The organism is Mucilaginibacter sp. (assembly GCF_028288225.1).
Lineage (GTDB): Bacteria > Bacteroidota > Bacteroidia > Sphingobacteriales > Sphingobacteriaceae > Mucilaginibacter.
Window position 1 is genome coordinate 115,343 of record NZ_JAQBOC010000088.1, and the last position, 57,671, is coordinate 173,013.

General features: G+C 40.9%; 52 protein-coding genes (2 of these 52 running past the window's edge). 23 read left to right on the forward strand and 29 right to left on the reverse strand.

Going from position 1 to position 57,671, the window contains the following annotated elements; translation table 11 throughout:
* The 5 genes from JWQ54_RS26375 to JWQ54_RS26395 all read left to right on the forward strand — a co-directional run.
* Positions 1-540 carry the 3' portion of an alpha/beta hydrolase gene (locus tag JWQ54_RS26375; protein ID WP_299590877.1) on the forward strand. The gene continues 237 nt to the left of window position 1, outside the view, so 540 of the gene's 777 nt are visible here — the last part of the coding sequence; its start codon lies beyond the left edge, outside the window; it ends in the stop codon at positions 538-540.
* Positions 540-2,117 (forward strand): UDP-N-acetylmuramoyl-tripeptide--D-alanyl-D-alanine ligase, encoded by a 1,578-nt coding sequence (gene murF / locus JWQ54_RS26380; protein ID WP_299590878.1) that lies wholly within the window; start codon positions 540-542, stop codon positions 2,115-2,117. The genes JWQ54_RS26375 and murF overlap by 1 nt, the downstream gene beginning before the upstream one ends.
* A gap of 21 nt (positions 2,118-2,138) precedes the next feature.
* Positions 2,139-3,311 carry a D-alanine--D-alanine ligase family protein gene (locus tag JWQ54_RS26385; RefSeq protein WP_299590879.1) on the forward strand — a complete coding sequence of 391 codons (1,173 nt, stop codon included), beginning with the start codon at positions 2,139-2,141 and terminating at the stop codon, positions 3,309-3,311.
* A gap of 11 nt (positions 3,312-3,322) precedes the next feature.
* Positions 3,323-4,153, forward strand: a complete 831-nt coding sequence (locus tag JWQ54_RS26390) for an aminotransferase class IV (RefSeq protein ID WP_299590880.1) — start codon at positions 3,323-3,325, stop codon at positions 4,151-4,153.
* 524 nt (positions 4,154-4,677) lie between these two features.
* Entirely contained in the window at positions 4,678-4,971 is a 294-nt protein-coding gene (locus JWQ54_RS26395; RefSeq protein ID WP_299590881.1) for an antibiotic biosynthesis monooxygenase, read from the forward strand.
* A 667-nt stretch (positions 4,972-5,638) separates the two neighbouring features.
* On the opposite strand, the gene JWQ54_RS26400 is transcribed toward JWQ54_RS26395, so the two are convergent.
* On the reverse strand, positions 5,639-6,286 hold the full coding sequence (locus JWQ54_RS26400; RefSeq protein WP_299590882.1) for an ankyrin repeat domain-containing protein: 648 nt from the start codon (positions 6,284-6,286) through the stop codon (positions 5,639-5,641).
* 272 nt (positions 6,287-6,558) lie between these two features.
* Between JWQ54_RS26400 and JWQ54_RS26405 the strand changes: the two genes are divergently transcribed.
* On the forward strand, positions 6,559-9,126 hold the full coding sequence (locus JWQ54_RS26405) for a DNA translocase FtsK (protein WP_299590883.1): 2,568 nt from the start codon (positions 6,559-6,561) through the stop codon (positions 9,124-9,126).
* 137 nt (positions 9,127-9,263) lie between these two features.
* The gene (locus JWQ54_RS26410) at positions 9,264-9,944 is read left to right on the forward strand and encodes an outer membrane lipoprotein carrier protein LolA (RefSeq protein WP_299590884.1); all 681 of its coding nucleotides are present in this window, start codon (positions 9,264-9,266) and stop codon (positions 9,942-9,944) included.
* Between the two features lie 121 nt (positions 9,945-10,065).
* Here the strand turns inward: JWQ54_RS26410 and JWQ54_RS26415 are convergent, their stop codons facing one another.
* The 4 genes from JWQ54_RS26415 to JWQ54_RS26430 form a co-directional block, all read right to left on the reverse strand.
* Entirely contained in the window at positions 10,066-10,500 is a 435-nt protein-coding gene (locus JWQ54_RS26415; RefSeq protein ID WP_299590885.1) for a pyridoxamine 5'-phosphate oxidase family protein, read from the reverse strand.
* A gap of 49 nt (positions 10,501-10,549) precedes the next feature.
* Positions 10,550-10,888 carry a hypothetical protein gene (locus tag JWQ54_RS26420; RefSeq protein WP_299590886.1) on the reverse strand — a complete coding sequence of 113 codons (339 nt, stop codon included), beginning with the start codon at positions 10,886-10,888 and terminating at the stop codon, positions 10,550-10,552.
* A gap of 46 nt (positions 10,889-10,934) precedes the next feature.
* Positions 10,935-11,999 (reverse strand): polysaccharide deacetylase family protein, encoded by a 1,065-nt coding sequence (locus tag JWQ54_RS26425; protein ID WP_299590887.1) that lies wholly within the window; start codon positions 11,997-11,999, stop codon positions 10,935-10,937.
* Between the two features lie 313 nt (positions 12,000-12,312).
* Positions 12,313-13,449, reverse strand: coding sequence for a DUF5009 domain-containing protein (locus JWQ54_RS26430; protein WP_299590888.1), 1,137 nt, complete (start codon positions 13,447-13,449; stop codon positions 12,313-12,315).
* 193 nt (positions 13,450-13,642) lie between these two features.
* On the opposite strand from JWQ54_RS26430, the gene JWQ54_RS26435 reads away from it, so the two are divergent.
* Positions 13,643-13,915, forward strand: a complete 273-nt coding sequence (locus JWQ54_RS26435) for a hypothetical protein (RefSeq protein ID WP_299590889.1) — start codon at positions 13,643-13,645, stop codon at positions 13,913-13,915.
* Positions 13,912-14,673 (forward strand): MBL fold metallo-hydrolase, encoded by a 762-nt coding sequence (locus JWQ54_RS26440; protein WP_299590890.1) that lies wholly within the window; start codon positions 13,912-13,914, stop codon positions 14,671-14,673. Before JWQ54_RS26435 ends, JWQ54_RS26440 begins: the two co-directional genes overlap by 4 nt.
* A 6-nt stretch (positions 14,674-14,679) precedes the next feature.
* Here the strand turns inward: JWQ54_RS26440 and JWQ54_RS26445 are convergent, their stop codons facing one another.
* On the reverse strand, positions 14,680-15,165 hold the full coding sequence (locus JWQ54_RS26445; protein ID WP_299590891.1) for a hypothetical protein: 486 nt from the start codon (positions 15,163-15,165) through the stop codon (positions 14,680-14,682).
* Positions 15,166-15,336: 171 nt separating this feature from the next.
* Between JWQ54_RS26445 and JWQ54_RS26450 the strand changes: the two genes are divergently transcribed.
* The gene (locus JWQ54_RS26450; RefSeq protein ID WP_299590892.1) at positions 15,337-16,035 is read left to right on the forward strand and encodes an SGNH/GDSL hydrolase family protein; all 699 of its coding nucleotides are present in this window, start codon (positions 15,337-15,339) and stop codon (positions 16,033-16,035) included.
* A gap of 193 nt (positions 16,036-16,228) precedes the next feature.
* On the opposite strand, the gene JWQ54_RS26455 is transcribed toward JWQ54_RS26450, so the two are convergent.
* From JWQ54_RS26455 to JWQ54_RS26480, 6 genes are all read right to left on the reverse strand, one after another.
* Positions 16,229-17,389: a PepSY domain-containing protein gene (locus tag JWQ54_RS26455; protein WP_299590893.1), complete on the reverse strand. Its 1,161-nt coding sequence runs from the start codon at positions 17,387-17,389 to the stop codon at positions 16,229-16,231.
* Positions 17,390-17,391: 2 nt separating this feature from the next.
* Positions 17,392-19,800: a TonB-dependent receptor gene (locus JWQ54_RS26460; RefSeq protein ID WP_299590894.1), complete on the reverse strand. Its 2,409-nt coding sequence runs from the start codon at positions 19,798-19,800 to the stop codon at positions 17,392-17,394.
* Between the two features lie 343 nt (positions 19,801-20,143).
* Positions 20,144-22,024, reverse strand: coding sequence for a CocE/NonD family hydrolase (locus JWQ54_RS26465; RefSeq protein WP_299590895.1), 1,881 nt, complete (start codon positions 22,022-22,024; stop codon positions 20,144-20,146).
* Between the two features lie 62 nt (positions 22,025-22,086).
* The gene (locus tag JWQ54_RS26470) at positions 22,087-23,937 is read right to left on the reverse strand and encodes a CocE/NonD family hydrolase (protein WP_299590896.1); all 1,851 of its coding nucleotides are present in this window, start codon (positions 23,935-23,937) and stop codon (positions 22,087-22,089) included.
* A 171-nt stretch (positions 23,938-24,108) separates the two neighbouring features.
* On the reverse strand, positions 24,109-24,999 hold the full coding sequence (bla, locus tag JWQ54_RS26475) for a class A beta-lactamase, subclass A2 (protein WP_299590897.1): 891 nt from the start codon (positions 24,997-24,999) through the stop codon (positions 24,109-24,111).
* 154 nt (positions 25,000-25,153) lie between these two features.
* The gene (locus JWQ54_RS26480) at positions 25,154-26,590 is read right to left on the reverse strand and encodes an alpha/beta fold hydrolase (protein WP_299590898.1); all 1,437 of its coding nucleotides are present in this window, start codon (positions 26,588-26,590) and stop codon (positions 25,154-25,156) included.
* A 174-nt stretch (positions 26,591-26,764) separates the two neighbouring features.
* Between JWQ54_RS26480 and JWQ54_RS26485 the strand changes: the two genes are divergently transcribed.
* Together JWQ54_RS26485 and JWQ54_RS26490 are read left to right on the forward strand one after the other, a co-directional pair.
* Positions 26,765-28,387 carry an amidase gene (locus tag JWQ54_RS26485; RefSeq protein ID WP_299590899.1) on the forward strand — a complete coding sequence of 541 codons (1,623 nt, stop codon included), beginning with the start codon at positions 26,765-26,767 and terminating at the stop codon, positions 28,385-28,387.
* A 198-nt stretch (positions 28,388-28,585) separates the two neighbouring features.
* Complete coding sequence (locus JWQ54_RS26490; RefSeq protein ID WP_299590900.1) at positions 28,586-29,503, forward strand: DUF72 domain-containing protein; 918 nt, start codon at positions 28,586-28,588, stop codon at positions 29,501-29,503.
* A gap of 65 nt (positions 29,504-29,568) precedes the next feature.
* Here the strand turns inward: JWQ54_RS26490 and JWQ54_RS26495 are convergent, their stop codons facing one another.
* The 5 genes from JWQ54_RS26495 to JWQ54_RS26515 all read right to left on the reverse strand — a co-directional run bounded on the left by JWQ54_RS26495 (position 29,569) and on the right by JWQ54_RS26515 (position 33,879).
* On the reverse strand, positions 29,569-30,258 hold the full coding sequence (locus JWQ54_RS26495; RefSeq protein ID WP_299590901.1) for a DUF1345 domain-containing protein: 690 nt from the start codon (positions 30,256-30,258) through the stop codon (positions 29,569-29,571).
* Between the two features lie 94 nt (positions 30,259-30,352).
* On the reverse strand, positions 30,353-30,550 hold the full coding sequence (locus JWQ54_RS26500; protein WP_299590902.1) for a YwbE family protein: 198 nt from the start codon (positions 30,548-30,550) through the stop codon (positions 30,353-30,355).
* A 72-nt stretch (positions 30,551-30,622) separates the two neighbouring features.
* Positions 30,623-31,099, reverse strand: coding sequence for an HAD domain-containing protein (locus JWQ54_RS26505; RefSeq protein ID WP_299590903.1), 477 nt, complete (start codon positions 31,097-31,099; stop codon positions 30,623-30,625).
* A 5-nt stretch (positions 31,100-31,104) separates the two neighbouring features.
* A complete protein-coding gene (gene argH / locus JWQ54_RS26510) occupies positions 31,105-32,439 on the reverse strand; it encodes an argininosuccinate lyase (protein ID WP_299590904.1) in 1,335 nt (444 codons plus the stop codon).
* A gap of 375 nt (positions 32,440-32,814) precedes the next feature.
* The gene (locus tag JWQ54_RS26515; protein ID WP_299590905.1) at positions 32,815-33,879 is read right to left on the reverse strand and encodes a M20 family metallo-hydrolase; all 1,065 of its coding nucleotides are present in this window, start codon (positions 33,877-33,879) and stop codon (positions 32,815-32,817) included.
* Positions 33,880-34,046: 167 nt separating this feature from the next.
* Here JWQ54_RS26515 and JWQ54_RS26520 point away from each other — a divergent pair, with 167 nt between their 5' ends.
* The gene (locus tag JWQ54_RS26520) at positions 34,047-34,718 is read left to right on the forward strand and encodes a basic secretory protein-like protein (protein ID WP_299590906.1); all 672 of its coding nucleotides are present in this window, start codon (positions 34,047-34,049) and stop codon (positions 34,716-34,718) included.
* On the opposite strand, the gene JWQ54_RS26525 is transcribed toward JWQ54_RS26520, so the two are convergent.
* Together JWQ54_RS26525 and JWQ54_RS26530 are read right to left on the reverse strand one after the other, a co-directional pair.
* Complete coding sequence (locus tag JWQ54_RS26525; protein ID WP_299590907.1) at positions 34,715-36,010, reverse strand: MFS transporter; 1,296 nt, start codon at positions 36,008-36,010, stop codon at positions 34,715-34,717. The two genes, JWQ54_RS26520 and JWQ54_RS26525, sit on opposite strands and share 4 nt — an antisense overlap.
* A gap of 140 nt (positions 36,011-36,150) precedes the next feature.
* Positions 36,151-36,582: a putative quinol monooxygenase gene (locus JWQ54_RS26530; RefSeq protein WP_299590908.1), complete on the reverse strand. Its 432-nt coding sequence runs from the start codon at positions 36,580-36,582 to the stop codon at positions 36,151-36,153.
* Positions 36,583-36,736: 154 nt separating this feature from the next.
* Here JWQ54_RS26530 and JWQ54_RS26535 point away from each other — a divergent pair, with 154 nt between their 5' ends.
* Together JWQ54_RS26535 and JWQ54_RS26540 are read left to right on the forward strand one after the other, a co-directional pair.
* Positions 36,737-37,369, forward strand: a complete 633-nt coding sequence (locus JWQ54_RS26535; RefSeq protein ID WP_299590909.1) for a hypothetical protein — start codon at positions 36,737-36,739, stop codon at positions 37,367-37,369.
* Positions 37,366-38,181 carry an alpha/beta hydrolase gene (locus JWQ54_RS26540; protein ID WP_299590910.1) on the forward strand — a complete coding sequence of 272 codons (816 nt, stop codon included), beginning with the start codon at positions 37,366-37,368 and terminating at the stop codon, positions 38,179-38,181. The genes JWQ54_RS26535 and JWQ54_RS26540 overlap by 4 nt, the downstream gene beginning before the upstream one ends.
* 149 nt (positions 38,182-38,330) lie before the next feature.
* On the opposite strand, the gene JWQ54_RS26545 is transcribed toward JWQ54_RS26540, so the two are convergent.
* Together JWQ54_RS26545 and JWQ54_RS26550 are read right to left on the reverse strand one after the other, a co-directional pair.
* Positions 38,331-38,594: a hypothetical protein gene (locus JWQ54_RS26545; protein ID WP_299590911.1), complete on the reverse strand. Its 264-nt coding sequence runs from the start codon at positions 38,592-38,594 to the stop codon at positions 38,331-38,333.
* A gap of 229 nt (positions 38,595-38,823) precedes the next feature.
* The gene (locus JWQ54_RS26550; protein ID WP_299590912.1) at positions 38,824-39,825 is read right to left on the reverse strand and encodes an aldo/keto reductase; all 1,002 of its coding nucleotides are present in this window, start codon (positions 39,823-39,825) and stop codon (positions 38,824-38,826) included.
* A 212-nt stretch (positions 39,826-40,037) separates the two neighbouring features.
* Between JWQ54_RS26550 and JWQ54_RS26555 the strand changes: the two genes are divergently transcribed.
* Entirely contained in the window at positions 40,038-40,616 is a 579-nt protein-coding gene (locus JWQ54_RS26555; protein ID WP_299590913.1) for a YceI family protein, read from the forward strand.
* A 161-nt stretch (positions 40,617-40,777) separates the two neighbouring features.
* On the opposite strand, the gene JWQ54_RS26560 is transcribed toward JWQ54_RS26555, so the two are convergent.
* Positions 40,778-41,230 (reverse strand): DUF2147 domain-containing protein, encoded by a 453-nt coding sequence (locus JWQ54_RS26560; RefSeq protein WP_299590914.1) that lies wholly within the window; start codon positions 41,228-41,230, stop codon positions 40,778-40,780.
* 344 nt (positions 41,231-41,574) lie between these two features.
* Here JWQ54_RS26560 and JWQ54_RS26565 point away from each other — a divergent pair, with 344 nt between their 5' ends.
* From JWQ54_RS26565 to JWQ54_RS26585, 5 genes are all read left to right on the forward strand, one after another.
* On the forward strand, positions 41,575-43,980 hold the full coding sequence (locus JWQ54_RS26565) for a glycoside hydrolase family 3 N-terminal domain-containing protein (RefSeq protein WP_299590915.1): 2,406 nt from the start codon (positions 41,575-41,577) through the stop codon (positions 43,978-43,980).
* 607 nt (positions 43,981-44,587) lie between these two features.
* The gene (locus JWQ54_RS26570) at positions 44,588-45,802 is read left to right on the forward strand and encodes an ROK family protein (RefSeq protein ID WP_299590916.1); all 1,215 of its coding nucleotides are present in this window, start codon (positions 44,588-44,590) and stop codon (positions 45,800-45,802) included.
* A 1-nt stretch (position 45,803) separates the two neighbouring features.
* On the forward strand, positions 45,804-46,154 hold the full coding sequence (locus tag JWQ54_RS26575; RefSeq protein ID WP_299590917.1) for a DUF1801 domain-containing protein: 351 nt from the start codon (positions 45,804-45,806) through the stop codon (positions 46,152-46,154).
* Between the two features lie 12 nt (positions 46,155-46,166).
* Positions 46,167-46,631: a GNAT family N-acetyltransferase gene (locus JWQ54_RS26580; protein ID WP_299590918.1), complete on the forward strand. Its 465-nt coding sequence runs from the start codon at positions 46,167-46,169 to the stop codon at positions 46,629-46,631.
* A gap of 40 nt (positions 46,632-46,671) precedes the next feature.
* Positions 46,672-47,304, forward strand: a complete 633-nt coding sequence (locus JWQ54_RS26585; protein ID WP_299590919.1) for an HAD family hydrolase — start codon at positions 46,672-46,674, stop codon at positions 47,302-47,304.
* Between the two features lie 81 nt (positions 47,305-47,385).
* Here JWQ54_RS26585 and JWQ54_RS26590 read toward each other — a convergent pair whose 3' ends face one another.
* Positions 47,386-48,870: an ATP-binding protein gene (locus JWQ54_RS26590; RefSeq protein ID WP_299590920.1), complete on the reverse strand. Its 1,485-nt coding sequence runs from the start codon at positions 48,868-48,870 to the stop codon at positions 47,386-47,388.
* A 130-nt stretch (positions 48,871-49,000) separates the two neighbouring features.
* Between JWQ54_RS26590 and JWQ54_RS26595 the strand changes: the two genes are divergently transcribed.
* Complete coding sequence (locus JWQ54_RS26595; RefSeq protein ID WP_299590921.1) at positions 49,001-50,293, forward strand: NRAMP family divalent metal transporter; 1,293 nt, start codon at positions 49,001-49,003, stop codon at positions 50,291-50,293.
* Here the strand turns inward: JWQ54_RS26595 and JWQ54_RS26600 are convergent.
* From JWQ54_RS26600 to JWQ54_RS26615, 4 genes are all read right to left on the reverse strand, one after another.
* Complete coding sequence (locus JWQ54_RS26600; RefSeq protein ID WP_299590922.1) at positions 50,280-51,116, reverse strand: DNA-binding domain-containing protein; 837 nt, start codon at positions 51,114-51,116, stop codon at positions 50,280-50,282. The genes JWQ54_RS26595 and JWQ54_RS26600 overlap by 14 nt on opposite strands.
* Positions 51,117-51,249: 133 nt before the next feature.
* Positions 51,250-52,194: a DUF692 domain-containing protein gene (locus tag JWQ54_RS26605; protein WP_299590923.1), complete on the reverse strand. Its 945-nt coding sequence runs from the start codon at positions 52,192-52,194 to the stop codon at positions 51,250-51,252.
* Positions 52,195-52,239: 45 nt separating this feature from the next.
* A complete protein-coding gene (locus JWQ54_RS26610; RefSeq protein ID WP_299590924.1) occupies positions 52,240-52,839 on the reverse strand; it encodes a hypothetical protein in 600 nt (199 codons plus the stop codon).
* Positions 52,840-52,890: 51 nt separating this feature from the next.
* On the reverse strand, positions 52,891-54,261 hold the full coding sequence (locus JWQ54_RS26615; RefSeq protein ID WP_299590925.1) for a ferritin-like domain-containing protein: 1,371 nt from the start codon (positions 54,259-54,261) through the stop codon (positions 52,891-52,893).
* A 259-nt stretch (positions 54,262-54,520) separates the two neighbouring features.
* On the opposite strand from JWQ54_RS26615, the gene JWQ54_RS26620 reads away from it, so the two are divergent.
* The gene (locus tag JWQ54_RS26620; protein WP_299590926.1) at positions 54,521-55,414 is read left to right on the forward strand and encodes a DUF3078 domain-containing protein; all 894 of its coding nucleotides are present in this window, start codon (positions 54,521-54,523) and stop codon (positions 55,412-55,414) included.
* A 223-nt stretch (positions 55,415-55,637) separates the two neighbouring features.
* Here the strand turns inward: JWQ54_RS26620 and JWQ54_RS26625 are convergent, their stop codons facing one another.
* Together JWQ54_RS26625 and JWQ54_RS26630 are read right to left on the reverse strand one after the other, a co-directional pair.
* Complete coding sequence (locus tag JWQ54_RS26625; RefSeq protein WP_299590927.1) at positions 55,638-57,320, reverse strand: hypothetical protein; 1,683 nt, start codon at positions 57,318-57,320, stop codon at positions 55,638-55,640.
* A 258-nt stretch (positions 57,321-57,578) separates the two neighbouring features.
* Positions 57,579-57,671 carry the 3' end of an enoyl-CoA hydratase/isomerase family protein gene (locus tag JWQ54_RS26630; protein WP_299590928.1) on the reverse strand. 678 nt of this gene lie beyond the right edge of the window, so only the last 93 of its 771 coding nucleotides appear in the window; the start codon falls outside the window, past its right edge; the stop codon is at positions 57,579-57,581.

Below are 57,671 nucleotides of genomic sequence, written 5' to 3' on the forward strand. Positions count from 1 at the left end.
TTTAGGGTAAAAAACATCAGCAATCCTATACTTGCAGGACATTCATACGGCGGACGGATCTCTATACTTTACGCATCACGCAACCCGGTTTTAAAGCTGATATTGCTGGATAGCGCCGGTATAAAACCCAGCCGGTCATTAGAATATTATATAAAAGTTTATTCGTATAAAGCAGCGCGTAAAACCCTGCCATATTTGGTGGGCCGCAGCAAGGCCCAGGAAATAATTGAAGGGTACCGAAAAAAAGCGGGGTCCACCGATTATAATAATGCATCGGGTATTATGCGGCAGATCCTGGTAAAATCAGTGAACGAAGACCTAAAAAAAGTAATGCCGCTTATAAAAGCTCCCACCCTGTTAATCTGGGGCGAAAACGACACAGCTACACCGGTTAGTGACGGCAAAACCATGGAGAAGCTGATCCCCAATGCGGGTTTGGTGGTATTAAAGAACGCCGGCCATTTTAGTTTTATTGAAAAACTGCACGAGTTTTTAATTATATTGAATAACTTTCTTCAGGCCGATAAGAAAAACAATTGATGGATAACATATTTTTTATAGTTGCGCTGGCAACGGTACTGGTTTACGCATTTGCAAAATTGAGGTTCGAGCTGCATATGATGCAGTTAAACTCGTACCGTAACGACCGGTATTTTAAATGGCTTAAAACCAACCTGGTACTTGGTACCCGGATACTCGAGGTTATTGTGCTGGTTATTACAGGCATCCTTATTTTAACTTCAGGGGCTGTTGTTGCCAGCATTTTATTTACCCTGTTATATGGTTTGCTGGCTTATTTACTGTTCATCAAAAAACAAAAAAAGCCGGTAGTATTCACAAAAAGGGCGCAAAGGTTATTCGGACTTACTTTTTTACTCTCGGTTATAGCAGGCGTAACGTACTTTTTAATAACAGGTAAAACACTTTACACGCTTTGGGTTAGCGGATTTGTCTTATTGCTCAGCTTTATTTTTATCGCGATAGCAAATATTTTAATAGCCCCGGTTGAAAAAGCAATTAACAACTGGTATTATAATGATGCTAAAAAAATCCTGGCTCAAAGGTCAGATCTGATAATTATTGGTATTACCGGCAGCTACGGAAAAACAAGTACCAAGCATTTTCTGCACAGGATGCTGAGTGAAAAATATAACGTTTTAATGACTCCGGGCAGCTATAATACCACTATGGGGGTTATTAAAACGGTAAGGGAACAATTGCAGGCCACACACCAGGTTTTTATTGTGGAGATGGGCGCAAAACAGCCAAATGATATAAAAGAGATCTGCGACCTTGTGCATCCGCAAATTGGTATTTTAACCGCTGTTGGCGAGCAGCACCTGGAAAGCTTTAAAACTATTGATAACGTTCAGAAAACAAAGTTTGAGCTTATCGATGCTTTACCTTCCGGCGGACTTGCTGTACTGAATGCTGATTATGAATACATTGCCAATCGCCCTGTAAACGACAGGGAAACCGCACTTTATTCGTCTGATAACGAAAAGGTAGATTTTTACATAAAAGATATCTCCTACTCTGCCAAAGGCTCTGCATTCTCGGTTTTTCAAAAAGGCAAGCATTTGGCTGATTTTGAAACCAAACTGCTGGGCAGCTATAACCTGTCGAACATATTGGCTGGATATATTGTAGCCAGGCACCTGGATGTTCCGGATAGCAGTGTTGCCTTCGCCATAAAAAAACTGGAACCAGTTCAGCACAGACTGGAGGTTAAGGTACATGCCAATGGTGTTACTGTTATTGACGATGCATTTAACTCAAACCCGGTAGGTTCAAAAATGGCGTTGGAAGTTTTAAAAGCTATTGAAGGCCAGCGGAAGATAATCATTACCCCCGGAATGATTGAGCTTGGTGAAAAACAGGAATACTATAACAGCCTTTTAGGCGAGCAGATTGCAGATAGCTGTGATTATGCTATACTTGTGGGTAAAAACATAACTTTACCCATAATGAAGGGGCTTAAAAACAAAAATTACCCTGATGATAAAATATATGTGGCCCAAAACTTTAAGGATGCTGTAAATCATTTAGGCAGCATGACAAAAGCGGGGGATGTTTTATTATACGAGAACGATTTACCTGACACTTACGAACTATAGATTGATTATTAAAGAAGAGCAATGAAGATAAATATTGGCGTTATATTTGGCGGAAGGTCGGTTGAGCATGAAATTTCTGTAATTTCAGCGCAGCAGGCCATCAGCGCATTTGATAAAAACAGTTACGAAATTACTCCCCTCTACATTACAAAAACCGGCAAATGGTATACCGGCGATGCGCTTTTAAATGTAGATAACTATAAAAATACTGATGCACTGTTAGCACAGTGTACAGAGATCTACCTTTCGCCAACTTATGGCGATTTCACTATTAATGCGGTACACTCATCCATCTGGAAAAGTAAAACTCTTGGTAAAATTGATATTGCTTTCCCTATTATCCATGGAACAAATGGCGAGGATGGCTCACTGCAGGGTTTGCTTGAATTAAAAGGGATCCCCTATGTAGGCTGCGATGTTTTATCATCAGCCATTGGCATGGACAAAATAATGATGAAGATGGTTTTGAAAGAAAGTAAGCTGCCCGTGGTTGACTATACCTGGTTTACCGACAGGAGCTGGCATATCGATAAGCAGGCAATCATTGAAGATATTAATAAAATAGGCTTCCCGGTTATTGTAAAGCCATCAAATTTAGGGTCGAGTGTGGGTGTTTCAAAGGCCGCTGATGAAGCGCAGCTGATAGATGCTGTGGATCTTGCCGGCCGCTTCAGTAACCGGATCCTGGTTGAAAGAATGGTAGTTGACCTGAAAGAAATTAACTGCTCGGTACTGGGAGATTCTGCTAACCAAATGGCCTCGGTATGCGAGGAGCCTTTAGGGGCTGGCGATATTTTAAGCTATAAGGATAAATACATTACCAAAGGCAGCTCATCAAAAGGGATGACCAGTACTAAACGCCAGATTCCGGCAAATATTTCGGTTGAGCAAGCAACATATATACAGGATCTAGCAAAGGAAACCTTCAGGATCTTGTCCTGCTCAGGTGTTTCAAGGATTGACTTTTTGGTTGATAAAAAGGATAATAAAGTATATGTGAACGAGATAAACACTATCCCTGGTTCATTATCTTTTTACCTCTGGGAAGCTACTGATAAAAAATTCGGCCAGCTGCTAAAAACGCTTATTGATGTTGCTCTCAAACGCCAGCGCGAAAGAGATAATTTAATAGTAAGCTACGGCGAAAATATATTTAACATGAGCGCCGGTTTATCAAAATCGGGCAAATCATAAATTCCAATATCATGGCTGCCAAATATGTATCCATTAATAACCAGCTGTTTTTAGAAGAAGATGCCCGGATCGGGGTCTCTGACCTGGCTATGCATCGCGGCTACGGGATCTTTGATTATTTTAAGGTTATAGATAAGCGCCCTATATTTATTGAGGATCATTTCAACAGGTTTTACAACTCAGCCAAAGAGATGTACCTGGAAGTAATGCTTGACCGGGTGGAGCTTAGGAAAGCTATAGAAGAGTTAATAGAAAAGAATGGCGTCCCAACATCTGGTATAAAACTTTTGCTTACCGGCGGTTATTCGGAGGATGGTTATAAGATGGGTAAACCCAATTTGATCATATCACAATACCCGCTGAATATGCAGGAGGAGAATCACTTTGATATGGGAATGAAACTGATCACCTATAGTCATCAGCGGCAGCTTCCTTTTATCAAAACCATTGATTACCTGCAGGCAGTTAGGCTGCATCCTTTTATGAAGGAAAACAATGCCGATGATGTTTTATACCACAACAATGGCACTATAACCGAATGCCCGCGTGCCAATTTTTTTATAGTGACCGGTGATAAAATAATTACGGCAGCTAATAATATTTTAAAGGGAATAACCCGCAGCAAGGTTTTAAACTTTAAGATAGATGGCTATACGATTATTGAAAAAGACTTTACGCTTGATGAGTTAACCAATATCCATGAAGCATTTATAACCAGTACAACCCAGTATGCTTACCCGGTAGCAGCAATTGATGGGAAATTAATTGGCGATGGAAAGATCGGCCCGGTTACCAGGCAGGTAAGGGAACAATTGTTTAAGCTGATTTACGCTGATACCTAATAATAGGGTGCAATTTAAATTGTCGCCAATAGCAATAACTCAATCGTTAACAATCTGCTCAGATTATTGAAACCCGAAGAATTTGGTTAAAGCCCTATTTTGATCGCCCATTATCCATTGGCTGAAGCCAAACGGCAATGAATGAAAAAAATAGCAGACAACTTCATTGCCATCCCATTTATCAAGATGGTAACCAATATACCATAATTATTAAAAGCTCTCTTACCTGCTACTGAACGCCAGTACTTTTAAAGAAAATTTCACTCAAAATTCATCTTTATCAAAAGGAAAAACCCTTATAAAACGCCCCTTTCAATCCTATATTATCCAAACAAAAATTTATTAAAATAAAGTATTTATTAGTGTAATAAACTAAAAGCTTTGTAAGTGCTTTAGGACTATCGTTATTCTATGTTTTTGGCCATTAAATAATTACATTCTCATTTTTTGTAAGTTTTATAAAACGTTGCCGCCTAACATCTGTTAAAGGTTATAAAACGTTTATCATCTACAAAAAAACAATTATGGAAAAGTTTGCATTATTAGCACGGGTAGAAGCAAAACCCGGCAAGGAGAATGATGTACTGGAATTTTTAAAAAGCGCTTTGCCGCTGGCACAGGATGAACCCGATACGGTAAGGTGGTACGCCTTACAATTGGGCCCTTCAACTTTCGGCATCTTTGATACTTTTGAAACTGAAGATGGCAGGAATGCCCACCTTAGCGGCAAAATTGCAGAAGCGTTAATGGCCAACGCATCTGCTTTATTGTCAAAGGATCCGGTAATTGAAAAGGTAGGCCTGATTGCTATTAAGTAGTTGATTAGAGACCGGGGATTAGGGTTAGGAGTTTTTGGGGGATTGTTTTAATCTGTAATAATCTTCAGGTGAATAAATCCGCCTGAAGACCCGATGACAGGTGAATTATCATATGAGACCCCGGACTATGTCGACAGGATGACATTCTAAATTCAATTTCAGGCCTTACAAAACAAGCTTTTTCGCTATAAATCAGAAAATTCTTAAAAAAAATAAAAAAACTGAAACTTTCGAAAAATTGTTGCCGTATAACAACATTCATTGAGCGCCCTGCTCATCAATAATTTATCAAATCAAAAAAGACTCCTGGCGCGAGGCCGGGAGCCTTTTATTGGAACTAATATAAAAATTAATTTTTGTATAGCCAATAACGTATAAATTACAGGGCTTAAGTTTTAGTTTTAGGTAGTTAATTATATGATGAAGTTTAATAGCTGGTAAGTAATTACCGGCTATTTTTTTTATTTTCTGGATTTCACCGATTATTTGTAGGATTTCAAGGATTATTGGGATTGCCTGATTAAATGTCAGCTTAACATAATGTGACTTCCGACTTCCGACTTCCGACTTCCGACTTCCGACTTCCGACTTCCGACTTCCGACTTCCGACTTCCGACTTCCGACTTCCGACTTCCGACTTCCGACTTCCGACTTCCGACTTCCGACTTCAATCCAACGCTTCCGCTATTTCTATAAAGCCTTTTTCCCGGGCAAGGTCTGCGGGGAGTTTGCCGCCTTCCATTCGGGCAGTTACATCAGCGCCATGTTCCAATAGGAGGATTAACAGATCAATATTGCCGTTTTGGGCGGCAGAGTGCAGTGCAGTAGCCCCTGCTTGCTGCTTTACATTTACCAATGCATTATTTTCTATCAGCATCCGGGCTATCTGCGTGTAATTACCGGCAGCGGCAGAATGTATAGGGTAAACACTGAAACCATTGTTCGACGGCATATTTACATCGGCCCCCTTTAATACCAGGTATTGTGCAATTTCATAATGACCAAAATAACAGGCCAGCCCTAATGGCGTAAAACCATCTTCAGCATAAAAGTTAATGGCATCAGGGTGATTGTTAACCAGGTTAGCCACCACATCAAACCTGCCGGCAGCCGAAGCCTCAAACAGGTTTATCTCATCCAGGTATTTTAAAATAAGTGCTGTAACATTAGGTTTTTTATAATAACAGGATAGCATAAGCGGCGAAACCTGGTGACTTGTACGGCTTTTGGCAAGTGCAGGGTTTTGCATTAACAAGGCGTCAAGGCTATCCAAATCGGCAATTGTAATATACTGTTCCAGTTTTTCAACACTCATTATTTTTGCATTAACAACAGGTAAGGATGCATATAGCGGGTAAATATAATAAATACCTGCTTTTTTTCATATTAAGTAAATATTTCTATAACTAAGATTTTACCGCATTATGAAAAGTACTGGCAGCTAAAAAATTATCTGCAAACAAATCCTTCTAAAGTGTTAAACTTAATTACCACTAAATAAACCAATCATTTTTAATAAAAAATTCAGCTGAATAAGTTGTTTAATCTATTAACTTTATATTTGCACAATATCAGGGTTACATCAGGATGCCGGTAAAAGGAAATCAGTTTAAATCAAATAGTTTCAAGCAAGAAAATCAGCCCCGTCAGCCAACACAAAAAGCTGAAAGGGAGCGCCCAATAAAGCAACGTGCGGATAAACTACGTTCGTCCGACTTGCTGAACAGCAAAATAATAAAGATAATCGGTTTATTTTTGCTGTTGCTGTCGGTGTATTTTCTTGTGGCTTTTACTTCTTACCTTTTTACCTGGCAAGAAGATCAAAGCTATGTTTCTGCTGCTAATGGCGGGTGGCACAACCTGTTCCGTACTACGCAGGAGCTGATGGAGAATGGCGTTAAAAACCCGCTTATTGAAAACTGGGCAGGCAAATTAGGAGCATTACTTTCAAACCAGTTTATTTTTGAGTGGTTTGGCCTTGCTTCCTTCGTTTTTGTGTTTGTATTTTTCATAAGCGGATACCGCATGCTTTTTAAGGTACGCTTAATTCCTCTAAGCAAAACCCTGGCATACAGCTTTTTCTTTTTGGTATTTATTTCGGTAACAATTGGCTTTTTTCATGCATTTATAGCTGATACGCCAAATTACCTTGAAGGTGGCTTCGGCTTTTGGAGCAACCGCCTGCTCGATGCACAAATAGGACAGGCAGGCGCGGCAGGTTTACTCATATTCCTGGCATTAACCATTCTAATAGTTGCTTACAACATCGACTTTAAGATTCCGAAGCGCGGTCCAAAAACCGTTGCTACGGGCGCCGTTGGTGATATTGTACCTGAACCGGCCGACCTGGAAGACGAAGAGATTTCGTTACCTGTTGAATGGCCTGGCCGTGTAAACAGGCAAAAGGGTAATTCAGAAAGAACCGTAAACCCCGAGCCTCTTAAACAACAGGCATTTGTACAAAACCCCGTGTTTCATGAACCTGTTGTATTAACCCCTGACTCTTCTAAAAGTGACGAGGCAGAAGAGGAAAATGAAATTCCGTTGACGGTCGGTCTTACCAGGCCCACTCCTGTTTTAAACATCGAAAAAACTGATGATGATAAAAAGGCCGAAAGCCTGCTTGAGCAGTTTGGTAAATATGACCATACGCTGGAACTTTCAACCTACAAATACCCTACGCTGGATCTGCTGGAAAACTATGGATCAAATAAAATAAGTGTTAACTCGGACGAATTAGAGGCCAACAAAAACAAAATTGTTGAAACGCTGAATCATTATAATATTGAGATCGACAAAATAAAAGCCACCATTGGGCCTACGGTTACTTTATATGAAATTATCCCGGCCCCGGGCGTGCGGATCTCCAAGATCAAGAATCTTGAAGATGATATAGCGCTAAGTCTCGCTGCATTGGGCATCCGTATTATTGCCCCTATGCCGGGTAAAGGTACTATAGGTATAGAGGTGCCAAACCAACATCCGGAAATGGTGTCGATGCGCTCGGTGTTATCTACTGAAAAATACCAGAACACCACAATGGATCTGCCGATCGCGCTGGGTAAAACCATTAGCAACGAAGTGTTTATTGCAGACCTTGCCAAGATGCCCCACTTGCTTGTTGCAGGTGCTACAGGACAGGGTAAATCGGTTGGTATTAATGCCATATTGGTTTCGCTATTGTTTAAAAAGCACCCTGCTGAGCTTAAATTTGTACTGGTTGACCCTAAAAAGGTGGAGTTAACCCTTTTCCGTAAGATTGAAAGGCACTTTTTGGCCAAGCTTCCCGATGAGGCCGATGCCATTATTACCGATACAAAAAAGGTGGTTAATACGCTCAACTCTTTATGTATTGAGATGGACCAGCGGTACGATCTGTTAAAAGATGCCCAGGTACGTAACCTTAAGGAGTACAATGAAAAATTTGTACACCGTAAAATAAGTGATCCCGAAAAACACCGTTACCTGCCATTTATTGTGCTGGTAATTGATGAGTTTGCCGATTTGATGATGACGGCGGGTAAAGAAGTTGAAGTACCTATTGCCCGTATTGCGCAGCTTGCCCGTGCTGTGGGCATTCACCTGGTTATTGCAACACAAAGGCCATCCGTAAATATTATTACCGGTACTATAAAGGCTAACTTCCCATCGAGGCTGGCATTTAGGGTGCTTTCAAAAATAGATTCGCGTACCATATTGGATAGCGGCGGTGCCGATCAGTTGATCGGTCGGGGGGATATGCTGTTATCAACCGGCAGTGACCTGATCCGTTTGCAATGCGCATTTGTTGATACACATGAAGTTGAACGCATCTCAGACTTTATTGGCAACCAGCGGGGCTATGCTTCGGCAATGCTATTGCCTGAATATGTTGGCGAAGGTGAAACCAGCAGTGCTAAAGAATTTGATCCTGATAACCGCGACCCTATGTTTGAGGATGCCGCACGCCTTATTGTACTGCACCAGCAAGGCTCAACCTCACTGATACAGCGTAAAATGAAGCTAGGCTATAACCGCGCAGGCAGGATAATTGATCAGCTTGAAGCAGCGGGCATAGTTGGTCCTTTTGAAGGCAGCAAGGCCCGCGATGTTTTATATCCTGATGAGTACAGCCTGGAACGCCATCTTGAATCACTTCAAAAAAACAGCAATTAAACCTTTATCTAAACCGTTGCTCTTAATATTATATAATTTGAGATCCTGTAAACAGGTTTATCGATAAAAGGTGAAACAATTTTTTAAAAGAACTATCTAATACAAAACGGGTCATCATCCGGAATACGAAACTAACAATGAAGAAACTACTAATATTTTCAATACTAACCTTACTAAGCGTAAGCTATTCTTTTGCACAAAAAGATGCTGATGCAAAAGCTATTTTAAGCAAAGTAAGTGCTAAATACAGGATGTACGATGCGGTTAAAACCGACTTTGTGTTTACGCTTGATAACCAGCAGGCGGGCGTTAAAGAAACGCAAAGCGGCACCCTTGTTGCAAGGTCGAAAAGCAATAAGTTTAAGGTCACTTTATACAGCCCGCAGGCAGCCGGCAAACCGGATGTAGCACAAGAGATCATAAGCGATGGCAAAACACAGTGGACCTATCTTAAAAAGGATAACGAGGTGCAGGTAAGCAATGTTGATAACAGTGGTGAAGGCGTTAACCCTGCCAAAATATTTACCATTTATGAGCATGGTTATAAATACCTGTACACCGGGGAAAAGAAGATAAGCGGTAATATATACCAGGAGATAGACCTTACCCCTGAAGATGACAAAAAATCGTTTTTTAAAGTGAGGCTGGAAATTGATAAGGCAAAAAAGCAGATCTACAGCGCGCAGATATTTGATAAAAATGGTAATAAGTATACTTATACTTTAAAAAGCTTTGTGCCTAATGTAACCGTTGCTGATAACATATTTACTTTTGATGCCAAAGCACATAAAGGTGTTGAGGTGGTGGATTTGAGATAGTGATTAGAGGTTAGTGGTTATTAGAGATTAGTGACCAGAGGTTAGAGATTAGTTTTGGGAGTAGAGGTCAGCGGTAGCGATTTGAGGTCAGAGTTTAGTAGCGACCGGGGTGCTTACCTGGCTAAAAGGCAATTTCCTCAATAATTTGCGGATGGTTAAAATTGCTGTATCGCAGCCACCGGGGTGTTACTTTTATATGAACAAGGCCGGGCATAGTTTCCACCCGCTCCCGCCCGTCAGGATATGCTTTGAAGTAGATCTCTTTAAGACTTTCGGACTCTTCGTCGTCTCCTAAAACTGTAGCTTTACCTTCGTATTGAACCGTGATTTCATTTTCCCAGCCTATTACCAGCGCAACCTGTGGGTTTTGTAAAATATTGTGATACTTGCGCGAGGTTTTAACAGTATCAAATATAATTTCCAGATCTTCTGAAACAGCAATGCCTACAAGGGCTGCCTCCGGGGTGTTATCTTTATTAGCAGTAGAAATAACCCCTAATAAGTGTTGTTTGAGAAACTGGCAAACCAATGCTTGTAATCTCGGGTTAGAAGACATATCTATTTGAATTTATGTATACAAAGCAGTTTGAATGCAAAACGCATAATTATTCTGTTTTGTTTGTTTTTTCGTTTTGAAACTCTTCCAGGTAATCAAAGTATAACTCTAACGCTTTCTCCTCATTATCATTAGCTTTATCAAGAAAAGGTGTTGCCCATGAATTAGGCTGTCCAATATTGTATTTTTTATCCATCCATTCAAGAAAACCATTTTCACCAAAATAATCATCGTTGAAAGCCCCGGGGTACATTTTGTATCCAATAATAAAGGTTGGAAGAAGTGATATTTTTGCTTGACCTAAGTACAATCCGGGTCGTTGTCGAATAACATTTAAAAGAAGCTCTGTTAAATTTTTGTATTCCAATGAAATTAATATATCCTCCATTTATCCTGTAAATTCTTAAATTCTGCAAATTCTGATTCAGACAACATTATTCTGCATTCCCCACCTTCACCCTCCGTTCCATTACTTCGCGCCAGGTGGTTAAAATAAATCCTCTGTCCTTTAAAAATTTACGTAAACGCGGATCGGTCATTGCCAGTAGATCTCCCTTGCGTTTTTGGCCGGTATCTGAAATATATTTAAATGTGGGCGATGGATTAGTGCAATGCATTATTACCATTGTTAAACCCGGACTAAGCCTGCCGATGCTTTCTATATAATGATCGGTGTACCATTTCTGGATCTCGGCGTCGGTCCTTTTATCAATATCGGGCATGTTCCAGTCGTAGCTGGAATTGTGAAGGTCATCAAGTACAGGTAAGCCATTTTTCCATAGCATCTCGCCTACTTCTTTTGCCTTACCTAAGGCAGCCGCCTCAGGAATTACCATCCCTTCCGTGTATTTTCCCTGCTTTTTTAATTCTGCTATTGCTGCAGCCTTTGCTTCTGAGCGGTAAAAAATATCATCTCCGCCTGGAAACATTACCGGGATTTGTTTTTCAATACCCAGTTTTAAATACTTCTCCATAAACGAGTCCTTGGCAAACAATGTGCCCATGTGCGAATCGAGGTGTGTAGGTTTAAAGCCCATGCTCAAAGCACGGTCAAGCTGCGCGCGAATCTCTTTGTCTATTTCATCCGGTTTCGCAGTAAAATAAACAGCGGCAACAGACGAATACAAACAACCCTCCTTATCCGTTAAACCCGGCACCGCAGCTTTGCCTGCAAGCGGCCCCCAGCGATAGTTATCCCACTCGGAGGTTAACGTTAAGTGCAGGCCTGCGTCGGTATTTGGGTTTTGGTCGAGGTATTTTTTAAAGTCGGATACCCAGGCGCAGGGCATCATTACGCTGGTTGATGTAGATACGCCCTTGCTTATTGCCATTTCAACGCCCTCATTTGAATCATGCGACATGCCTGCATCGTCAACATGCAAAATCAATACCCTCGCCCCTTTGGGCCATCCCAGGCGCTCAGCAAAAGTTTTTATTTCTTGGGCGCAGACAGCTACAGTAAAGCTGATAAGGAATGAAAAGATGATTAGTTTTTTCATGATTGTGGGTTTTAGTGAGTGGTTGATTGAGTTGGATTAAGTTGATTAGGTTGATTGAGTTAGTTTGTCTCAGCAGGGTCTAGCATCGCGGACCCTGCGTTTGGGCTTTGTGAAAAGTTATGTCAATGTATAAAGTCAATCGTATACTTAGCACGCGGCGCAGGGTCCTCTATGAGAGACCCTGCGAGGACAGAATGTGGGCAAAGGCCTCAGCACCATGCTTAGCATGCAGATAGGCCACTGCGCTCATGCTTCGAGTGCCTTAGCATGACAACCCCTTTTTTACTATTCGCCTTTCAGATTCCATCTAAAATCACAACCTCAAATAAATCTTATTTTTATCCAATATCTTTCCAAAGCTCCAGCAGATCAGCATATAGAAGATCGCAAATAATAATGAACCTATGGCGCCGGGAGCAATTACCTGGAAGAATACCTTGTTGATCCAGCCAACTGCATTGCTGGTGGGCGTTATCTTGATCATCCAGAGGATAACTATAAAAAGTTCAGAAAAAAGATAAACCGGCAGCGGGTTTTTTCCAACAGTGGTAAAAAAGGCTGTCCAGTTTGCTTTGTTAAATTCGCGGATCTCAATTATATATATTAAAACTGAAATAATTATCAGATCGAGGCCAACGGTTAATAAGGTAAAAGGGCTTGACCATAATTTTTTGGAGATAGGGAACGTCATATTCCAGCATAAGGCTATAAAAATGAGCAGTGAACCCCACATCATTAATTTTGCAATTGTCTCATACCGTTTACCTTTTTCCTGGATATAATAACCCGCAAAGTAACCGCATACAACATTTACAATGGATGGCAATGTGCTTAAAAAACCCTCGGGATCAAAGGCTACACCTTCGCCATGATAAAGATGATCATCGCCTATTAAAAATTTGTCAAGATAAGTGCCTGCATTGGTCAACATTCCATAAGGGTTTGCATGGTCGCCAAAAATGAGCAACAGGAACCAGTAGCCAAATAAAAGTAAGATACTGATAACAACAATAGTAGTTTTTGATTTTATAAAATGGATCATTAACGCGGCAAACATATAGCATAGCGCTATCCGTTGTAAAACCCCTAAAATACGGGTATGGCTTAACGGAGACAATGACCAGCCACTTGCTGTATGCTGCACAAAAGGGAACCACGACATCAGGTATCCGAATAAAAATATGAGAGCAGTCCGTTTTATAATTTTCCACACAACTGATGAATTACTTTGACCGGCAAATTTTTTCATTGCAAAGCTCATAGCGTTTCCTACGGCAAATAAAAATGATGGGAAAACAAGATCAGTAGGTGTAAAACCAAACCAGACTGCATGTTCAAGCGGGGCAAAAGGCGCTGCACCACTGCCGGGGGTGTTTACAATTATCATAAAACAAATTGTCATTCCGCGAAACACGTCGAGCGAAAGAAAGCGATTTGAGCTTTGGTCCATAGTTTAACAAAATCATTTAAAGGTTGATCAGGATTACAAGGTACAATATAGGCGGAAAGTCCGAAAAGTCGATAAAGTCCGGAAGAAATTTTTTCGTTACATAAGTTCTTTACCCAAAAATCAGATAGTTTTACATCTTTCGGGCTTCCGAACTTTACCGACTTTCCGACTATTCTTCCTATTTTTGAAACTGATGCTTACCGTAACCAACCACACGCTCGAAAAACTGGAACTGCTGCTTAAAACTGCAGGCTACAGGGTGCGGTATGAAAAAGGTAATTTTAAAACGGGCGCATGTTTGCTGCAAAACAGCAAAGTAATAGTAGTAAACAAATTTTCAGGGCTGGAAAGTAAGATACTGGCTATTAGCGAATTGGCCCGCGATCTGGAAATGGACTATAACCTGCTTGATGATAAGCAAATTGCCTTTCATCAGCAGCTTAAACAAATGAAACTGGAACTGTGACGATAACTTTTTTAGGAACCGGAACCTCGCAGGGTGTACCTGTTATTGCCTGCAATTGTGAAGTTTGCACATCGGCTGATGCGTGGGATTCCCGTTTACGCACTTCCATTTTAATTGAAGATAAGGGAAAAGTCATAGTTGTTGATTCGGGTCCGGATTTTAGGCAACAAATGCTGAAGGCAAATGTGCAGCGGTTGGATGCAATTGTGTTTACCCACGAACATAAAGACCATATAGCCGGGCTTGATGATATCCGGGCATTTAACTACCGGCAAAAAGGCCCTGTTGATGTTTATGCTGACATGCGTGTACAAGCTGCATTAAAACGGGAGTTCCATTATATTTTTGAGGAGTTTAAGTATCCTGGTATCCCCCAGCTAAATCTGCATACCATTGGCGCCGAACCATTTGATATTGGCCATATAAAATTTATCCCCATTGAGGTTTTGCATTATAAGTTGCCCGTGCAGGGTTTTAGAGTAAATGACTTTACTTACATTACTGATGCAAAAACAGTATCAGGTACGGAGAAGGAAAAAATTAAAGGCAGCAGGATATTGGTGATAAACGCCTTACAGAAAGAAAACCATATATCACATTTTACCTTAGATGAGGCCGTTGACTTCGCCAAAGAAATGGGTGCCGAAAAGACATATTTAACGCATATCAGTCATCGCCTGGGCAGGCACCAGGACATAGCCAAAGAACTGCCAAAGGGTGTTGAGCTTGCTTATGATGGTTTACAACTGGAAATTTGAATTATACTACAATTCAACAGAGCTAACTCTGTCAATAGCGCCCTTGTAAAGGCCAAGATGGCCGGTATTATGCAGATCGACCCTTCCACGGATAATGATCTTTTTATTATTCATGGGGGTAAATTCCCCGTCACTGGCCTCGAATAAACCGGTGCGCGTGCCTTTTAAATATAAAGGACAATCCTGGCTAAAGTTTACCCACAAGGCGTGCTTCTTTGAATGATCGACAAATAAGCTGTCGTTATATAAGGCTGATTGCTCCTTTGCTTCCCTGTAAGTTCCTGATACCTCAACATATTGCTGATCGTAATTTTTAATACTATCTATCAACTGGGTGAATCCTACCTTTTTAAAAGTGATATTAACGTCGCAATTACTTTTATAGATCTTTTTATTGCTGCCGCACGATTGCAAAAAAACCGGGAGCAGGCATAAGATGGCTAACTGGTTATATAGCATAGCAGCAGAGCGTTTTTCATTGGCAAATACCATAACTACATATTTTGTTATACCTTTTTCCAGCAATTGAACTTATTTGACCGCATAGGGATTAAATAGTTTAATTTTTTTTTATTATTTACAATTTGCGGTATCTATATTGCATCCCGTAACAATTTCTTTTGCGGCAGATAAACTTTACATTTAAATTAAAATAACCAATCTATGAACAAATTACTTATAACAGCATCTATAATGCTTTTTGCCCTGGGGGCCCATGCACAAGATGATCAATTATACAAGGACTGGGCAAATATTAAACGTTATGAAGACGCAAACAGCAAATTAACAGCACCTGCGGCAGGCGAAAAACGCGTGGTGTATATGGGTGATTCTATTACCGATTTCTGGATAAAATCCGACTCATTATTTTTTGCAAGCCATCCATATATCGACCGTGGCATCAGCGGACAAACAACCGGGCAAATGCTGGTACGTTTCCGTGAGGATGTGATCAATTTAAAACCTAAAGTGGTAGTGATACTTGCAGGCATAAATGACATTGCAGAAAACAATGGCCCTTCAAAGCTTGAAGATGTTTTCGGTAACATTGTTTCAATGGCTGAGCTGGCAAAAGCCAACCATATTAAAGTGGTGATATCTTCTGTATTACCGGCAAACGCTTTTCCATGGCGCCCGTCAATCAACCCTGTGGCTGGTGTAAAAGCGCTTAACGACATGCTTAAGGCTTATGCTGATAAAAACGGCGTAGTTTACCTTGATTATTTTACTGCCATGGCTGATGATAAAAAGGGCTTGCCCACCAACCTTGCAAAAGATGGTGTACACCCAACCCTTGAAGGCTATAAAATGATGGAGCCGCTTGTTGAGAAAGCTATTGATAAGGCGATGAAAGGGAAATGAGTTTTAGTGATTAGAAGCTGGAGATCAGTTATAAAAAATAAAAGAGAGGTGTCATCCTAAGGCACTCGAAGGATGAGTGCTGTGGCCTGTCCGCTTTGCTTAGCACGGCGCAGAGGCCTTTGCCCGCGTGCTTCCCTTCGATAAACTCAGGGCAGGCTTGTGCCTCAGCATGACCCCTCTTTTCTTATTATTCTCACCTGGCCAACTGCTTCTCCAGCCTTCGATGCATTACTGTCCTTGGTTTGCTCTTTTTTGATTTTTTACGTTTTCCCCACCAGATGATAAAACCTGTTATGGGTAAGGTAGCACAGATCAGACTGGCTAAAAAAGCTATGATCTTGCCTGTAAGCCCAAAGATTTGTCCTACATGGATATCATAGTTCATCGCGTTCAGCTTCATGCCGGGGCTTTTTTTATCATGTTTAAGCGTTTGCAATAGCTTGCCGCTATACTTATCAAAAGTATAGCCATCGCTTTTATAATAATGCAAGGTTTTGGCGTAGGCCGTTACGCCAATTATTCCGTCGGCTGCGTCATCATTATAAATTAAAAACATTTGTGCCTCCGGCGACCTGTTTTTGGCCACAAGTAACGCCTGGTCAATTACGGGTTTATTTATTAAGGATGATTTTAATAATGAATCTGATTTAGAAATTACCTTTTCAGTAGCATAGCTTCCACCCAAATTGGCTGTAGCATAGATTCCCTCCCGAATCCAATCAAAAGCTATAGACAAACCGGTTATGGCTAAAATAATGGTGATACCGGTTGCATAAAAACCCAACACGTTATGCAGATCGTAATTAACCCTCCGCCAACGGCCGTTCCATTTTACATTAAAGCTGCGTTTACGGTCGCTTTTGCGCTTAGGCCACCACAACACAATGCCTGTTATCATAATTAAAACAAATATGATCACTGATACGCCAACTATTATTCCCCCAATCTTCGGAGGCAATAAAAGATAGAGATGAATATATTCAACAATAATAAAGAAGTTGCTTTGCGGATCCTCTGTGTGAGTGATTATGCCTGTATAAGGATTTAGATAGACATATTGCAAGCCCAGTTTGGGATGATTTGTCAACACCGCTGCGGGGCGGTCTTTACCATAATAATAGACATAATTTACTGTGGCACCCGGATGCTGCTTTAGTGCGATTTGTTTTAAAGCGGAGGGCGCGAGGTATGGCTTATTTTGCACATCAACTTTGCGATAGCTGTGGATAGCATCCTGAATTTCGTCCTGGAAACAAAAGAGACAGCCGGTAATGCTTACAATAAACACCACCAGCCCGGTTATAAAACCAAGCCAGCGATGCATAAAAAGTATGGCCTTTTTAAATTTCGACATTTTTAAAACTTATAAGCTATAGTGCCAATGGCCTGGCGGGTTGTTTGAGGATTTACTGTTGTATAACCTATCCAGTATTTTTTATCGGTAAGGTTATTAACCCCAAATGAAAACCGGTACCTTGATACATCGTAAAAAGCTGTTGCGTTTAAAATGGTGTATGCAGGTAAAATAAACACACCCTGACTAACACTATTAACCACCTTGTTATCACTGGCATAATTACCGCCAAACCCAAATCCTAAACCATCAATGGTTTCTTTTGGCAGGCGATAGCTGATCCAAAGATTAGCGGTGTAAGGGGATGATGCAGTACCTGGCCTGCGGCCTTCAACATCGGTGCTTGCTTTGGTGTATTTTGAATCGTTATATGAAAAACCTGCCACTATATTTATTCCTTTTAATGGATTTGCAATAACTTCGGCTTCAAAACCTTTGCTTAGCTGCGTACCATCCTGGATTGAAAAGTTAGGATTTGGCAAATAAGGACGGATCACATCCTTTACGTTTATGCGATAATAGCTTAATGTACTGCTTAGCTTGCCATCAAACAGGTTTACTTTCACACCACCTTCCAACTGATTGGCTTGTTCAGGCTTGAACGTTTTACCGGCATAATCGGTTCCTGTTTCATTTGTAAAACCATTCTGGTAATTAGCAAACAGGGATACCTGCTCTTTCACAACCTGGTACACCAGGCCAAATTTAGGCGATAGCGCGTTTTGAATATATGCGCCCGTAATGGCCTGGGTCGCCGGACTATAATTACCTTTATTATCAAAATGATCAAAACGAACTGATGCTAAAGCAAGCAGCCTGTCAGTAATATTCAGCACATCTGATACATAGGCGCTATAGGTGTTGGCTTTAAAAATACTTGGATAAGTGAAGCCCAGCGGCGCTCCTGAAGCATATATAGCATCCATATTGCCTTTGTTAAAAGAGCCGTAATTAAATGAATTGCTGTTGGTTGGCACAACATCATATGTGCTTCCAAAAAAGAACTGGTTGGAGTTATTTCTGAAAAAATCAAGACCTCCAACAAAGCGATTCCTTAAATTACCGATCTTAAAATCCCCGTTAAAATTCTGTTGAACTTCCAATGTTTTTTGCCAGCTATTTTTTGTGGACTGGTCATTACGTGAAATTGAATCATTAGCTAACAGGTAATAATAAGGCCCAAAGCCATTTGAATAGCTGTAAGTTGAGGTGAAATTGGTTTGAGAGCTCCAATGGTCAGAGATCTTATAATTCACCTGCCCGAAAAAATTATAGGTTTTGGATTGCTGTGCTAAGTCGCCTGCGTTGTATGATTTGTAATAATCAACGCCTAACTGATCGGCCCTGCTGGCTCCTAAACCAGCAACTGTTTGCCCATAGGGGAAAAAATAAATGGTTTTACCAACGTTCCTGCCGGTATAGATCTCGGCATCGAAACGGAAAGAACGCCTGTCGTTTACCTTGTACGATAAGCTTGGGTCAATGGCCACTCCCCTGCTAAAGCCATGATCCTGGAAACTGCCCTGGTAATTAAAAGCACCATTTAGCCTAAATAGTAGCTTTTTAGCTGAATCAAGGGGCGTATTTAGATCAAGGCTAACACGGTTAAGCCCATAGCTACCCAGCATATATGAAACCTCACCGCCAAAATTTTCGTAAGGTTTTTTAGTTACCCGGTTAATTAAACCTCCGTATGAGGTTAATGAACTACCAAATAATGTTGCTGAAGGGCCTTTAATTACCTCAATACTTTCAAGATTAACAGCATCAATAGTATTGCTTACGTTTCCGGCTACGCCATTACGCAGCTGGCTTTGTAAAATAAAACCGCGGGAATTATAATAACTGCCGCCATCGCCACTGCGGCCCGTTGCCTCCCACATAGTTTGTAAACCAGGCGAATTTTTAATAGCACCGTCAACTGTAGTTACATTTTGCTCAGTAAGCAATGCTTTGGTAATATTGGTGTACACTTGAGGGTTCTCCAGATCTTCCAATGGCATTTTTGCCACATCAATACTCCTTTTTCGCTTAAACTTATTGGTCTTGTTTGCGTTGATGCTTACCTCCTGTAATGAATTGATATTGGTATTAACTGTTACTGAAGGTACATTAGCTGTTTTGCCCGGCTGAACAGTAACCTGAATCTCCTGGTTTTTAAGGCCAAAGTGTGATACTATCAATATGTAGCTCCCGGCAGTAACCCTGAAAGTGTATTTTCCTTCTTCATTAGTTATAGCGCCGTACTCAGTATCTTTTAGGCTTACCGAAACATTTTCAGCAGGCTCATTTTGAGGGGTGATGATTTTACCTGTTATGGTTCCCTTTTGTTGGCAGAATGCAGCGGAGGTTAAAATTAATAAAAGAAAGATGGAGAGTAAATGCTTTAAAGATAAGTGGAGGTTGTTCATTTGTTTTTATTTAGACTAATTATAAATAATGGCGCAAATGTATAACCGCAGGATTTAAAATCAAAGCATTTTCAGAAATTTATTTAGAATGATTCTTAGTAATGGAGAAATAGGTGCTTTAAATGAAGCTAAACAACTGAATTACACAGCAATACAGGAGCACCCGTCATTGCGAGGAACGAAGCAAACTCAACGTAGGACAATCAAGGACCTTTACATATGTGGTAACCTTAAAACTTGCGAGTGTTTGGTCGCCACATGCCATATTTCTTCTTGATTAGCATGTGCAGAGTTTGCTTCGTTCCTCGCAATGACGTGATTTATAGCCTGGTAATAAAAAAACCTACTTCACCACCGGCAAAATAATCTTCGATTGGTTATGATAAATATTGATAGTTTCCTTTAAAAAATCTTCGTCTTTTGCATGGTAAATATCAATAAATTGCTGCGGGTTACGGTTAACCAGCGGGAACCAGCTGCTTTGCACCTGTACCATAATTTTATGGCCTTTTTTAAATGTGTGGGCAACATCGGGCAGGGTATATTTTACCTGTGTTGGCTTATTTGGCACAAAGGCTTCAGGATTTGAATAGCTGTTGCGATACCTGCCGCGCATAATTTCGGCGCGCACCAGCATCTGGTACCCCCCCATCGGTACTTTACTTGGAGCGTCAGTTTCCGCGTAAATATCTACATCGTTATAACCGGCATTATCAGGGAATACATCTATCAGCTTTACTACAAAGTCGGCATCGGTGTTGGAGATCCCTACCAACAGATCAGCAACTACCGGACCGCCTAAAGTAATATCTTTATCCAAAGCACCTGTTTCATAAACCAGCACATCAGGCCTGCGTGAAGCAAATCGCTGATCATCAGTCATATAATTTCGGGTGCGGTTAAAGTGGACATCTTCGGTATAAGGAACCGGTTTTGAAGGGTCACTTACATAGCTATCAAAAGATGGTGCCAAGGTACTAATCGCATCAAAGGACAGTTTACCTTTTTGTTCAAAGTACAGATTTGTAGGTTGCACATCAGCAGGCGGCCATTGTTTAAGTTGGTGCCATTTATTTTCTCCTGTAAAAAACACGGTAGCCTTGCTTATATTATCAACAGATCCTTGTCCCCTCAGGTAGTATTCAAAGAATGGGATCTCAATATTATCAGCATAGTAGGTACTGGTATTGCTTCCCCATTGAACATTACCTAAATGCGTACCATCATTATTACGCCATTGCTCATGATACCATGGCCCCATAACCAGGCGGTTATTAGTTTCCGGGCTTTGCTTATCAATCGCCTGGTAAGTGTTCCATGCGCCAAAGCAATCCTCAGCATCAAAAATGCCCCCTACAACCAGCATTGCAGGTTTAACATTTTTAATCCCTACGCGTGCATTCCGGGCCATCCAAAAGTCATCACGATTGGGATGGTTCATCATCTGGTTCCAGAAAACAAGGCTATCGCCTGCCAGTTTAGTAAGATTGGGCAATGCACCCGCATTAAGGTAAAATGAGTAGCTGTCATGGTCGGGATAATCAAATATTTTTGCAGCTACTGTTGTTGGTTTGGGATGAGGCGCACCAAAGCCAAAGCCCGCATAAAAGGCAAAAGCGTCCATCTGGAAAAAGGCGCCATTATGGTGAAAGTCATCACCTACAAACCAATCCGTTACGGGTGCTTCCGGACTTACCGCCTTTAATGCAGGGTGGCCGCTTAATGATGCCATGGTTGAATAAAAGCCAGGATATGAAATGCCGAACACGCCCACCTTACCATTGTTATTTTCCAGGTTCTTCACCATCCAGTCTATGGTATCGTAACTATCGCTGGCTTCGTCAATATCCTTTTTGGTTTTTTTATTAAAATTAAACGGGCGCACATCCATGTATTGCCCTTCGCTCATCCATCTTCCTCTTACATCTGCAATTACCATGATGTATCCTTTTTTACAGTACTGGATGAGGTGGTTTACCCAAAACGGGCGGTATTGATCTTTACCATAAGGAGCACAGGAATACGGTGTGCGTTCCATCAGGATCGGATGCTTCTCTGAATTGTCTTTCGGCAGATAGGCCGAGATAAACAGCTTTACGCCATCCCGCATGGGGATGGTCAGTTCCTTTTTGGTGTAGTTATTTACTAACCAAACCGAATCAGCATTTTGTGCAAAGCTGATGATCGGGAAAAAGAAGGCTAAGAGGAAGTATAATTTTTTCATCGTTAATAATTTTAATATTGTGGAATAACAGACTTAGTTTTGAAAACCTAAGTCTTACGTTTCTACTTTAAAACAGGTAAAATTAATTTAGACTGATCATGATAAATATTGATAGTTTCCTTAACAAAGTCTGAGTCCTTTGCATGGTAAATATCTACAAATTGCTGCGGATTACGATCTGCTAAGGGGAACCAGCTGCTTTGTACCTGTACCATAATGCGGTGCCCCTTTTTAAAGGTATGCGCAACATCGGGCATGGTAAACTTTACCTGTGTTGGCTTGCCTGGCACAAAAGCTTCCGGATTTGAAAAACTGTTGCGATACCTGCCGCGCATGATATCGCCGCGCACCAGCATCTGGTAGCCACCCATTGGGTACCTGGTAACCGGGTTTCTAGGGGCTCCTTCAGGTAAGACGTCTATCAGCTTTACTACAAAATCAGCATCGGTTTTTGAGATGCTTACCATCAGATCGGCAACTAAGGGGCCGCCTAAAGTAACATCCTGTGTTAAAGTATCCGTTTCAAAAACAAGCACATCAGTGCGGCGGGCAGCAAAACGCTGATCATCCGTCATGTATTCGCGGGTGCGGTTAAAGTGTACCTGGTCTGCGTAGGGTACCGGTTTAGCCGGATCGCTGATGTATGTATCGAAACTTGGCTTTGTATTGGCAACTTTACTAAATGACAACTTACCATCTTTTTCAAGATAGATTGGTGTTGGGGTAATATCTGCTGATGGCCATTCCTTAAATTTCCGCCATTTATTTTCGCCGGAGAAAAACACGCTTGCTTTGCTGATGCTGTCAAGGGAGCCTTTGCCTTTCAGGTAATAATTAAACCATGGGATCTCAATGTTATTTTGATACCAATCGGCGGTGTTATTATAAAACATGATATTGCCTAAATGGGTACCATCTTTACTGGCCCATTGCCCGTGGTACCAGGGGCCAATTACCAGCTTGCTGTTTGTAGCAGGGCTTTGTTTAACCAAAGCCTTATAAGTGTTCCATGCACCATAGCCGTCTTCGGCATCAAACAGACCGCCAACAACCAGCATTGCGGGTTTAACATTTTTTATGCCTGATCTTGTATCACGCGCCTTCCACCAGGCATCGAGATTAGGATGCTTCATCATATTGTCCCAAAACTCCAGGCTGTCGCCGGTTACTTTGGTAAAATTGGGCAATGCACCCATTTTCAGATAATAAGCGTAATTATCGTTACCGGGAATGTTAAAGGTTTTTGCAGGCAAAGTTGAAGGATGCGGATGTGGCTGACTAAAGCCATAACCTACATGAAAATCAAATGCATCCATCAGGAACAAAACACCATTATGGTGGTCATCATCCCCAAAAAAACGATCGGTTACCGGCGCCTGCGGACTAACAGCCTTAAGTGCCGGGTGACCGCTTAACGCAGCCTCGGTTGCAAAAAAACCGGGGAACGAAATACCGGTTACGCCTACGTTGCCATTATTATTCTCAACGTTCTTCACCAGCCAATCGATCGTATCGTAGGTATCGCTTGCCTCGTCAATATCTTTATTTGTTTTTTTATCCGGATTAAAAGGCCTTACCACTTCAAATTTACCCTCACTCATCCACCTGCCGCGGATGTCCTGGGTAACTAAAACATAGCCCTCACGGCAATATTTCATCATAAAGCTGCGCCAATATTGACGGTAATCTTTACCATATGGTGCACATGAATAAGGGGTGCGTGTTATAAGGATGGGATGTTTCTCTGATTGATCTTTAGGCTGATAAATGGATGTAAAAAGCTTAACGCCATCACGTACGGGGATGCTTACTTCTTTTTTGACGTAATTATTCACAAACCATGTAGAATCTGCATTTTGTGCTAAGGTGAAAAACGGAAAAAATAGAACTATAAGAAAGTATAATTTCTTCATGCTAATATGTTAAAAGGTCAGACAGTAAATATGGGGAAAAATTTGCATACAGAAAAACGATGCGGGGATGATGTGCGGATTTTGGATGTGCGGATATAGAAACGATGTGGGATATATAAATAGGCTAAGATTTGACAACTCCCAAAAGGAGTTGTCAAATCTCTCTGATGGCTATTTTGAATAAAAATCAAATGCTGCTTTTGCAATTTTAGCAATCACCGCATCGCGGGTTGCTTCGTCATCGGTTGAGTTACAAACAAAAACAGAAATAGCCAGGTGCTTGCCATTGGGCAAGGTAATTATCCCAACATCATTGGTGGCGGGCGATAAGCCTTCGGCATTGGTTGGCGAAGTACCGGTTTTATGGGCAACTATAGTAGCGGCCGACAGCAAGCCTTTTAAACGGTGCGGGCCAGTTGTTGTTTCGGTTAAGATCTTATACAGAAAATCGGTATTGGGTTTTGCGAGGATCTCTCCTTTATAAAATTTATCAAGCAATAAGGTAGCTTCTTTAGGCTTGCACCAGTTGGTATATTGCAGTTCCCATGATGACGCCATATCGGCTTCTGTGGCCCTTACAGCAATGCCTCTTATGCCCAGCCGCAGCATATAGTCCTGTACGGTTTTTGGCCCGTCAATTACCTTTAATAAAATATCGCAGGCATCATTATCACTTAATGACACCATGTAGCTTAACAGATCGCTAACGGATACATCCACATTTCCTTTGGGGTATTTATCGCGTAGCGGGCTGTATGTTTTTGGCAGATCCTTCTTTTTAATATGGATCATTTGGTTCAACGTAAGCTTCCCTGAATCAACCCAATGTAAAACAGTAAGCGCGATAGGGAATTTCATTACGCTGTGCATCACCAGGCGGGCATCGCCGTTAACAGATAAGGTATCCCGGCTTTCCAAACCTAAAATGGATACACCTACAATACCTTTTGCAGGCTTAATGATGTCTTTAATTTGCTGGCGCAACGCACTTTGCTGGGCCATTACAAAAACGGGGACTAAAAATATCAGTGTTAAACTTATTGACAGGATAAACTTTTTCATACTTAAAAATAGAATCAAGAGTTAAGAAACAAGAATCAGAAAAAATAGGATAACAACAAAAATCTATTGAACAAATACAAAATTAACAAACATTTCATCTTGATTCCTGACTCTTAATATCCTGACTCTTTCCCCACACGCAATATTAACGCATTTATTTTGTATGAATTTTAATCCAGTCAGAAATAATCTTCATTGCCACAGGCGACATGGTTTCTTCAATTTTTTCATACTCTGAAAGATCGCCTGTTGCAGCAGTTTGCAATAGGTGGTTTAAACCGGGTAAGGCCTTTACTTCAAAATCTTTGTTACCGTTTTTGGTTAAGATCTTTTTTATCAAACTTAAATTACTGGCGGCATCTACCTGCGTATCTTTTTCGCCGTTAATAGCCAATAAACTGCATTTAACCTTGCTCAGGTCATTTTCAGGATCGTAAGCAATAAAAAAGCGCATCCATGGTATATTATACAAACTGTTGTACTGTTTATATACATCCTTTATATCCACGTCTTTGGCATGTAACTCATCAAGCGTTTTTGGAGTTTGTGCTTTTTTCCAATTTTCAAATACCGGGGTGATTTGTTTATCCAAACTATCAACATTGGGTGACGATGCAAAAAGCTTCAGTATTCCAAGATGCAATTGTTTAAACGCGTTAATTGCAACAGTATCAAGTCCACCGCTCTTGAAAGCATATGCGTATTGCTCTGTAATTGTCACGGCCCCTCCAACTGCGGGTCCACCCCACAGTACTATAAAGCTAACATCTTTGCGCCGGGCGGCAACCATTGGTGCAATTATGCCGCCTTCGCTATGCCCAATAAGGCCTATGTGTTTTATATTAACGTCAGCTCTTGTTTCAAGGTAATTAAGACTGGCTTCCACATCATACGAAAAATCAAGGCTGGTTACATCCTTAATATTATTTCCCAATGAACTTTTACCTGCTCCCCTATCATCAACCCGTAAAACAGCGATTCCGTTTTTGGTTAAATAGTCGGCAAGCACCCAATATAATTTATGTCCAAAGATGGTTCCGTTCCTATCCTGTGTTCCGCTGCCGCTGATTATAATTACAGCCGGATATTTCCCGCTCCCGTTTGGCCTGGTAAAAGATGCACCATAATGCAGGCTTTTATCGGCATTATCATATTCCACATCCTCGCTAACATAACCAAACGGCGGCTTAGGGGTTTGTGATCTTACGGGTTCTTTTGATAGATCAGCCTTTTCAGCGGCAGTAATATGTTTTAGGTTTAACGTTGTTTTACCTCCTCCCTGTGCGTAAGTGCCGATAATACCATCCTTTCCATCCCATAAACCTTTGTAACTGCCACCTATAACTGCTATTTCAACAAAAAGGCTGTCCTTCACAACTGTAGTTTTGCTGCAGGCTATCCCAAATGCCTTTTGATCCGGGCTATCAAGGGTGGATCTATAGGCACCATCATTATTTCTATCAATATTAAAAACCAAACGAAGGCTTACACTTCCAACTGGTATTGAACCTTGCCAGCTGCCGGTTAAATCCTGGGCTTTTAACTGACAGATGGTGCAAAGAGTGAAAACACAGATCAATAATTTTTTCATTGGTTTTTAAGTAGCTGTTTTTTAAATAAAGGTATAAATAATTGGCACCAATACTAGCTTGACAGTATATTGCTACTGCTTAAGTGCAGTAATATGACTTAAATGATTTTTTTGTTACTTGCTCAATAATTCTCCAAAATTTCGTTACTTGTAACTATCAATCAAACTACTATCATGCAAAGAAGAAATTTCCTTAAAACCAGCTCATTGGCCGGTTTAACATTAACTACACTGGCTGCAACCTCATGCAATTTATTTTCCTCTAAAAAGGATAAAGACGATGCAGGTAAAGAAAAAGCTGGTGATTTTGTTTTAAACGAGGTAACCATTGATGTTTTACAGCAAAAGATGAAAAACAAGGAATATACTTCGCGCTCCATAACCGAAATGTATTTAAAGCGGATAGATGATATTGATAAAAATGGACCAAAGCTTAATGCGGTTATCGAAATAAATAAGGATGCGTTAAACATGGCAGACGCAATGGATAAGGAACGTGGAGCCGGGAAGGTGCGCGGGCCTTTGCATGGGATCCCGGTTTTAATAAAAGATAACATCAATACCGGCGACAATATGCGTACCACTGCCGGGGCCCTCGCTATAGCGGATAATTATGCCAAACAGGACGCATTTATAGTACATAAATTAAGGCAGGCAGGTGCCGTAATACTGGGTAAAACCAATTTAAGCGAGTGGGCCAATTTCAGAAGCACTCACTCTACCAGTGGATGGAGCAGCCGGGGCGGGCAAACCAAGTGCCCATATATTTTGGATAGAAACCCAAGCGGATCAAGTGCCGGATCGGGTTCAGCGGTATCGGCTAATTTATGCGCCATAGCTATAGGGACCGAAACCGACGGCTCTATTGTTTCGCCATCATCGGTAAACGGCCTTGTTGGCATTAAACCTACTGTAGGTTTATGGAGCCGATCAGGCATTATCCCAATCTCAAAAACACAAGATACCGCCGGGCCAATGGCGCGTACGGTAAGGGATGCGGCCATTTTATTGGGCGCATTAGCCGGTGATGATCCGCAGGATATTTACACATTAACCAGCAAGGGTAAAATTGAACCCGACTATACTAAGTTTTTAGATGCCGATGGGCTAAAAGGCAAGCGCATCGGTATTGAAAAGGACGGGCTGAAAGTTAACCCAGCAATGGATGCTATATTTCAGCAGGCTATTGATACTTTAAAAAGTAAGGGAGCTACCATTGTTGAAGTTGAGCTATACAAAAAAATAAAAGAAGCGGGCAAAAATGGATTTACTGTATTGCTGTATGAGTTTAAAGACGGATTAAACAAATATTTAAGCGAGGCCAATTCAAAAGTAAAATCACTGGCTGATGTAATAGCTTTTAATAAAAAGAACGAAGCCAAAGCGATGCCGTTTTTTAAACAGGAAACCCTTGAGCTGGCAGATAAAAAAGGCGGACTGGATGAAAAAGAATATATGGATGCCGTTCAGAAAACAAGCGGCATTACCCGTAATGCCATTGATACCCTGCTAAAAGAAAACAAGCTTGATGCCATAGTTGCGCCAACCAATGGCTTTGCCGTTTGCATCGACCTGGTTAATGGCGATTATGATAACGGCTTCTCGTTTTCAGGCCCGGCTGCCATGGCGGGATATCCGCATATTACAGTTCCAATGGGTTACGCTTATGGGTTGCCTGTTGGCATCTCTTTTATTAGCACCGCTTATAAAGAGGCTGATATAATTACACTCGGCTATGCTTATGAGCAGGCATCGAAGAAAAGAGTAGCGCCGCTTTTTAAGGATATTGTTGGGTAGTTGATTGAGTTGGATTGGGTTAGATTAAGTTGATTGAGTTAAACAGAAAGCTGCTAATAAATATTTAACCGTTCGGCATAATCAACTCGCGCAAGCTAACTAACTAATTACTATTTTTAGCCCTGCGAAAAGTCGGAAGTCCGAAAGATAAAACAATCGCTTCCGGCTATGAACTATCAACCATTAACTATAAACTAAATGGAATTTGGCCGTGTAACACCCCAGGAATTAAATGAAGTAGATTTTACACTTCCGCCTGATCCTGAATTAACTATAAAAACACTGCAGGCAGCCAAAAATGGTCAGCCTTTGCAAGTTCATGTAGGATGTGCCAAATGGGGCCGTAAGGAATGGGTCGGCAAAATATATCCGCCCAAAACAAAAGACGCAAACTTTTTGGATGAGTATGTAAAGCACTTTGACTGTATTGAGCTTAATGCCACATTTTACAATGTTTACCCGCCCGAAACCATTGTCAAGTGGAAAGAAAAGGCAAATGTTAATCCCGGTTTTAAATTTTGCCCTAAATTTTCGCAAAGCATCAGCCATATCCGCCGGTTAAAAAATGCTGAGGAGATCACCACCAAATACTATGAAGGCATTATGGCCTTTGGCGATAAGCTTGGCCCGCTGTTTTTGCAGGTGGGTGACAACTTTACGCCTAAAAGCCTGCTTGATTTAAAGGCGTATCTTGAGCAATTACCAAAAGATGTGCCGGTGTTTTTAGAGCTGCGTCATAAGGAATGGTTTGCCAATGCTGAAAACCGCGACGCTATATTTAACCTGCTGCACGAGTTGCAAATTGGCGCGGTAATAACAGATGCATCGGGCCGCAGGGATGTTGTACATATGGAACTGCCTACACCGCATGCGTTTATCCGCTTTGTGGGCAACAGCCTTCATACCACTGATTATACCAGGGTTGATGAATGGATCGAGCGCATTAAACAATGGCAGCAGATGGGTTTACAGTCGGTTTGGTTTTTTATGCACCAGCACGATGAGCGGTATTCGCCGGAGTTAGCTGACTATGTGGTGGAACAGCTTAATAAGAAATTGGGTCTGAACCTCTTGAGACCAACCTTTATTGATAGGGATAAAGGGTTGTTTAATTAACACGATTGAAAGATTTTAGGGATTATCGTGATTTTATTAAATTTCAAATCACTGAATCTTGTTTACTATGATACCAGCCCTGAAATTACATTAATGCTTAACGCAACAATTGTGGTGTTAAATGCAAAAGAGAGTAAGGCATGCGTAAGAGCTATGCGCCGAACGCGGCGTGACGTTATCACTACATCAGATACCTGGAAAGTCATACCGATGACAAAAGAAAAATAAACAAAGTCCATATAATCCGGATCTTCTTTACCGGGAAAATCCAATCCACCTGTTGACTTTGGATCATCTTTATCAATGCCCGTACTATAATACAAATGTGCATACCTCAGTGCGAATATAGTGTGCAGAAGCCACCATGAAATAAGTACGGCCGTAATAGCAAGAAATATATGCCCTATTTTATCAGCATCCGGGAGCCCTTTGGTTGCTTTTAATAAAAACAATATGGCACCCAAACTTGCTACTGAAGCCGCCATAATAAACAAAAACAGGAAGGTGCGGCTTGAATCTTGTAGTTTGGCTATTTTTCGCACCTCGCGCGGATGTGAAGAAAGTATAATTACCCAATCCAAAGCAATTACGGTAACCGCACAGCCTATCCAGGTAAGTAATATTATTGATGGCGTTGTTGAATTGCTGCGAATACAAAAAAAAACTATTGCACTTACCATTAAAGAAATAAGTAAGCGGTAATGCGCGTCTAAACGAAAAAATATGCGTTTATCAGCTTTTAATGTTTTTGCCATAGGGGTGTGTAGGAAATCCGGAAAATCGGGAAAGACCGAAAGTCTGGAATGTTGTTAAAATAAAACTCTAAGATATAAAGTTTTATGGAAGATATTAATCTTCTACGATTTCAATCACCCGTCCTACCTGCCCGTCTTCCAACCTCACTTTTATACCGCGGGAATGATAGGCAGAACTTGTAAGCAGGTCCTTAACAAATCCTCTTGTTCTTTTGCCCGACCGCTGATCTTTTTTAAGGATGATATCGACTTCAAGACCGGGATAAATATCGCTTCTGTTTTGTCCGTTCATGGTTTTTAAGTCCGAAAGTCGGGAAAGACCGAAAGTCCGGAAGAAATAGTTAGCTAATTTATAGTTTGTAAATTACAGTCCCTTATTCTTTTTTAACAAAATGTTAAGAGTCTTTTGTTTTACTTCTTCATCAATACCAACAAATGGCTTGGTGACCACCCATTTATTTTTGATATAAGATGGCAAATTATTCAATGATGAATCATCATCTATAATAACATAGTTTTGCTCCAGGCCATTAATATCTACCCATTCTTTTATTTCCGATCCTCTATCCCGCATTTCTGCTATAGATCCTACATTATTAATTTTTGACAGGACATCAATATTTATTCCTCTTGCCTTAAAAATTTCCAGCCATTTTTCAATGGTATGACTAATTCTGTGGGTGGTTGTTAAAACTACAGAAGCATTGGTTTCAAGTAATATGGCGGAAAGATTTTCTGCTGACGATTTATTAAAAAGCATAAAACCATCCTGACCTATTTCAACTTTTTTCCATGGCGGACTGATGACTAAAACACCATCGATATCAAGTAGAATAGTCATTATAATTAACTAACAAGCTCTTTTATCGCCTTCTCCACCTTCCCAAAGTCAAAACTCCCAATCAGCTTATCAAATGATGCTGTTATCTCCTCATTCATTAAATTGCCAATGCTTCCTTCATGGGTATGATTTACCTGTTTATTGGGGCTAAAATCACCTTTTTCAATAGCCAGGCCAACTTGTTTATAAGCATCGCGGAATGGGGTGCCATTCAGCACCATTCTGTTTACTTCTTCTACACTAAAAAGATAAGCATACTTAGGATCATTCAGGATGTCTTTATTAACGGTGATATTCTGCAGCATGAAGGTTGCCATATGCAGGCAGTTCTTCAAATCGGCAAATGCAGGGAACAAGAGTTCTTTAAGCAGCTGCAACTCGCGATGATAGCCTGATGGCAGATTGGTTGTCATCATAGCCACATCATTTGGCAGGGCCTGCAGGCGGTTGCACTTGCCGCGCATAATTTCCCAAACATCGGGATTCTTTTTATGCGGCATAATGCTGCTGCCGGTTGTCAGCGTATCCGGATAACTTACAAAGGCAAAATTCTGACTTAAATACAAAGCCTGATCCATCGCCATTTTAGCCAATGTGGCGGCTATGGATGATAAGGCCTGTGCAATTATCCTTTCCGTTTTACCACGACCCATCTGCGCATAAACAACGTTATAATTCAAGCTGTCAAAACCTAAAAGATTTGTGGTTAACGTACGATTTAGCGGAAAAGATGAGCCATAACCGGCTGCTGAGCCTAATGGATTTTTGTTGGTGATCTTGTACGCAGCCAAAACCAGTTCAAGGTCATCAGCTAAACTTTCGGCATAAGCGCCGAACCATAGGCCAAATGATGATGGCATGGCCACCTGTAAATGGGTGTAGCCTGGCAATAAAACATCTTTATGCTCTTCGCTTAGCTCAATCAGTTGGCGGAACAGCGTTGTGGTTTCTTCCACAACCTGCTGAAGCTCGTGCCTGAAATACAGCTTAAGGTCAACCAGAACCTGGTCGTTTCGTGAGCGGCCACTGTGGATCTTTTTACCGGCATCGCCAATGCGCTGAGTAAGCAGCATTTCAACCTGCGAATGTACATCTTCAACTTCAGGCTGAATAGTAAAATCGCCGCTTGCAATATCTTTATAAATATTTTTAAGTTCCTTTTGTACCAGGTGCAGATCATCGGCGCTCATCAGCCCGATGCTTTCCAGCATTTGGGTGTGTGCCAGTGAACCGAGCACATCAAAGGCAGCCATTTGGAGGTCGAACTCACGATCGCGACCTACGGTGAAGTTTTCTACGAGTTCATTTACGGTAATGGACTTTTGCCAGATTTTGCTCATGGTGTAAATATTGTATTCGATGTTATTGCTCTGTTTTTGAACTATAGGATTAAAAGATTGCCTGCCTTTGTTGGTGTTGTCACCAACAAATCACATGATGCTATGTGCTTTATATTTGTACAACCTGCCTGGCGGTTATTTGCAATACACAAACTTAATCCAACTTGTTGGTGACAACACCAACAAGGGCTAAATATACTTAATATGCTAATATGGTATATATTTATTCAATGTTCAGCCTTTGTTGGTGTTATCACCAACAAATTGTGTGATGTTATGTGTTTTGTAACTGTGCAACCCGCTTGGTGGTTATCTGCAATAAACAAACTTAATCCAACTTGTTGGTGACAACACCAACAAGGGCCATAAATTATTCTAACAGATGCTTTCCAGCATCTTAATATACAACTCAATCCCTTCTCTTATCTCGTCCACATACACAAACTCATCAGCTGTATGCGACCGTGCCGAATCGCCGGGACCAACCTTTAACGAAGGAATATCCAACAACGACTGATCAGATGTTGTTGGTGAGCCATAGGTGGTTCTGCCCAATGCTATCCCTGCCTGCACTATCGGATGTTCTTTATCAATTTTTGATGGCTTAAGGCGGATAGAACGCGGGGTTACGTCACAGCTAACATGCTGACGGATGATCTCCAGCACTTCCTCGTTACGGTAAGCATCCGTAACCCTAACATCAACCGTAAAAGTACAGCTTGCCGGTACCACATTATGTTGTGATCCCGCATTAATTATGGTAACCGACATTTTTATCGGCCCAAAAACTTCTGACTCATTCTGGAAACGGAAGGTGCGGAACCATTCAATATCGGTTAACGCTTTGTAAATGGCGTTATCCCCTTCTTCGCGGGCGGCATGGCCTGCTTTGCCGTGCGCCACACAATCCAGCACCATCAGTCCGCGCTCGGCAATAGCCAGCTGCATCAGGGTAGGCTCGCCAACTATGCCAAAATCCAGCTGACCGAGTTCAGGGATGATCAATTCCAAACCATTAACGCCGGAGATCTCTTCTTCGGCGGTTGTTGCCAGGCAAAAGTTATATTTAAGGTTTTCCCGCTCATAAAAATACAGGAAAACATTGATCAGTGATACCAGGCATCCCCCCGCATCATTACTGCCAAGACCATAAAGCTTACCATCCTCAATTTTAGCATCGTAAGGATCGCGGGTATAACCTGAATTAGGCTTTACCGTATCGTGGTGTGAATTAAGCAGGATGGTTGGCTTTGCCGCATCAAAATATCGGTTGTACGCCCAGATGTTGTTTAGCTTACGATGGGTTTTGACATCTTTGTCCTGCAAAAATTTCTCTATCAGATCGGCAGTAAGTTTTTCTTCTTTACTGAAGGAAGGTATAGCTATAAGCTGCTGCAGCAGGCTAACTGCTTGTTGATATAATGTTTTTGTATCAGTCATAAAATTTCGCTGCAAAATTAATGTTTTTGGGGAAGATTGTTGAAAGGATGAAACGTTTAAAAGTTGGAATCTTGCACAGTCAGTTTTCAGTCATCATATTTTTACATGTCAGCAATACATTTCCGTATTTATAAATCCCTATTATTGCAGCCGAAAAACGAAAACAGATGATGAAAAATATATTCTTTCCAGGCGTCTTTTTATTATGCTTTATTGCTGCTGCAAATGCCCAAACTACCAAAGTTTACAATAAAAATGGCTATAAACTAACCCTTACTAACTATGATGCTACGCTTGACACAACTGAGCTGACAAGATTGGCAAAAACATTCTATATAGTTTATCCTGAGCTGGCGAAAGAATATAACCCCAATACACTAAAGGATGTTAAGATGGTTGTTGATACCAACTACAAAGGCGTAGCAGCCACAGCCGATGGTAAGGTTACCATAGCTTCAAGCTGGTTGCACAAACGCCCTGAAGATATTGATGTGGTTACTCATGAAGTAATGCACATTGTTCAGGACTATGGTGAAAGTGTTGGGCCGGGATGGTTAACTGAAGGTATTGCCGATTACGCACGTAACAAATTCGGTGTAAATAATGTGGCGGCAAAGTGGAGTTTACCCGACTATAAATCAACCCAAAACTATGATAACGCCTATCGTATTACTGCCCGTTTTTTAGTTTGGATAGAAGCGAAAGTTAAACCAGGGATTGTAAAAGAGCTTGACAGCCAAATGAGAAAACATACTTACACCGACAACTCATGGAAGCAGCAAACCGGTAAAACGGTTGATGAGCTTTGGAAGGCTTATACAGAAGACCCGGCTGTTTAATCCTCAATTTTTGAATGTTTGCGGGTATCGTTCATAGTAACATATAATATCAGCGACAAGGCTATACAGATGGTAACATACCAGTAAAACCATTCCTGGTGACCGTCGTTTTTAAACCATAACGCAATATATTCTGCCGTTCCGCCAAATAAAGATACAGCTATGGCATAAGGGAAACCAACACCCAATGCTCTAACATTAGCCGGGAAAAGCTCGGCCTTTACTACAGCATTGATCGAGGTGTAGCCGCTTACAATAATAAGCGCACACATAATGAGGGCAAACCCCATCCAAACGTCCTTAGTTTGACTTAAGGCCAAAAGGATGGGTACGGTTGTTAATGTGCCAAGTATGCCAAAGCTTATTAACAAAGGTTTGCGGCCAATTTTGTCAGACAACAACCCGAAAACCGGCTGCAGCAGCATAAAGCCAACCAGGGTAAGCGTGGATATAAGTGTAGCACTGTTTTTAGAAAAGCTGGAAGTGTTTACTAAAAACTTTTGCATATAAGTTGTAAACGTATAAAAAGCAACCGTGCCGCCAACTGTTAATCCTATTACAGTTAAAACAGCTTTTGGGTGTTCGGCCAATGCTTTTATTGTGCCCCGGTTTGATTGCGCTTTGCTGTCTTTTTCATCAATATTAACCGATTCCTGCAGGGTGCGCCTTAAATACATTACCGTTATTGCTAATACCGCCCCAATACCAAAAGGGATGCGCCAACCCCACTGGTGCAGTTCTTTATCAGTTAAAAAAGCCTGCTGCAGTAAAACCAGTACACCCAGAGCCAAAAGCTGGCCCATTATAAGGGTTACATACTGAAAGCTTGAATAAAAGCCACGGTGTTTTTTGGTGGCCATTTCGCTAAGGTAAGTAGCACTGGTACCATACTCGCCGCCAACACTCAAGCCTTGTATAATTCGCGCCAAAACCAATAACAACGGTGCTGCAACACCAATTTGCTTGTAGCCGGGGGTAATGGCGATAATAAGCGAACCAACACTCATTAATAAAACTGAGAAGGTAAGTGCGGCTTTACGGCCTTTTCTATCTGCAAAGGTGCCCATTACCCAACCGCCTATTGGCCGCATTAAAAAACCGATAGCAAAAATGCCGGCTGTATTTAATAACTGAACCGTTTGATTTTCTTTTGGAAAAAAGGCGCCTGAAAAATACAGGGAAAAGGCAGTATAAACGTACCAATCGTACCACTCAACCAGGTTACCTAATGAGCCGCCTATTATGGAGCGGATTCTTTCGCCTGTTGTTTGCGGTGTGGTTTTTTTTTGCATAAAATTATGACAAGACTTACAGATGTAGCAACATTTATATTTTACCGATAAATCTATAATTTTTTATTTAAGGACTATATCTCCACAGAATACTTATGAAAAAAATTGGTGACCATGTGCCGGATGGGGTAAGCATAAAACTACATATCCGGTTTCTTTGCAGAACCAATTAGATTAACATCCACCAGTTCCAGAGATTTAACCGTGTGCTGAACTGTTTCCTTGTACTTCTTAAAATGAGGTGTTTGTATATGTAAATTGTATGCGGCTGAATCAGCATATATTTCAAGTATTGTGATGTGCGAGGGGTCGCTTTTATTGGCAACAGCGTAATAAGTTAGTACTCCCGGCTCCACACGAACAGCAGTAGTCATCTGTTCTTTTAGTGCGGCGTTATATTTTTCTAATTGCAATGGATCGACTTGAATTTTTGCCAGTCTAACCATTTGATTTTTCTGCTGTGCAATAGCTTTTTTACTAAAAGAAAGCGTGAGTATACCTATAGCAACAATCAAAATCAGTCGGCTATTACAGATTAATTGCATTTTAATAGTTGTTTTAAATGCGTTCATATTATTGGGGTACATTTCCTCAGTAAATATAGTCATATCCATTATAATCATATCCAGCTGTAAAAGTTCAAACCGGGGAGATTTCCAATTAATACTGATGCTTGAAAATTTTAGTTATTTTAGCACATATAAACCCCCGGTCATAATTTAAACAATGGATGAGAATTTCAAGTTTCGTGCGACACTGAAATCGGACGAAGAGCTTCATGAGCGTATTAACAACCGCGAAAAGTATTTACCCGAAACTGTAGAAGCTGCAGTTGATGAGCTAAAAATAAGAGGTGTTGAATTTTCAGATGAAGAACTTACGGTAATAGCCGAAGATATGCAGGCCCGCCGGGAGCTTGCTAAAAGCGGAATGGAAAATATTAACTTATTTAAATACACAGACAGTAATAATCAGGTGGAAGATCCTGATGCCCAGGTATTTTATTCTAAACGTGCCATTTATATTTTCTCAATTCTTTTCAGTGTCTTATTTGGTTCTGTAATGCTGGCTATAAATGTTGCTAAAGTTGAAAAAATGACTAAAGCGCTGTTGGTGGTACTTTTTGGATTAGGTTATACGGCATTTACAATTGCCCTTGCCGACCCGGTAAGTTTACCAACAGCCGCAGGGATTTTTATAGGGATGATTGGCGGCTATACCATGAATGCATTTTTCTGGAACAGGTATATAGGTAAAGGAACGCTTTACAGGTTGAAGCCTGTCTGGGTTCCCTTAGGTATAGCATTGGCAATTACAGTCCCTTTAATAATTTTCATCATTAAATATGGCACCCTATGAAAAAATTAATAATCCTTACCTTCCTGCTTCAAATTGCGGTATCATTTTGTTACAGCCAGCAGAAGCCTGCTCCTTATGGCAACAATGCAGCCGCAGGTAAATATTACAATATCCGCGGTATTAAAATATATTGCGAGGTGTATGGCACAGGCAAGCCACTGCTGATGATCCATGGCAATGGCGGCAGCATTTCGGCCTTTAGTAAAAACATCCCCTATTTTGCTAAAAAGTATAAGGTTATTGCGGTGGATAGCCGCGCCCATGGTAAATCAACCGACAGCAAGGATTCATTAAGCTTTGAAATGATGGCCGATGATTTTGCCGCCTTGCTAGATACCATGCATATTAGTAAAAGCTATGTGCTTGGCTGGAGTGATGGCGGTATTAACGCCATATTACTGGCTATGCGCCACCCGGATAAAGTGATCAAATTTGCATCAACCGGCGCTAATTTATGGCCCGACTCGACAGCTTTAACCCCCGCTACCTGGAAGGACATGCGCGATCATTACAATTCAGACAAAAACAAACCCAGAACAACGGCCAGGCAGAAAAACGAGTGGAAGATTTTCATGCTCGACTGGTTGCAGCCTAACATAAAACTGTCTGCCTTAAAAGCTATAAAATGCCCCTCACTGATAATTTGCGGTGATCATGACCTGATCCCCGTTGAGCATACTAATTTAATCTACCAAAATATAAAAAAAGGATTCCTGTGGGTAGTACCAAATTCGGGACATGGCACCCTGGTTGAACATGCTGCTGATTTTAATAAAAAGGCAGATGATTTTTTTACGCTAAACTCTTTTTGACGCTTTGAAACGGCGTGCAAGCTGAGTTGTATAGAATTTACTTTACAAAGTAACCCCTCTCTTTTGGAAAGGGGCTAACACTCAACATATATATAAAGTCCCCTCCCTCTCACCGGAGCGGGTTATTTATAGGCAATTTATTTTTAAGGCTAATTTCCCATCCTTTTTCTAAGTGATAGCTGTACATCAAGCATAGGCCAGGGGGTATATTCCTTGTCGATGATATCGCCTATCTCGTCAATCGGAATGATTTCGGTGCCGAACAGGTGCCGAACGCGTTTCCATATTCCAAAATCGTTTTTTGTTATTATGTGACAGGTTGCATAGTTAAATACGCTAAACGTATAATTATCGGCGCCGTTGCGGATAATCCTATAAGTCTGTTCTTTTATTATTACTTCTATTGCTGTCATGGTTTAGTACAACAAATGTAACTGCTAAAACCATGTGATACAAATAATTACAGGGGGTATTTTAACCCAATTTAAGAGGGTGTTTTAACGGGGAGGGGTACCGTTATTTAACGGTATTTGTCAAAAACGTCATGCTGCTTATTTCAGCACCCCACATGCCAGGTTTACTCCATGCCTGCGGGAGTGCCCTGTGAAATACCGAAATAAATCGGCATGACGCATCTTATTTTTAATTATCCACCAGCTTAGCTGAAACCTCACTGTAACGCGAGCCTGTATTTGGATATTTATTGAGTATGTTTTGAATATCCTGTAAATCAGCGGCTGATAGCGCTATATCAACAGAAGCTGCATTCTCGCGCAGGTATTTTGTTTTTTTAGTGCCGGGGATAGGAATAATATCCTCACCCTGTGCCAATACCCATGCTATAGCTAATTGCGCGGGTGTGCAATTTTTTTGTGCAGCCAGCTCGGCAAAGGCACCTGCCAGTTGCTGGTTGTTATCTTTATTATCATCGCTAAAGCGGGGCAATGTTTTGCGGAAGTCATTACTGCCGAGTTCATCAACATTTAACGTATTGGTTATCAGGCCACGTGAAAGCGGACTGAATGGCACCAGCGAGATACCAAGTTCGCGGCATACAGGTAGAATTTCAGCCTCCACGTCGCGCGTTAATAAAGAGTATTCGCTTTGCAACGCGGCAATTGGATGCACCGCATGTGCCCGGCGTAATGATGCCGCAGAGGCTTCGGACAAACCAAGGTAACGCACCTTTCCTTCTTTTACAAGCTCTGCCATTGCGCCTACCATCTCTTCAACAGGCACATTAGGATCAATACGGTGTGCGTAATAAAGATCAATTGTATCAATCTTTAACCTTTTAAGACTTTGTTCAACAGCTGTTTTTAGATAAGCGGGTGAGCCGTCAAGATAATATGCCGCCATTCCGGTAAACGCGCTATTATCTTCTTTTTGCCTGAAACCGAATTTAGTGGCTATAAATATTTTGCTTCGATTTGAAGAAAGCACTTTTGATACTAACTCTTCATTTTTACCATTGGCATACATATCGGCAGTATCCCAAAAGTTTATGCCCAAATCAAGCGCCAGGTTTAAGGTAGCAATCGATTCCTCATCATTAAAAGTTCCGTAACCATGGTTCATGCCCATGCAGCCTAAACCCAGGGCTGATAATTTTTCGCCGGTTTTTCCAAGTTCTCTAAATTTCATAATAGGATGTTTTTACAAAAATAAGAAACGTTTGTATGCTAACAATATGCGCCATGGAGTAATTATATTGCACTTTCATGGCAAACACACACTACTCAAATCACCAAATTGTAAAAAAGATGTTTAAACATCTTTTTTGGGCGGAATGCGAAATTCTTTGTATTACATTTGTGACAAAGAAATTTAAATCTCAAAAAAGATAAAAAACGATCATGAAAAAAACAATTATTTTAATCGCAGCTGCCTTATTAAATACAGCGGCATTTGCACAAACGACGTGGAATTCAGACAAAATGCATTCACGTTTGCAGTTTACTATTACCCACTTGGCAGTTTCTGATGTTGACGGAGAATTCAAAGATTTTTCTGCTACTGTTGCAGCAGCAAAACCTGACTTTAGCGATGCTAAATTCACTATGACAGCTAACACGACTTCTATTACTACTGCAAATGATCAGCGTGACGGGCACCTTAAATCAGCTGATTTTTTTGATGCTGCAACTTTCCCGGCCCTTACTTTTACAAGCACAGGTATCAGCAAAGGTGCTGCTGCAAATCATTATAAATTAAATGGTAACCTTACTTTACACGGTGTAACAAAACCAGTTAGCCTTGATCTTTGGTACCGTGGCACTATCACCAATCCAATGAGTAAAGCTGATGATGCAGGTTTCCAGGTTACCGGTACCATCAAACGTTCTGACTTTGGATTTGGAAGCAAATTTGGTTCGCCAATGCTGAGCGACGAAGTGGCTATTAAAGCAAACGGCGAATTTGCAAAAGCTAATTAATTAGTTGATTAGGTTGATTGAGTGAATTGTTGTTGATTAAATTAATGTGGCCTCAATCAATTAGTTGATGATAAAACAGCGCCGGATAACCTGGCGCTGTTTTTTTATAGAAACATTCTCCACTTCCGGACTTTACTGACTTTCCGGACTTTCGGACTAACTCAAATCCTCACAAAAGTCAACGTTCTCCCGATAAATTTAAAGTGCCAGTAGCCTTTAACCTTTAGCTGTCCCTTTTTATCTATATAAGCTGCAGCGTTCCATTCCTTGCCATGTTTTGAGTCGTATATCATTCCGTTTTCCCAGCTATTTGTGTTTGGATGATATTCAAGGTTGCGTAAAATACTCATGCCAAGTATTTTACGACTGTGTAACGCCGGGTTTGGATTACGTCTGTCTGTCCAGTAATCCATTGGCTTACCGTCCGTATCACTAAACCATATTATTCTTACTTTATACTCCTTTCCTTCCAAAGATACCTGGATCCTCAAAGTTTTTTCTTTCGTTTCCCATTTGCCGCAGATCCTTTCAGCAGGTTTAAAGGCTTGTCCTTTTGAGGCAATAGTTGTGCAGATGATCAGTACTAAACAAGTATAGAGATGTTTGATGGGCATATTATATCTACGTTTATTTATATAAAACAATGTAAATGCCAGTAATATTATTAATTACCCGGAATGCATCGGCATTGATACAAAGCGGAGCAGACTCCCGGTTGACGCTTCGCCATCCCTCTCTTCGCTGCAAAGAGGCCTGAGGAAATTTCATATTGGCTCTCCTTCTTCCGGACTGCTTTACTGACTTTCGAACTTTCGGACTTTACTGACTTTCGAACTTTCGAACTTTCGGACTTTACTGACTTTCGGACTCCCCCACCTCCCACAAACATTTTACAACACCTCAATAATGTATTTGCTACACAGTTTATATATTTGAACTAACCAATTATTCTATCCTCATGAAAAAACTGCTACTGCTACTGCTACTACCACTGCTACTATTCTACTCTTCCTTATCCGCCCAGGAAAAAAATATTTATCACAAAGGCTGGGTTGATTTTAATAAGAACGGCAAGATGGATGTATTTGAGGATCCATCCAAAACTATTGATAAACGGATTGACGACCTGCTAAGCCAAATGACTGTTGAAGAAAAAACCTGTCAATTGGCAACCTTATACGGTTACAAGCGGGTTTTGAAAGAAGAAATGCCGGCACCATCATGGAAGAACGAGGTTTGGAAGGATGGCATCGCCAATATTGATGAAGAGCTGAATAACTTAACCTCAAAAACTGATGATGCACCAACACAATTCTCTTTTCCTTATAGCAAACATGCATCGGCTATAAATACTATTCAAAAATGGTTTGTTGAAGAAACCCGGATGGGCATTCCTGTTGATTTTACCAACGAAGGAATCCACGGGCTTAATCATGACAGGGCAACTTCCCTGCCCGCTCCTATTTCCATTGGCAGTACCTGGGATAAGGAACTGGTGCGCCGGGCCGGGCAAACCGTTGGCAAAGAGGCAAAAGCCCTTGGCTACACCAACATCTATGCACCTATATTAGACGTAGCCCGCGATCAGCGCTGGGGCCGGGTAGTTGAAACTTATGGAGAGAACCCATTTTTGATTGCAGAATTAGGCAAGCAAATGACACTGGGTATCCAGGAAGAAGGCGTTGCATCAACCTTAAAGCATTTTGCGGTTTACAGCATGCCAAAAGGTGGTCGTGATGGCGCTGCCCGTACTGATCCGCATGTGGCGCCACGGGAAATGTACCAGCTTTACCTCTACCCTTTTCGCCGGGTGATCCAGGAAGCGCACCCGCTGGGTGTAATGAGCAGCTATAACGACTGGAATGGCGAGCCCATTACCGGCAGCTATTACTTTTTAACCGAACTGCTGCGTCAAAAATTTGGCTTTAACGGCTATGTAGTGTCTGATAGTGAAGCTGTTGAATACCTTTACAGCAAGCATCATGTGGCAGGCGATATTAAAGAGGCCGTGCGCCAGGCTTTTGAAGCCGGCTTAAATGTGCGTACTAATTTCAGTATGCCTCAAACTTACATAATGCCCCTGCGCGAGCTTTTTAAAGAAGGTAAGATCAATATGAAAACGCTTGATTCCCGCGTGGGTGATGTACTGCGGGTTAAGTTTAAGCTTGGTTTGTTTGATGATCCATATGTAAAGGATCCTAAAGCTGCTGATAAAATTGTGCACAGCGAAGCATCTTCGGCTATGGGCTTGCAAATGAACCGTGAGGCTATGGTGTTATTAAAAAACCAGGGCAATTTATTACCGTTAAATAAGGCAAATATTAAAAACATACTGATAACCGGTCCGCTGGCTGCTGAAAAAAATTATGCTACCAGTCGTTACGGACCATCGCATAACCCGGTTACCAATGTGCTCGACGGCATTAAAAACTATGTTGGAACCGGTGCAAAGGTTACCTATACCAAGGGCTGTAACATAGTTGACGCCACCTGGCCCGAAAGCGAAATTATTGAAACGCCGCTAACTACACAGGAACAGGCAGATATTGACTCCGCTGTTACAGCAGCTAAAAAAGCTGATGTGGTGGTCGCGGTAGTTGGCGAGGATGTGGAGCGCGTGGGCGAAAGCCTTTCGCGCACTGGCTTAAACCTGCCCGGTCGCCAGCTTAAGTTGATCCGGGCTTTGCAAGCTACCGGTAAACCTGTTGTTATGGTAATGATAAACGGGCAGCCGCTTACTATAAACTGGGAAAACAAATACGTACCTGCCATATTAGAAGCATGGTTTCCCGGTCCTGAAAGCGGGAAAGTTATTGCTGAAACCTTATTTGGTGACAATAATCCCGGTGGCAAGCTTTCTATTACTTTTCCTAAAACAACGGGGCAACTGGAGTTTAATTTTCCGTTTAAACCCGGATCACAAGCCGGACAGGGCGGTGCGAACAGCTGGGGTAAAACCAGCGTTAACGGCGCTTTATATCCCTTTGGTTATGGCTTAAGTTATACCACGTTTGCCTATGATAATTTGCAGGTGTCGCCGGAAAAAGAAAATCAGCAGGGCGATGTAACTGTGACAGTTGATGTGACCAATACCGGTCAGCGCAAAGGCGATGATGTGGTGCAGCTTTATATAAAACAGGAGATCAGCAGTGTTACCGTTTATGAGTATGACTTGCGCGGCTTTGAGCGCATCAGCCTTAATCCCGGCGAAAGGAAAACCGTTAAATTCATTCTGCACCCTGATGACCTTGCCATCCTTGATAAAAACATGAACTGGACAGTTGAGCCGGGGAAATTTATGGTGATGATAGGGCAATCATCTGAGGATATTAAACTGAAGACGGAGTTTGAGGTGATAAAGTGATGTGAGGATTTTGGATGTGCGGATTTATTGAATGCGGAAGTCGGAATGCCGATTGCGGAATGGGGGAAATTTGAAGATTGGTTGATTTGAAGATTTGAAAATAAAAAGCGTCGGATTGTCAAAAAAATTGCAAGCGGCATCAGTTAGCGCAATAACCAATTTTCATGCACCATAGGTGCAAAATATCGGTAGAAACAAATAATCACCCCCATTTTTTTCGCCGTAGGTGCAAAACTTATGTTTGTGGTGAAAATAAATCATTTTGCAATGAATAAGCCCCTAAGTTGTTCACCTCGAAAAATCAATCCATCGCAGGGTCCTTTATGAGAGAGCCTGCAGGAACAAAAAAATAATTATTAACTCAACAACCTCAAATACAGCTATTTGTATTAAATTTATATTTTCATTCAAAGCTGCCTAAATCCATTTTGCCAGTTTTAGGAGCACTTTTTTATACGCCCAAAACAGCGTTTTTTCATAGAAAATTCATTTTTGTAACTTTGTTATGCTTATTTCTCCTTGTAAGTTTATTCATTTTACTTATTTTTAGAAGATAAAATAAACCTGTCGCATTGCGGCTGATTAGCTTGTAACCCTATATTATTGAATGGAACTTAAAACTAAAAGTGTGAAAGGCATGCAGCTAAAGCACATGATAACCAAATGCCTTTACTTTGATAAGGCAATGTCATGTGCCGAGCTAAGCGAGTTATTTGATAAAAGTATTCCTTCAATAGCTAAAGCACTTAATGAATTAATTGAAAAAGGCTTTGTAGTTGAACAAGGCTACGCACCCTCAAGCGGTGGCCGCCGACCGTTAATGTATGCCATTAATGCCGATGCTATGTATATACTTGCTATTGCTATGGACCAGATAAACACCCGCATTCAGCTGGTTGACCTGCGAAATCAGCCAGTTGCCGATATGATGATGCTTGAGTTAAAGCTTTCGGGAAATGATTATGCACTACATACTTTAGTTGAGCATATTAACCGGTACCTTGACAATTGCGGCATATTAAGAGAAAAAATTACGGGAATAGGAATAGGCATGCCGGGCTTTATTGACCCTGCTAAAGGAATAAATTACACCTACCTTAAAACAGGCGACAAAAGCTTATCGCAATATATTGCTGATGAAACAGGCCTGCCAACTTATATTGATAATGATTCGAGCCTGATAGCCCTGGCCGAACAAAAATTCGGGATAGCCAAATGGCAAAAGGAAGTTATGGTAATAAACCTTAGCTGGGGTATTGGTTTGGGAATGATTGTTAACGGCGAACTGTTCAGGGGTCGCAACGGGTTTGCGGGGGAGTTTAGCCACATTCCGCTGTCAGAAGATGGTGCGCTATGTGATTGCGGTAAAAGGGGCTGTTTAGAGGCCGAAGCCTCGATGTTATTTGTATCAACCAAGGCAATTGAAGGGATTAAACAGGGCCGGATTACCAGCCTTAAGCTTGTTGGCGATGCACAAAGCAAGCAAACGGGCGATGCTATAATGACCGCCGCCAATTACGGCGACCAGTTTGCAATTGAATTATTCTCTGATTCCGGCTATAAAATTGGTAAGGCCCTGGCTATTTTAATCCACATTATGAACCCACAGGCTATAGTTTTGAGCGGCCGTGGGGCAAAAGTTGGTAAAATACTATTAGCTCCAATTCAGCAGGCGCTGCATAAATATTGTATCCCCCGCCTTTCAGGCGGAACCGAGCTGCTGATATCTGAGCTGGGTTTTGATGCCGAGCTTATAGGCGCAGCCATACTGGTAATGGAAAACTTTGATAAAGAAGTAATGAACCAGCTGGTGAGTATTTAATATGCTCCGCGCAATTGACAGCTTTTTTTTAAACAAGGATGAGCCGGTAAAAGGCTGCCTGTTGTTTTTAAGGGAGTATCTCATCAATTACAATGCTGCTATTACCGAGACCTGGAAATACGGGATGCCTTTTTACTGTTATCAGGGTAAAATGTTTTGTTACTTATGGGTTCATAAAAAAACGCATAATCCCTATCTTGGCATTGTTGAAGGTAAAAAGATTGAGCACCCGCTATTAATAATTGAGAAACGTGCACGAATGAAAATAATGCAGATAGTTCCTGAACAGGATATCCCTGTTGAGGCGATCAATGAAATCCTGGGGATGGCTATCAAGCTTTATCACGACTAATCTTATTTAACCATGCAAATTAAAAGAATAACATCCGCAGAATATAACCTGGTGATTGCACTTTTTAATGACTACCGGGTGTTTTATAAGCAGGAACCAGACATGGCTGTAGCCGAAAATTATATAAAAGCCCGGTTGCAAAACAATGAATCGGTAATTTTTGTGGCTTTGGTTGATGTTGACAGCGAACCGGTACCCGCAGGCTTTACCCAGCTATACCCTCGCTTATCATCAGTAAGGGCGACAAAAAACTGGCTGCTTAATGACCTGTATGTAAGTACAAATTTCCGCAGGCAAGGCATCGGCGAAGCATTAATAAAAACAGCTATGGATTTTGCTAAGAACGACGGTGCAACTTTTATTAAACTGGAAACGGCCATTGATAATTATACAGCCCAAAGCCTTTATGAAGCAATAGGTTTTATAAAACAAGAAGCAGGCACCTCGTCTTTTACTTACCAGGCAGAACTTAAATAATAATTTGGCCTTCCATCAATTCAATAAATTAAACAGAACAATGCAAAAACCAGACAGCCTGATATTTGATATGGACGGAACCCTTTGGGATGCCGTTGATACCTATGCCGAATCGTGGAATGTGATATTCAGGGAAATGGGTATTGATATAACTGTTACCCGCGAAGAACTGGCGAAGATGGTGGGTATGGAAGGCCGGAAAGTGATAGGCCATATTATGCCTGATTTTGACGATGAGAAACGCCAGGCCATATATGCAATTGTAAATGAAAGGCGCCGGATGCTGTTGCCCCGGATGGGCGGCATTTTATATGATGGTGTGAAAGAAGGACTGCCTCAGCTGGCAAAAAAATATTCCATATTTATTTTAAGCAATTGTGCCAAAGGGATCATCCCCCTGTTTATTGAATGGGCCGGTATTGATGAACATATAACTGATGAGCTTGCCCATGGCGTTAACTTTATGCCTAAAAATCACAATATTAAATTATTGATGGAGCAACATGGCCTTAAAAACCCGGTTTACATTGGCGATACTGCCGGCGACGGCGAGGAAAGCCGGAAGGCCGGTGTTCCGTTTGTATTTGTGAGCTATGGTTTTGGTGATACTAATGATTATGATGTAAAGTTTGATGATTTTAAATCGCTTACGGATTATTTTATGGAGCTGTAGTCGTCGAAATAATATTGAACACTGAATTTTGAATAATGAATGTTGAAGTGAGCTCTTACCTCGGCATTCGATATTAAAACTCTATACATTTTCAGGCAAGGTAAAATAAAAAGTTGCACCCATGTCCTCTTCACTTTCAACGCCGATGGTGCCTTTATGCCGCTGAATGATCTCGCTTGCAAGATACAGGCCAATGCCAAAGCCTGAAATATTTTTCACCTTATCACTTTCAACCCGGTAAAAGCGCTGAAATAGTTTTTCCTGGTCTCTTGGTTTAATACCAATACCTTTATCAGTAACCGAAACCCTAATACTATCATTCTGTTGAGCGCTTGTTACTGATATAGGTGTTCCCTTATCAGAATATTTGAAAGCATTACTTAAAAAATTGCTAATCACCTGGCTAATTTTTTCACTATCGGCGCTTACAGTCAGCTCCTTTTTTTGTACAAATTCTATTTTGCGGCTGGCGCTTAAAAGGCTTGTTTCGGCAATAGTATCTTCAATTACCTTATTTATATCAAATGTTGTTATTTTAAGCTGAAGCTTTCCTGATTCCAGTTTTGAGAGATCTAAAAAAGCATGGATCAAATCAGTCATTTTATTTACCTGGTTACCGGTTTTTAACAAGATGTTATTTACAAAGTCATCGTTTGATGCACTTAGTTTTTTAGCCAATATTTGTACATAGGCTTTTATTGAGGTTAAAGGTGTTTTAAGCTCATGACTTGCCATGGCGATAAAATCGTTTTTCCTTATCTCATCACACTTGCTATCTGTAATATCTATAACTGTTCCCAGCATCCTAAACGGAGAATTTTTATCATCATAAATAACAATCCCCTGTATTTTTATCCAGCGAAGCGAACCATCAGGCCAATATATTCTTACCTCATATACGTAGTTTCCTTTAGTTAAGGCCTCATGATATGCCGGGATAGCAATATTGTTAAGGTCATCGGCATCAAGCTGTGTTTGCAGCTCTGGCAAACTTAAAACTTTACCCGGTAAATGACCAAATATTTCGGCCATCCTGGCAGAGGATATAAAAGTTTGATCTTGTAAACCCAAATCCCAGGTGGCCATTGCAGCGGCCTCGGTAGCCAGGCGCAATCGGTATTCATTTTCAATTACTGCCTGCCTTGCGTTTATTTCTTTAGTAATATCAACAACGGTATTTAATATGTAGGCAACATTATTATCAGCATTTAAAATTGGGGTATTATTGCATGACCAATACTTTATCTCCGCAGTTTTTTTATCCGGGTCATATACATCAAAACGATAGGTTGGCACATCAATTTTTTGCCTTGTTTCAACTACTTTGTTAAAAACATTCCGTGCATTTGTATCGTCAGTAAGTGTTTTATCCTCAGGGAAAGCTTCAAAAAAGCCTTTTCCCAGTATTGCTTCTCTTTTGCTTGACGTAACTTCAAGGTAGCTATCGCTTACGGCAACTATAGTAAAGCACGGCGCATCCCCCTTAACTAATAAGGAGCCCGGCGATTTTTCAAATACCACCTTAAAAATATCGGCAGGTAAATCGGGCGGTAAATTGGTGCTCATTGTTATAGTATCAGCCTTACAATTAAAAACATGAAAGTAAGCAGATATACTGTAAAGCAAAAGTAATTTGACGACAAGTTTTACAATAAGTCAAATAAACAGCTTATCTTCAACCTATCACCCTTTTTATATGAAAAGACGAACCGAGACTGTTGCTAAAATTAAAGGGTTTTGGCGCATCCTTGGGCCGGGGCTTATAACCGGCGCTGCTGATGATGATCCCTCAGGCATTGCAACTTATTCACAAACAGGTGCTCAGTTTGGTTACGGCCAATTGTGGACCGCTCTTTACATGCTCCCTTTAATGACCGCTGTGCAGGAAGCTTGTGCACGCATAGGTTTGGTTACCGGTAAAGGTATTACTACCATAGTTAAGGAGCGGTACGGTCGCGGCGTCTTGTATTCGGTAGTAACACTTGTTGTTATTGCCAATGTTATCAATATAGGTGCAGACCTAGGGGCAATGGCCTCTGCCGCGCAGTTGCTTATACCGGTTCCATTTGTTGTGCTTACATTAATATTCACCACTATTATATTAATGCTTGAGGTATTTACCAATTATAAAGTTTATTCAAAAATTTTAAAGTGGCTGGCCATAACCTTACTGGCGTATCCTATAACCCTGTTCATAGTACATCAACCATGGGGCACAATTTTGAAGGCATCGGTAGTACCTCATTTCGAGTTTTCGTTTGCCTTCTTTTTTATTATAACGGGTGTATTAGGTACTACCATTTCGCCTTATATGCTCTTTTGGGAAGCATCGCAGGAGGTTGAAGAAGACAACAAAAAACATTTATTAAATGGCAGCAAACCAAATGTAAGCATGATAAGTATCCACCGAATGCGGCTGGATAATACCTTCGGGATGATATTTTCAGAGTTTGCTACTTGGAGCATTATTGTAGTAGGGGCTACAGTTTTGCATAACAGCGGTGTACACGATGTTAAAACCGCCGCTGATGCTGCAAGAGCCATTGAGCCGCTGGTTCATAGTTTTCCGCATGCGGGTTTTTTGTCAAAGCTTATTTTTTCTATCGGCATTATTGGCCTGGGAATGCTGGCTATCCCAGTGCTTTCAGGCTCAGCAGCTTACTCTGTTGCCGAAGCATTTAACTGGCATGCCAGCTTAAATTTAAAGTTTAACAAAGCCAAAGGTTTTTATATAATCATTATTGCAGCTACGGTTGTTGGGTTGATATTAAACTTTATAGGCATTGATCCCGTAAAGGCATTGGTGTATGCAGCTGTGTTAAACGGTGTGGCAGCAGTTCCGCTTTTATTTTTAGTGATTAAAATTTCGGGCAATGAAAAAATAATGGGCGAATTTAAAAGTGGCTGGCTTTCAAAAACTATCCTTTGGATAACATTTGGAGCTATGGGGGCCGCGGCTGTTACTATGTTTTATACTATATTAGGGTAGTAAGCCTCCCGGCACTAAAAAATCCTGCTTCAATAAAACTCCTTTTCCATTCCGGCCATACCTTATCCAGTTCGGCCCGGTCAAAGTTGAAGGTTTTGATCATATCATTTTTAGCATCATTAACAGAATTGCCTTGCTGCATGCTTTTTAAAAAATAGTATTGTGCCCCTCTGATAGTGAATAGTCCCAGCTTATAATTATGGCGTGTAACCGCACAATAGCTTTCTTCTGGGAACGGCAATTCAGGCTTCTTTCCCTGGCTAAACTCCAGGTAATAGCTGCAAATTGGGTATTGATGATGAAACAGGTGAAAAACGGGTGCCAGCTTTAATAACTCATTGGGCGTATCGTTAGGTATAAGGACGCCGTTTTCGTTTGCATCCTCATCAAATATAACTGAAAGTGAATATTCAAAATCCGCCAGCTCTATCATAAAGTCGGGCCAGGTTTCTTTTTGTCCATCGCCTGCGTCCGGTCTTGTTTCCGCTAAGAAGACCGGCAATTTTTCACCGAGCGTGTTTAAAGTATAGCTTTGTGAAGGATAGGTGTCAAGATATTGGTCGGCAAATAGTTCAAATAATTCATTTCCCAAAGCATAAGCCAAAGTGCTAAACTGGCTTTGCATGCAAGCCCTTAGTCGGGCAATATAGCTATACCTGTAAATATCCAGGTGTTTTACTGCACTTAACCGTTTGGATGAATTAACTACATTTTCAACTTCAACCGGCTCCTTAATATTACTATTATCCAATGGTACGTGATGCACCAGCATACCCTGCATCCAGTTTTGTAATTGCGTTAAGGAAAAGTTGTTAGACTCCATTTAATTATTGATAACAAATTATACGCTTGTCATTGCGAAGTACGAAGCAATCGCGAATTCTGCATGTTCGCAAAGCAAATAGGATAGGCATAGTTCGCGGTTGCCGCGCTGCGCAATGACATATTTGTTTAGATTAACTGACCCCAATATCATTTACTAAGAAATTAACGGGATTTGACACCGCTTCTTCATTATACTCCTGCACTTCAGCGCCAAGGCCACCCTCAAAAATATTGCTCATATGCTGCTTCGCCTTTAACAGCTCATTGTGATATACATCAAATTCAGGAATATTACCATCCCATTCCAATAAGGTAGCTACACCGCCGGTAAGTTGCCAGGCTAACGTGAAAAGTTTCCATACATCCTGTACAACCTGCCTGTCGTGCGTATCAATAATATGTGTGCCGCAATGCTGATGACCTGCTATGTGCATTTGTACAATCTTGTCGTGAGGTAACCGATGGATATAATGTACCGGGTCAAAATCATTATTAAAGCCGGATACATATACATTATTTACATCGAGCAGTAAACCACAGCCCGTTTCTTCGGCCATATAACGTAAAAAATCCCACTCGTTAATGGTTGATTGTTTAAAGGTTAAGTAGGTGCTGGGATTTTCAAAAACTACCGGTCGCTGTAAAAAATCCTGAACTTCATTTATCCGGTTACAAATATGTTTTAGTGATTCTTCATTCAAAACTACAGGTAACAGGTCATGCGTATTCAGGCTGTTAACCCCTGTCCAGCATAAATGATCGCTAATCCAAAGTGGTTTTACTTCTTCAGCCAACAGCTTTAATTTGGTAAGATATACCTTGTTTAACTGGTCTGTGCTACCAATGGAAAGCGAAACTCCATGCATTACCACAGGGTATCTTTCGGCTAATTGCCTTAATACATGGCGCGGCCGGCCGCCGGAATCCATAAAGTTTTCCGAGATCACTTCAAACCAATCCACCGCGGGATTATTTTCCAGGATGTAGTTAAAATGCTTGCTTCTTAACCCCAGACCAAGCCCGGGGTTAGGCAAGCTTTTTATCAAATCGCTATATTTTTTCCGTTGTTCAATCATCCAAATTATCTTAACAGTGCTTCAATCCACACATCTGCACATTCACTATTCCTTTTCGCCTTCACACAGTTTTTTTGCATGGTCATCAGGGTTATTAAAACCGAACGAACAAACTTTATCCCCGCTATTGCCGCATGAATCATAAGAACCTAAAACGGAAATAAGCCAGTTTTGAGGCGGACCGCATTTAAACGGAGCATCGCCATAGTTTCTTTTCGCTTTCAGCATCCTTTGCACAAACAGCTTGCGGGCCTGTAACCAAACACTTGTACCTTTTTCTAGCCCCAGGGTCCTGAAACGCTCGGCCTGGATGGGTACGGCGCAGCTCCCCTGCCATGCGCATTCGTTATTGCCCGGATTTTCCTGCTGCTCTATATCGCCATAAAGTCCGCAGCCGCCTTGTCCGCGACAATTATTTAATGTTTGGCAGTTATGCCGCTCGGCAGTAGCGCAATAGCCGGTGCCGGCGCAGTTGTTGGTTCCATAACGGTCATGTCCTTTGCATGCGTTTAAACCCATACAAACATGGAGTTCAACAGACGGGGCGCCAGCGCTTGCCGAAGCAGAATCCTGGGGGGCAGGTGCCGGTGCTGGTGCCGGGCCGCCGCATAATGTTAAGTTTGGTGAATATTTTATGATAGCCATAATATACCGTATTTTTAATAGTGATTAAATCTGTTTGCTTAGAATTTACCTTTAATTATGCAATGGTACATCAGGAAGATCCTGGATCCTTTGCCCCAGATAGCTGATGGCCGGATAAACCGCTACTGCAGTATTAAAAAGATCTATCATTTGCGATTTAGGGCTTGATAAAAGGCCGAACGGATAGTCCTCAAAAGTTGGTGCAGCTGCATAAACCTTTCCGTTGGGTGCGGTATAGGTAAGCTTCATTATATCCCCGCAAATAGAATTCAGGATAAAGATCATAGATTTGTGGATACCAAACATAAATATCTCCCACTGTGTATTCCCTGATTGTACATAGCAATCCTCAACCATTACAAATATGTAGGTGTAAACCGCATTAAGCAGGTCAGAAACAGGCGCTATATAAGCAGGGTAGTCTTTGGTGAGCGGATTCTTGGCTATGTTAACCACAAAATATTCGTTAATATCATTAACCCCAATGTCGAGGCTTTTAAACTTAGCATTTAAGGTTCTGTAGGTACAATAGATCTCAACAAACTTTGCAAAATGCGACAATTCCTTTTTTGAAGGATCATCAAAATCACCGGGAACTACTGCACTGCAATTAACCGAACCATCCGGATTTAAGCCCGGGGCTTTACTGCCCTCGCCCTGCTCCACAATACACATTATTGCTTTTGTTGCTGAGGCCTTATCTCTAATATAAACCAGGTCGCCGCTGTCATCCTGGTTGGTAAAATGCGGCTTATGTTCTTTATCGTAATAAACAGTATCAATATTGTTCTGGGCATAATAACCTTTACCTTCTACCAGTTGCGGTAAAAACGTTCTGTATTGCAGGTCATTTTTATCGATACAATCAATAATCATTTCATAAAATTTTCCGATTGTGGTGTACTCAATTACCTGGAGCAGTTTTGGATCGGGCAGCGCATCAGGGCTTTCAATTTTCAGGAAGGTCATCAATTGTTCCTGTGAAAGTTTGGCCCTGTCAATATTAAATGGGGGAACATGGCCGGGAAGACAGGTTGGCCATACACGCGGCGATTTGCCAACCAATTCAGGCAGCCCGGCAAGCGCCTGCTTAAGGTTTGATGAAAGCGCCATGTGCAGCATTTCTTCTATCGCAACACTCATGATCAAAGCACCTGCTTTGTTTGAAAATACCATGATCTCGGCTGAAAGATCTAATGCAGTTGCGCTTGCTTCTTTAGCTGTTTTTCCTTTAGCTACAAGCTTTTGCACAATCGAGCCGCTTATGGCGTCCTGATCGGGCGAGCGGTTAATGGAATAATAAGTGTAAAGATAAACTGGGATAGTAGCAATTTCTATTTCAATGGCTTGTTGAATAGCCTCACCGAGATTTTCGGGAGTTATCGGGTCTCCGTCTTTAGCGAAGAATTTACTTTGCGTCATGTGTATAAGGTTTATAAGCTTAAGCTAAAATTAGAACTAATTATTCACTAAATAAAATATAATCATCCATGTAAAGAATAAAATACATAAACTTTAAAATTGCTTTTTATATGAATAATATTTTCTTCAATATTAATAATATATCAAATATTGTAAGTTATTTTAAATTAAAAGAAATAAACCGGGATAATTTTCATTATGTATTTGAGAGTAGTTTATAAATTTGTTGCTTTATAAATTATTAAAAGCCGATCCCCTTATGAAACAGACATTACTTATTGCAGCATTTTTATTTATATGCCTTGCGGGCTATTCGCAGGCAGCCCCACCAAAGGATACCACAAAAGTTTGGACCATCCACGGCCAAAATACATTGCTTATAAACCAAAGTTCATTTTCAAACTGGGCAGCCGGTGGTGTAAATTCTGTAGCCGCCAATATTACGCTGGATTATGATTTTAATTATAAAAAAGGGGTATGGAGCTGGGATAATAAAGCTATTGCAGGCTATGGCATAAGTAAGCAAAACGGAACCGGCTGGCGCAAAAACGACGACCGGATAATTTTAAACAGCTTACTTGGCCGCCAGGCATCAAAATACTGGCTTTATACTTTTTATGCTAACTTTCAAACCCAGTTTACAAAAGGCTACAACTACGATGCTGACGGCAGCAGAACTTTATTATCGGCACCATTTGCCCCAGCTTACCTGACATTCGGGCCTGGCTTTGCTTATAAAAGATCTGATAATTTCAGGATCAACTTATCGCCCGCGGCAGCCAGGATCACTATTGTACAGAATGATTCACTTTCGTCAATCGGTTCGTATGGCGTTACACCTGGTGATAAGAGCCTTTTTGAATTTGGCGCTTCGCTCGATGCTTATTACAAGGTAAACCTGGTTGAAAATATTTCGTTCGAAAATATTTTGAAACTATACTCAAATTATCTTAAAAGGCCAGGTGATATTTACATGGATTACACCGCTAATATTTTCATGAAGGTGAACAAGCTGGTAACTGTAAATGCAGGGCTTGAGGTGATTAATGATCCAAAAGCACAGATACCTGAAATGAAAAATGGTGTTAATGAATACCACTCGCTTTTACAAACCAAGCAGATCTTCGGGGTGGGCTTAACTTATAAATTTTAGGCGTGATAGCATAACTGCTAAATATTAAGATTAAAAAAGCAGCGGTTAAGGGCGTTGCTTTTTTCTTTATTATAACGACATTGACGTGGAGAGCGAAATCGGAAAGGGTCTACCTTTTATTTTTAGCTTCCATTGTAAGGTTGATCACGAAATCAACATAAAAAAGACTCATTAAAAGTCTTACCCTTTAACAAGCCTGATTTTAATATCATAGTGGATGTTTTTATAAAACGTATTTGCGCCTCAGCTCCTCACTTACTATATAAGCATCTTCAACAACCGTTTCGGGATAGCCTATGGTTTCTAATATGGCAATACCATTTTTGTTTTTAAGCACACCTGTTTTCATCTTATAATCAAACACAAGGCGGGTATCATTTACAGTCTCTTCAAAAGAGTAAACTGCATAATCATTATCCAGCAGTTCGGCAAGTTCCAAATCGTGGGTTGATACAAATACAAAATTCTTATTATCGGTTAAATAGGTAAGTACTGATTTTGCTGCCGCAATCCGCTCAATGGTATTGGTTCCCCTAAAGATCTCATCAATAATAATAAGGCTCTTAACCGGCTCTTCCCCACCACTTTGATTGATGATATCAAGAATTGACAATGCTTCTGCCTGGAAATAGCTTTTGTGCTCGCCCAGATCATCAGTTGTTCTGATACTAGTTTGAAGCCTTAATAAAGGCGCTTTATAGCCGTTTGTACAGGTGGTGTAAATGGTTTGCGCTAATAGCGTATTAATAGCTATTGACCGTATAAAGGTAGTTTTACCCGACATGTTAGACCCTGTTATCAGCACGCCTTCGTCTGTACGTGTATGAATAGAATTCGGCACACAGTTATAAATAAGCGGGTGGAACATATCTTTTAGATCCATCTGCATATTTTCAGAATAAAAAACAGGCTTGCTGTAGTGCGGAAGCCCCACTCTCACCGACTGGATAGCTATCAGCATATCAATTTCGGCAACGTATTTATAAAGTACCTCAATATCTCCGCGGTATTTGTTTATCCGTTTAACAGATGTAATAAACATCAGCGGCTCTAAAAGGAAAAGCAATTTTATAAATTTGTAAATCGCATAGCTAAAATTATCAGGGTTGTCAGCAATCTTGCTTTCAAAACTGACCAGGTTTAATGTGCGGTTTAAACCAGATAAAAGGTTTAAGCTGATCCTAACCTGCTCATCATTTTCAAGAGTAAGCTTTTTTACCAGGCGTTTGGCTACACCGTGTAATATCATAAGTTGGGGTAACGACCGGGTATAGGACGATATTTTATTGCGGGTGCCATAATGTAAAGCCACATTACCAATAAGTAATGCTATTAACACCATAAAGCATACCAGGTTGGGCGCTATAAATAACGAAAGAATTAACCCAATTATAGCCAAACCCGAGATCCGGATATAAAGGCTCATCAGGGGTACCAGTAAAAACTCATGCTCTTTTAAAAATAGCTCAGCCAAAAAATAAGCATCAGGGCTGTTAAGCTTTGCAAGCTCCAGCTCAATTCTTTCCTGATCGGGCCTTGGCATGTTCAGGGCATCAATTTTTTTATCAAATTTTAATAACGACTCGAAATTTGTATCGGGAGTAAAAAGCTTTCTGTAAAGATATTGTTTACCTGGTTTGGAGTTTGTTCTGTCAATGTAATTGAAAACATTGTTCAGGTCCAGGTCATCTGATATAATGCCCGATATTTTGCCAGGCCCTTCATATGCATTTAAATAGGCAGCTATCAGCTTAAAGTTTCGCCTGGCATTTACCGGTCTGCCCCACTTATTTTGAATCCGTTCTAAATTTCTTCTTGTTGTACTAAGCTTATCAAAATAATTGTATATGTAAAAACCAATCAGGATAGCAGCGAATACTACAGCAGTAAATAACCAATAAAACATATAATAATAAAAATAACAGAATGTATTAAAATAAACCCCTATTAATCACCACGTAAATCTATTAAACCTTTAACAATAACCAATAGCTATTGAATACAATAAAAGTAACATAATAACTTAGGCAACGTGGCTTTTATACGGCTTAATTGGGTTAAAGTTGTTAAACGATATCGTATTAAATGATAAATATTTATGGCGGTATTTGACATTACGTAAAACCATCTCAATTAAGTAAAAACGTTTACTTAAGCAGAGTTTTTACTTTTTCAAAAACCCATTTAACGCCAGCTGTGTAAATGCAGACAGCACCAGCTCTCCACTTATGGCAGCACGATCATGAAGCAGTTTATC

What these genes read in the sequence shown, in the direction of transcription:
- JWQ54_RS26600 (WP_299590922.1), bottom strand. Translation starts at nt 51,116, where the DNA reads ATGGAGTCTAACAACTTTTCCTTAACGCAATTACAAAACTGGATGCAG.
- JWQ54_RS26505 (WP_299590903.1), bottom strand. Translation starts at nt 31,099, where the DNA reads ATGACTATTCTACTTGATATCGATGGTGTTTTAGTCATCAGTCCGCCA.
- JWQ54_RS26500 (WP_299590902.1), bottom strand. Translation starts at nt 30,550, where the DNA reads ATGAACGGACAAAACAGAAGCGATATTTATCCCGGTCTTGAAGTCGAT.
- JWQ54_RS26580 (WP_299590918.1), top strand. Translation starts at nt 46,167, where the DNA reads ATGCAAATTAAAAGAATAACATCCGCAGAATATAACCTGGTGATTGCA.
- JWQ54_RS26445 (WP_299590891.1), bottom strand. Translation starts at nt 15,165, where the DNA reads ATGGTATTTGCCAATGAAAAACGCTCTGCTGCTATGCTATATAACCAG.
- JWQ54_RS26625 (WP_299590927.1), bottom strand. Translation starts at nt 57,320, where the DNA reads ATGTTTTATTGGTTATTTACTGCTGTAGTATTCGCTGCTATCCTGATT.
- JWQ54_RS26540 (WP_299590910.1), top strand. Translation starts at nt 37,366, where the DNA reads ATGAAAAAATTAATAATCCTTACCTTCCTGCTTCAAATTGCGGTATCA.
- JWQ54_RS26535 (WP_299590909.1), top strand. Translation starts at nt 36,737, where the DNA reads ATGGATGAGAATTTCAAGTTTCGTGCGACACTGAAATCGGACGAAGAG.
- JWQ54_RS26470 (WP_299590896.1), bottom strand. Translation starts at nt 23,937, where the DNA reads ATGAAGAAATTATACTTTCTTATAGTTCTATTTTTTCCGTTTTTCACC.
- JWQ54_RS26460 (WP_299590894.1), bottom strand. Translation starts at nt 19,800, where the DNA reads ATGAACAACCTCCACTTATCTTTAAAGCATTTACTCTCCATCTTTCTT.
- JWQ54_RS26570 (WP_299590916.1), top strand. Translation starts at nt 44,588, where the DNA reads ATGGAACTTAAAACTAAAAGTGTGAAAGGCATGCAGCTAAAGCACATG.
- JWQ54_RS26450 (WP_299590892.1), top strand. Translation starts at nt 15,337, where the DNA reads ATGAACAAATTACTTATAACAGCATCTATAATGCTTTTTGCCCTGGGG.
- murF (WP_299590878.1), top strand. Translation starts at nt 540, where the DNA reads ATGGATAACATATTTTTTATAGTTGCGCTGGCAACGGTACTGGTTTAC.
- JWQ54_RS26515 (WP_299590905.1), bottom strand. Translation starts at nt 33,879, where the DNA reads ATGACTGATACAAAAACATTATATCAACAAGCAGTTAGCCTGCTGCAG.
- JWQ54_RS26420 (WP_299590886.1), bottom strand. Translation starts at nt 10,888, where the DNA reads ATGGAGGATATATTAATTTCATTGGAATACAAAAATTTAACAGAGCTT.
- JWQ54_RS26555 (WP_299590913.1), top strand. Translation starts at nt 40,038, where the DNA reads ATGAAAAAAACAATTATTTTAATCGCAGCTGCCTTATTAAATACAGCG.
- JWQ54_RS26575 (WP_299590917.1), top strand. Translation starts at nt 45,804, where the DNA reads ATGCTCCGCGCAATTGACAGCTTTTTTTTAAACAAGGATGAGCCGGTA.
- JWQ54_RS26610 (WP_299590924.1), bottom strand. Translation starts at nt 52,839, where the DNA reads ATGGCTATCATAAAATATTCACCAAACTTAACATTATGCGGCGGCCCG.
- JWQ54_RS26390 (WP_299590880.1), top strand. Translation starts at nt 3,323, where the DNA reads ATGGCTGCCAAATATGTATCCATTAATAACCAGCTGTTTTTAGAAGAA.
- JWQ54_RS26425 (WP_299590887.1), bottom strand. Translation starts at nt 11,999, where the DNA reads ATGAAAAAACTAATCATCTTTTCATTCCTTATCAGCTTTACTGTAGCT.
- JWQ54_RS26485 (WP_299590899.1), top strand. Translation starts at nt 26,765, where the DNA reads ATGCAAAGAAGAAATTTCCTTAAAACCAGCTCATTGGCCGGTTTAACA.
- JWQ54_RS26595 (WP_299590921.1), top strand. Translation starts at nt 49,001, where the DNA reads ATGAAAAGACGAACCGAGACTGTTGCTAAAATTAAAGGGTTTTGGCGC.
- JWQ54_RS26455 (WP_299590893.1), bottom strand. Translation starts at nt 17,389, where the DNA reads ATGTCGAAATTTAAAAAGGCCATACTTTTTATGCATCGCTGGCTTGGT.
- JWQ54_RS26385 (WP_299590879.1), top strand. Translation starts at nt 2,139, where the DNA reads ATGAAGATAAATATTGGCGTTATATTTGGCGGAAGGTCGGTTGAGCAT.
- JWQ54_RS26405 (WP_299590883.1), top strand. Translation starts at nt 6,559, where the DNA reads ATGCCGGTAAAAGGAAATCAGTTTAAATCAAATAGTTTCAAGCAAGAA.
- JWQ54_RS26490 (WP_299590900.1), top strand. Translation starts at nt 28,586, where the DNA reads ATGGAATTTGGCCGTGTAACACCCCAGGAATTAAATGAAGTAGATTTT.
- JWQ54_RS26410 (WP_299590884.1), top strand. Translation starts at nt 9,264, where the DNA reads ATGAAGAAACTACTAATATTTTCAATACTAACCTTACTAAGCGTAAGC.
- JWQ54_RS26480 (WP_299590898.1), bottom strand. Translation starts at nt 26,590, where the DNA reads ATGAAAAAATTATTGATCTGTGTTTTCACTCTTTGCACCATCTGTCAG.
- JWQ54_RS26590 (WP_299590920.1), bottom strand. Translation starts at nt 48,870, where the DNA reads ATGAGCACCAATTTACCGCCCGATTTACCTGCCGATATTTTTAAGGTG.
- JWQ54_RS26550 (WP_299590912.1), bottom strand. Translation starts at nt 39,825, where the DNA reads ATGAAATTTAGAGAACTTGGAAAAACCGGCGAAAAATTATCAGCCCTG.
- JWQ54_RS26620 (WP_299590926.1), top strand. Translation starts at nt 54,521, where the DNA reads ATGAAACAGACATTACTTATTGCAGCATTTTTATTTATATGCCTTGCG.
- JWQ54_RS26530 (WP_299590908.1), bottom strand. Translation starts at nt 36,582, where the DNA reads ATGAACGCATTTAAAACAACTATTAAAATGCAATTAATCTGTAATAGC.
- JWQ54_RS26400 (WP_299590882.1), bottom strand. Translation starts at nt 6,286, where the DNA reads ATGAGTGTTGAAAAACTGGAACAGTATATTACAATTGCCGATTTGGAT.
- JWQ54_RS26615 (WP_299590925.1), bottom strand. Translation starts at nt 54,261, where the DNA reads ATGACGCAAAGTAAATTCTTCGCTAAAGACGGAGACCCGATAACTCCC.
- JWQ54_RS26520 (WP_299590906.1), top strand. Translation starts at nt 34,047, where the DNA reads ATGATGAAAAATATATTCTTTCCAGGCGTCTTTTTATTATGCTTTATT.
- JWQ54_RS26605 (WP_299590923.1), bottom strand. Translation starts at nt 52,194, where the DNA reads ATGATTGAACAACGGAAAAAATATAGCGATTTGATAAAAAGCTTGCCT.
- JWQ54_RS26495 (WP_299590901.1), bottom strand. Translation starts at nt 30,258, where the DNA reads ATGGCAAAAACATTAAAAGCTGATAAACGCATATTTTTTCGTTTAGAC.
- JWQ54_RS26545 (WP_299590911.1), bottom strand. Translation starts at nt 38,594, where the DNA reads ATGACAGCAATAGAAGTAATAATAAAAGAACAGACTTATAGGATTATC.
- JWQ54_RS26565 (WP_299590915.1), top strand. Translation starts at nt 41,575, where the DNA reads ATGAAAAAACTGCTACTGCTACTGCTACTACCACTGCTACTATTCTAC.
- JWQ54_RS26585 (WP_299590919.1), top strand. Translation starts at nt 46,672, where the DNA reads ATGCAAAAACCAGACAGCCTGATATTTGATATGGACGGAACCCTTTGG.
- bla (WP_299590897.1), bottom strand. Translation starts at nt 24,999, where the DNA reads ATGAAAAAGTTTATCCTGTCAATAAGTTTAACACTGATATTTTTAGTC.
- argH (WP_299590904.1), bottom strand. Translation starts at nt 32,439, where the DNA reads ATGAGCAAAATCTGGCAAAAGTCCATTACCGTAAATGAACTCGTAGAA.
- JWQ54_RS26525 (WP_299590907.1), bottom strand. Translation starts at nt 36,010, where the DNA reads ATGCAAAAAAAAACCACACCGCAAACAACAGGCGAAAGAATCCGCTCC.
- JWQ54_RS26465 (WP_299590895.1), bottom strand. Translation starts at nt 22,024, where the DNA reads ATGAAAAAATTATACTTCCTCTTAGCCTTCTTTTTCCCGATCATCAGC.
- JWQ54_RS26415 (WP_299590885.1), bottom strand. Translation starts at nt 10,500, where the DNA reads ATGTCTTCTAACCCGAGATTACAAGCATTGGTTTGCCAGTTTCTCAAA.
- JWQ54_RS26430 (WP_299590888.1), bottom strand. Translation starts at nt 13,449, where the DNA reads ATGGACCAAAGCTCAAATCGCTTTCTTTCGCTCGACGTGTTTCGCGGA.
- JWQ54_RS26435 (WP_299590889.1), top strand. Translation starts at nt 13,643, where the DNA reads ATGCTTACCGTAACCAACCACACGCTCGAAAAACTGGAACTGCTGCTT.
- JWQ54_RS26560 (WP_299590914.1), bottom strand. Translation starts at nt 41,230, where the DNA reads ATGCCCATCAAACATCTCTATACTTGTTTAGTACTGATCATCTGCACA.
- JWQ54_RS26395 (WP_299590881.1), top strand. Translation starts at nt 4,678, where the DNA reads ATGGAAAAGTTTGCATTATTAGCACGGGTAGAAGCAAAACCCGGCAAG.